The sequence below is a fragment of the Nocardioides sp. P4_G10 genome (assembly GCF_056401175.1).
In genome coordinates this window covers 56109-112538 of sequence record NZ_JBFUJV010000006.1, presented here as the reverse complement: position 1 = coordinate 112538, position 56430 = coordinate 56109, and the positions used below count along the sequence as shown (strand labels likewise).

General features: G+C 71.6%; 52 protein-coding genes and 1 riboswitch (2 of these 53 running past the window's edge). Of the genes, 31 read left to right on the top strand and 21 right to left on the bottom strand.

Features of this window, described 5'->3' with window-relative positions; all coding sequences use genetic code 11:
* A protein-coding gene (locus tag AC1DP1_RS09620) for a phytanoyl-CoA dioxygenase family protein (protein ID WP_477506671.1) crosses the window boundary here: on the bottom strand, positions 1-864 show its 5' portion. The gene continues 60 nt to the left of window position 1, outside the view; only the first 864 of its 924 coding nucleotides appear in the window; its start codon is at positions 862-864; its stop codon lies off the left edge, out of view.
* 81 nt (positions 865-945) lie between these two features.
* On the opposite strand from AC1DP1_RS09620, the gene AC1DP1_RS09615 reads away from it, so the two are divergent.
* Complete coding sequence (locus AC1DP1_RS09615) at positions 946-1887, top strand: NAD(P)/FAD-dependent oxidoreductase (protein ID WP_477506670.1); 942 nt, start codon at positions 946-948, stop codon at positions 1885-1887.
* A 2-nt stretch (positions 1888-1889) separates the two neighbouring features.
* On the opposite strand, the gene AC1DP1_RS09610 is transcribed toward AC1DP1_RS09615, so the two are convergent.
* Positions 1890-2687 (bottom strand): DinB family protein, encoded by a 798-nt coding sequence (locus AC1DP1_RS09610; protein WP_457189165.1) that lies wholly within the window; start codon positions 2685-2687, stop codon positions 1890-1892.
* 55 nt (positions 2688-2742) lie between these two features.
* On the opposite strand from AC1DP1_RS09610, the gene AC1DP1_RS09605 reads away from it, so the two are divergent.
* Entirely contained in the window at positions 2743-3630 is an 888-nt protein-coding gene (locus AC1DP1_RS09605; RefSeq protein ID WP_477506669.1) for an alpha/beta fold hydrolase, read from the top strand.
* Positions 3631-3643: 13 nt separating this feature from the next.
* Here AC1DP1_RS09605 and AC1DP1_RS09600 read toward each other — a convergent pair whose 3' ends face one another.
* Both AC1DP1_RS09600 and AC1DP1_RS09595 read right to left on the bottom strand, forming a co-directional pair.
* Positions 3644-3859 (bottom strand): amphi-Trp domain-containing protein, encoded by a 216-nt coding sequence (locus AC1DP1_RS09600; protein ID WP_191194763.1) that lies wholly within the window; start codon positions 3857-3859, stop codon positions 3644-3646.
* Positions 3860-3890: 31 nt separating this feature from the next.
* Entirely contained in the window at positions 3891-5039 is a 1149-nt protein-coding gene (locus AC1DP1_RS09595; protein ID WP_477506668.1) for an acyl-CoA dehydrogenase family protein, read from the bottom strand.
* A gap of 88 nt (positions 5040-5127) precedes the next feature.
* Here AC1DP1_RS09595 and AC1DP1_RS09590 point away from each other — a divergent pair, with 88 nt between their 5' ends.
* Positions 5128-5649 carry a hypothetical protein gene (locus AC1DP1_RS09590; RefSeq protein WP_457189173.1) on the top strand — a complete coding sequence of 174 codons (522 nt, stop codon included), beginning with the start codon at positions 5128-5130 and terminating at the stop codon, positions 5647-5649.
* Positions 5650-5669: 20 nt separating this feature from the next.
* Here the strand turns inward: AC1DP1_RS09590 and AC1DP1_RS09585 are convergent, their stop codons facing one another.
* The 3 genes from AC1DP1_RS09585 to AC1DP1_RS09575 are packed head-to-tail and all read right to left on the bottom strand — an operon-like array spanning position 5670 to position 8169.
* Positions 5670-6557, bottom strand: coding sequence for an oxygenase MpaB family protein (locus tag AC1DP1_RS09585; protein WP_477506667.1), 888 nt, complete (start codon positions 6555-6557; stop codon positions 5670-5672).
* On the bottom strand, positions 6545-7585 hold the full coding sequence (locus AC1DP1_RS09580) for an LLM class F420-dependent oxidoreductase (RefSeq protein WP_477506666.1): 1041 nt from the start codon (positions 7583-7585) through the stop codon (positions 6545-6547). The genes AC1DP1_RS09585 and AC1DP1_RS09580 overlap by 13 nt, the downstream gene beginning before the upstream one ends.
* A 41-nt stretch (positions 7586-7626) precedes the next feature.
* Positions 7627-8169, bottom strand: coding sequence for a YbaK/EbsC family protein (locus AC1DP1_RS09575; protein ID WP_457189179.1), 543 nt, complete (start codon positions 8167-8169; stop codon positions 7627-7629).
* A 77-nt stretch (positions 8170-8246) separates the two neighbouring features.
* Here AC1DP1_RS09575 and AC1DP1_RS09570 point away from each other — a divergent pair, with 77 nt between their 5' ends.
* The 3 genes from AC1DP1_RS09570 to AC1DP1_RS09560 all read left to right on the top strand — a co-directional run bounded on the left by AC1DP1_RS09570 (position 8247) and on the right by AC1DP1_RS09560 (position 12163).
* Positions 8247-9254 (top strand): glycerophosphodiester phosphodiesterase family protein, encoded by a 1008-nt coding sequence (locus tag AC1DP1_RS09570; RefSeq protein WP_477506665.1) that lies wholly within the window; start codon positions 8247-8249, stop codon positions 9252-9254.
* Between the two features lie 64 nt (positions 9255-9318).
* The gene (locus AC1DP1_RS09565; RefSeq protein ID WP_477506664.1) at positions 9319-10428 is read left to right on the top strand and encodes a glycerophosphodiester phosphodiesterase; all 1110 of its coding nucleotides are present in this window, start codon (positions 9319-9321) and stop codon (positions 10426-10428) included.
* 34 nt (positions 10429-10462) lie between these two features.
* The gene (locus AC1DP1_RS09560; RefSeq protein ID WP_457189185.1) at positions 10463-12163 is read left to right on the top strand and encodes an aminotransferase class V-fold PLP-dependent enzyme; all 1701 of its coding nucleotides are present in this window, start codon (positions 10463-10465) and stop codon (positions 12161-12163) included.
* An 84-nt stretch (positions 12164-12247) separates the two neighbouring features.
* Here AC1DP1_RS09560 and AC1DP1_RS09555 read toward each other — a convergent pair whose 3' ends face one another.
* Both AC1DP1_RS09555 and AC1DP1_RS09550 read right to left on the bottom strand, forming a co-directional pair.
* Entirely contained in the window at positions 12248-12550 is a 303-nt protein-coding gene (locus AC1DP1_RS09555) for a hypothetical protein (RefSeq protein WP_477506663.1), read from the bottom strand.
* 11 nt (positions 12551-12561) lie between these two features.
* On the bottom strand, positions 12562-13803 hold the full coding sequence (locus tag AC1DP1_RS09550) for a PspC domain-containing protein (protein WP_477506662.1): 1242 nt from the start codon (positions 13801-13803) through the stop codon (positions 12562-12564).
* 143 nt (positions 13804-13946) lie between these two features.
* Here AC1DP1_RS09550 and AC1DP1_RS09545 point away from each other — a divergent pair, with 143 nt between their 5' ends.
* The 6 genes from AC1DP1_RS09545 (at position 13947) to pcrA (ending at position 20827) form a co-directional block, all read left to right on the top strand.
* Complete coding sequence (locus AC1DP1_RS09545) at positions 13947-15326, top strand: PspC domain-containing protein (protein WP_477506661.1); 1380 nt, start codon at positions 13947-13949, stop codon at positions 15324-15326.
* Complete coding sequence (locus AC1DP1_RS09540; RefSeq protein ID WP_477506660.1) at positions 15323-15988, top strand: LuxR C-terminal-related transcriptional regulator; 666 nt, start codon at positions 15323-15325, stop codon at positions 15986-15988. Before AC1DP1_RS09545 ends, AC1DP1_RS09540 begins: the two co-directional genes overlap by 4 nt.
* A gap of 100 nt (positions 15989-16088) precedes the next feature.
* Positions 16089-17516 (top strand): APC family permease, encoded by a 1428-nt coding sequence (locus tag AC1DP1_RS09535; protein WP_457185942.1) that lies wholly within the window; start codon positions 16089-16091, stop codon positions 17514-17516.
* Position 17517: 1 nt separating this feature from the next.
* Positions 17518-17970 carry a universal stress protein gene (locus tag AC1DP1_RS09530; RefSeq protein ID WP_457185944.1) on the top strand — a complete coding sequence of 151 codons (453 nt, stop codon included), beginning with the start codon at positions 17518-17520 and terminating at the stop codon, positions 17968-17970.
* A 16-nt stretch (positions 17971-17986) separates the two neighbouring features.
* Positions 17987-18340 carry a hypothetical protein gene (locus AC1DP1_RS09525; protein ID WP_477506659.1) on the top strand — a complete coding sequence of 118 codons (354 nt, stop codon included), beginning with the start codon at positions 17987-17989 and terminating at the stop codon, positions 18338-18340.
* A gap of 78 nt (positions 18341-18418) precedes the next feature.
* Positions 18419-20827 (top strand): DNA helicase PcrA, encoded by a 2409-nt coding sequence (gene pcrA / locus AC1DP1_RS09520; protein WP_477506658.1) that lies wholly within the window; start codon positions 18419-18421, stop codon positions 20825-20827.
* A gap of 265 nt (positions 20828-21092) precedes the next feature.
* On the opposite strand, the gene AC1DP1_RS09515 is transcribed toward pcrA, so the two are convergent.
* Positions 21093-21860 carry a M23 family metallopeptidase gene (locus tag AC1DP1_RS09515; RefSeq protein WP_477506657.1) on the bottom strand — a complete coding sequence of 256 codons (768 nt, stop codon included), beginning with the start codon at positions 21858-21860 and terminating at the stop codon, positions 21093-21095.
* A gap of 219 nt (positions 21861-22079) precedes the next feature.
* Positions 22080-23426: a cryptochrome/photolyase family protein gene (locus AC1DP1_RS09510; RefSeq protein WP_477506656.1), complete on the bottom strand. Its 1347-nt coding sequence runs from the start codon at positions 23424-23426 to the stop codon at positions 22080-22082.
* A gap of 130 nt (positions 23427-23556) precedes the next feature.
* Here AC1DP1_RS09510 and sucC point away from each other — a divergent pair, with 130 nt between their 5' ends.
* Both sucC and sucD read left to right on the top strand, forming a co-directional pair.
* Positions 23557-24726, top strand: coding sequence for an ADP-forming succinate--CoA ligase subunit beta (gene sucC, locus AC1DP1_RS09505; RefSeq protein WP_477506709.1), 1170 nt, complete (start codon positions 23557-23559; stop codon positions 24724-24726).
* 17 nt (positions 24727-24743) lie between these two features.
* The gene (gene sucD / locus AC1DP1_RS09500; protein WP_457185952.1) at positions 24744-25625 is read left to right on the top strand and encodes a succinate--CoA ligase subunit alpha; all 882 of its coding nucleotides are present in this window, start codon (positions 24744-24746) and stop codon (positions 25623-25625) included.
* A gap of 232 nt (positions 25626-25857) precedes the next feature.
* On the opposite strand, the gene AC1DP1_RS09495 is transcribed toward sucD, so the two are convergent.
* The gene (locus tag AC1DP1_RS09495) at positions 25858-27285 is read right to left on the bottom strand and encodes a hypothetical protein (protein WP_477506655.1); all 1428 of its coding nucleotides are present in this window, start codon (positions 27283-27285) and stop codon (positions 25858-25860) included.
* Positions 27286-27340: 55 nt separating this feature from the next.
* Positions 27341-29239 carry a SigE family RNA polymerase sigma factor gene (locus tag AC1DP1_RS09490; protein WP_477506654.1) on the bottom strand — a complete coding sequence of 633 codons (1899 nt, stop codon included), beginning with the start codon at positions 29237-29239 and terminating at the stop codon, positions 27341-27343.
* Between the two features lie 121 nt (positions 29240-29360).
* Between AC1DP1_RS09490 and AC1DP1_RS09485 the strand changes: the two genes are divergently transcribed.
* The 6 genes from AC1DP1_RS09485 to AC1DP1_RS09460 all read left to right on the top strand — a co-directional run bounded on the left by AC1DP1_RS09485 (position 29361) and on the right by AC1DP1_RS09460 (position 35533).
* Positions 29361-30632: a cell division protein PerM gene (locus tag AC1DP1_RS09485; RefSeq protein ID WP_477506653.1), complete on the top strand. Its 1272-nt coding sequence runs from the start codon at positions 29361-29363 to the stop codon at positions 30630-30632.
* Positions 30633-30635: 3 nt separating this feature from the next.
* Entirely contained in the window at positions 30636-31826 is a 1191-nt protein-coding gene (locus AC1DP1_RS09480) for a YibE/F family protein (protein WP_457185961.1), read from the top strand.
* Between the two features lie 22 nt (positions 31827-31848).
* On the top strand, positions 31849-32466 hold the full coding sequence (gene purN, locus AC1DP1_RS09475; RefSeq protein WP_477506652.1) for a phosphoribosylglycinamide formyltransferase: 618 nt from the start codon (positions 31849-31851) through the stop codon (positions 32464-32466).
* A gap of 1 nt (position 32467) precedes the next feature.
* A riboswitch (ZMP/ZTP riboswitch) is annotated at positions 32468-32545 on the top strand.
* 25 nt (positions 32546-32570) lie between these two features.
* A complete protein-coding gene (gene purH / locus AC1DP1_RS09470; protein WP_477506651.1) occupies positions 32571-34160 on the top strand; it encodes a bifunctional phosphoribosylaminoimidazolecarboxamide formyltransferase/IMP cyclohydrolase in 1590 nt (529 codons plus the stop codon).
* Between the two features lie 136 nt (positions 34161-34296).
* A complete protein-coding gene (locus tag AC1DP1_RS09465) occupies positions 34297-35145 on the top strand; it encodes a bifunctional methylenetetrahydrofolate dehydrogenase/methenyltetrahydrofolate cyclohydrolase (protein ID WP_457185967.1) in 849 nt (282 codons plus the stop codon).
* Between the two features lies 1 nt (position 35146).
* On the top strand, positions 35147-35533 hold the full coding sequence (locus AC1DP1_RS09460) for a DUF3017 domain-containing protein (protein WP_457185969.1): 387 nt from the start codon (positions 35147-35149) through the stop codon (positions 35531-35533).
* A gap of 46 nt (positions 35534-35579) precedes the next feature.
* Here AC1DP1_RS09460 and AC1DP1_RS09455 read toward each other — a convergent pair whose 3' ends face one another.
* Positions 35580-36566 (bottom strand): malate dehydrogenase, encoded by a 987-nt coding sequence (locus AC1DP1_RS09455; RefSeq protein ID WP_477506650.1) that lies wholly within the window; start codon positions 36564-36566, stop codon positions 35580-35582.
* Between the two features lie 108 nt (positions 36567-36674).
* On the opposite strand from AC1DP1_RS09455, the gene AC1DP1_RS09450 reads away from it, so the two are divergent.
* On the top strand, positions 36675-37361 hold the full coding sequence (locus AC1DP1_RS09450; protein WP_477506649.1) for a hypothetical protein: 687 nt from the start codon (positions 36675-36677) through the stop codon (positions 37359-37361).
* Between the two features lie 48 nt (positions 37362-37409).
* Here the strand turns inward: AC1DP1_RS09450 and AC1DP1_RS09445 are convergent, their stop codons facing one another.
* A complete protein-coding gene (locus AC1DP1_RS09445) occupies positions 37410-38528 on the bottom strand; it encodes an aquaporin (RefSeq protein WP_477506648.1) in 1119 nt (372 codons plus the stop codon).
* A 174-nt stretch (positions 38529-38702) separates the two neighbouring features.
* Between AC1DP1_RS09445 and AC1DP1_RS09440 the strand changes: the two genes are divergently transcribed.
* The 3 genes from AC1DP1_RS09440 (at position 38703) to AC1DP1_RS09430 (ending at position 42660) form a co-directional block, all read left to right on the top strand.
* The gene (locus AC1DP1_RS09440; RefSeq protein WP_477506647.1) at positions 38703-40916 is read left to right on the top strand and encodes an NADP-dependent isocitrate dehydrogenase; all 2214 of its coding nucleotides are present in this window, start codon (positions 38703-38705) and stop codon (positions 40914-40916) included.
* Between the two features lie 185 nt (positions 40917-41101).
* Positions 41102-42349, top strand: coding sequence for an MFS transporter (locus AC1DP1_RS09435; protein WP_477506646.1), 1248 nt, complete (start codon positions 41102-41104; stop codon positions 42347-42349).
* Between the two features lie 152 nt (positions 42350-42501).
* A complete protein-coding gene (locus tag AC1DP1_RS09430) occupies positions 42502-42660 on the top strand; it encodes a hypothetical protein (protein WP_300050248.1) in 159 nt (52 codons plus the stop codon).
* Positions 42661-42677: 17 nt separating this feature from the next.
* On the opposite strand, the gene AC1DP1_RS09425 is transcribed toward AC1DP1_RS09430, so the two are convergent.
* Together AC1DP1_RS09425 and trpS are read right to left on the bottom strand one after the other, a co-directional pair.
* Positions 42678-43928 (bottom strand): lipase family protein, encoded by a 1251-nt coding sequence (locus tag AC1DP1_RS09425; RefSeq protein WP_477506645.1) that lies wholly within the window; start codon positions 43926-43928, stop codon positions 42678-42680.
* 90 nt (positions 43929-44018) lie between these two features.
* On the bottom strand, positions 44019-45083 hold the full coding sequence (trpS, locus tag AC1DP1_RS09420; RefSeq protein WP_457186214.1) for a tryptophan--tRNA ligase: 1065 nt from the start codon (positions 45081-45083) through the stop codon (positions 44019-44021).
* Between the two features lie 51 nt (positions 45084-45134).
* On the opposite strand from trpS, the gene AC1DP1_RS09415 reads away from it, so the two are divergent.
* The 3 genes from AC1DP1_RS09415 to AC1DP1_RS09405 all read left to right on the top strand — a co-directional run bounded on the left by AC1DP1_RS09415 (position 45135) and on the right by AC1DP1_RS09405 (position 47841).
* A complete protein-coding gene (locus AC1DP1_RS09415) occupies positions 45135-45644 on the top strand; it encodes a 2'-5' RNA ligase family protein (protein ID WP_477506644.1) in 510 nt (169 codons plus the stop codon).
* Positions 45645-45648: 4 nt separating this feature from the next.
* The gene (locus AC1DP1_RS09410) at positions 45649-46710 is read left to right on the top strand and encodes a YihY/virulence factor BrkB family protein (protein ID WP_477506643.1); all 1062 of its coding nucleotides are present in this window, start codon (positions 45649-45651) and stop codon (positions 46708-46710) included.
* Positions 46711-46899: 189 nt separating this feature from the next.
* A complete protein-coding gene (locus AC1DP1_RS09405) occupies positions 46900-47841 on the top strand; it encodes a hypothetical protein (RefSeq protein ID WP_477506642.1) in 942 nt (313 codons plus the stop codon).
* Positions 47842-47971: 130 nt separating this feature from the next.
* Here AC1DP1_RS09405 and AC1DP1_RS09400 read toward each other — a convergent pair whose 3' ends face one another.
* From AC1DP1_RS09400 to AC1DP1_RS09390, 3 genes are all read right to left on the bottom strand, one after another.
* Positions 47972-48715 carry a succinate dehydrogenase/fumarate reductase iron-sulfur subunit gene (locus tag AC1DP1_RS09400; RefSeq protein ID WP_477506641.1) on the bottom strand — a complete coding sequence of 248 codons (744 nt, stop codon included), beginning with the start codon at positions 48713-48715 and terminating at the stop codon, positions 47972-47974.
* An 88-nt stretch (positions 48716-48803) separates the two neighbouring features.
* Positions 48804-50825, bottom strand: coding sequence for a fumarate reductase/succinate dehydrogenase flavoprotein subunit (locus AC1DP1_RS09395; protein WP_457186216.1), 2022 nt, complete (start codon positions 50823-50825; stop codon positions 48804-48806).
* A gap of 40 nt (positions 50826-50865) precedes the next feature.
* The gene (locus AC1DP1_RS09390) at positions 50866-51579 is read right to left on the bottom strand and encodes a succinate dehydrogenase cytochrome b subunit (protein WP_457185992.1); all 714 of its coding nucleotides are present in this window, start codon (positions 51577-51579) and stop codon (positions 50866-50868) included.
* 156 nt (positions 51580-51735) lie between these two features.
* Between AC1DP1_RS09390 and AC1DP1_RS09385 the strand changes: the two genes are divergently transcribed.
* From AC1DP1_RS09385 to AC1DP1_RS09370, 4 genes are read left to right on the top strand one after another with little or no spacing between them, the layout of a single operon-like run.
* Positions 51736-52557, top strand: coding sequence for a hypothetical protein (locus tag AC1DP1_RS09385; protein ID WP_477506640.1), 822 nt, complete (start codon positions 51736-51738; stop codon positions 52555-52557).
* Between the two features lie 19 nt (positions 52558-52576).
* Positions 52577-54436 (top strand): fumarate reductase/succinate dehydrogenase flavoprotein subunit, encoded by a 1860-nt coding sequence (locus AC1DP1_RS09380; protein WP_477506639.1) that lies wholly within the window; start codon positions 52577-52579, stop codon positions 54434-54436.
* Positions 54436-55212 (top strand): succinate dehydrogenase/fumarate reductase iron-sulfur subunit, encoded by a 777-nt coding sequence (locus AC1DP1_RS09375; RefSeq protein WP_300050273.1) that lies wholly within the window; start codon positions 54436-54438, stop codon positions 55210-55212. The genes AC1DP1_RS09380 and AC1DP1_RS09375 overlap by 1 nt, the downstream gene beginning before the upstream one ends.
* Before the next feature lie 15 nt (positions 55213-55227).
* Complete coding sequence (locus AC1DP1_RS09370; RefSeq protein WP_477506638.1) at positions 55228-55977, top strand: glycoside hydrolase family 16 protein; 750 nt, start codon at positions 55228-55230, stop codon at positions 55975-55977.
* A 1-nt stretch (position 55978) separates the two neighbouring features.
* On the opposite strand, the gene AC1DP1_RS09365 is transcribed toward AC1DP1_RS09370, so the two are convergent.
* Positions 55979-56430: the 3' portion of a hypothetical protein gene (locus tag AC1DP1_RS09365; protein ID WP_477506637.1), read on the bottom strand. Its footprint extends 760 nt past the window's final position; only the last 452 of its 1212 coding nucleotides appear in the window; the start codon falls outside the window, past its right edge; its stop codon occupies positions 55979-55981.

Genomic DNA, 56430 nt, shown 5'->3' with positions numbered 1-56430 from the left:
GAGCGTCTCGGCGGTCCAGTAGGGGTGCCCGGGAGCGGGGAACCCGAACAGCTCCAGCTGGCGCGGGCCGGCCTGCTCCACGAAGTCGTACCAGCGCGGGTCGTGGCTGCGGTCGGCCCAGGCATGGCGCTGCGCCCACTCGGCAGCCGCGGGGCGGTAGTTGAGGTGCATGGAGAACCGCGCTCCGCGGGGCCGGGTGATCGCGGACCCTCGGTGGACCGTCTGCGGCTGGAAGGCGACGACCGTCCCGGGCGGGCCGGTCGCCGGCACCTCCTCCCGGTACAGGTCAGGACGGCCGGTCGAGTCGACGAACCCCGCCTCGGTGTCGCTGGCGGTCCCGCGCGGGAAGAAGTTCGGCTTGGCTGGAAGCCCGTCCGTGGTGGCGGTCCGCGGAACCATCCGCGGTGCGCCGAGCTCGACCGTCACCTCGGAGAGGAAGACGAAGAGCTCGAGCTGGCGGTACGCCGGCGCGGTGGAGGGCGCCAGGACGGTGTGGTTGAGGTAGTCGCGGTGGAGGTCCTGGTCGTAGTCGGCGGCGCCTTCGTACTTCGCCCAGGCCTCCGCCGAGTAGAGGCGGATGTCCGGTGTCCCGAGCAGGGTCGTCGCGAGCGCGACCAGTGCGTCGCAGACCGGGATCCGGTTGAGTGCGGGGCTCGCGAACGGGAAGCCGTCGATCCCGTCGAACTCGTCGCCGACGAACCGGGCGTTGCGGTCCGGGTCGGCTCCGTCGTGGAAGTCGGCCCCGGACGGGAACAGGAGTCCGAGCTCGTCGACGGCGGGGGCGAGGTCGGTGGCGGGGAGGTAGCCGGGCAGGACGACGAAGCCGTCGTCGATCCACGACCGCATTGCGGCATCCAGGTCCATGGACCGGTTCTACGCACCGGGCGCTGCTCACGCACCTGCTTTTCTCGCGCGCCCGTTGACCGCCTGACCTAGGGTCGCCGCATGAGAGCCGACGTGGTGGTCGTGGGTTCCGGCCTGTCGGGCGTCGCCTGCGCCCGCGAGCTCCGGGCGGCCGGCCTCGACACCCGCGTCCTCGACCGCGGACGCGTGCCGGGGGGCCGGATGGCGGCCCGCACCCTGTGGGACCGTCGCGTCGACCTGGGAGCGTCCTACCTCACCGTGAGCGACCCCGGGTTCGCCGCCGTCGTCGACGACTGGGCCGAGCGCGGGCTGGCCCGCGAGTGGACCGACACGTTCACGGCGCTGGGCGCAGGCGCGCCGGACAGCAAGACCGGGCCGGTCCGCTGGGGAGCGCCCCACGGCCTGCGGTCGCTGGTCGAGGACCTCGCCGCCGACCTGGCCGTCGAGCGACGTGAGGTGCGAGCGTTGGCGGAGCTCGACGCGGACGCCGTCGTCCTCGCCATGCCCGACCCGCAGGCCCGCCGGCTCGTGGGCGACCACCCGGTCGGCGACGAGCTGCACCGGGAGTGGGAGCCGGTCATCGCCGTGGCCGGCCGGTGGTCCCGTCGCATGTGGGACGGCGTCAGCCCGACCGGTCGCTTCGACGGGGCCTTCGTCAACGACGACCCCGACGTCGGCTGGATCGCGGACGACGGCCGGCGCCGCGGCGACGACGCCCCGGTGCTGGTCGCCCACTCGACCCCCGACCTGGCCGCGCGCCACCTCGACGACCCGGCCGGCGCCGCACCCGCGGTGCTGCAAGCCGTCCGGAGGCTGCTCGACATCGGCGAGCCGCAGGACGTCCACGTCCACCGCTGGACCTTCGCCCGTCCGACGGGTCGGCGCGAGGAGCCCTACGCCCTCGTCGACGGCGAGCGCCTCGTCGGCGTGTGCGGCGACGGGTGGGGCGAGACGCCCAAGGTCGAGACCGCCTGGCTCTCCGGCGTACGCCTCGGGCGCGCGCTCGCCGCGCGGCTCGCGTAACCTCAGCGGGACGCCAGCACCGCCAGGTCGCGTTCGGCGTAGAGCCGGTGCTCCCACTCCTCGTTGAGGACGACGCGCAGGCAGTCGGCGACGGTGAGCCCGGTGGCATCGGCGAGGAACGGCGTCGCCGAGGAGACCGACCGGCCCAACCCGGCGTCGGTCAGCCCGTCGAGCACCTCCGCGACGGTCGCCCGGCGCTGACGACGCAGGGCCATCACCTCGTGCAGCTCCGGCCGCGCCCGCCGTGCCCACGGCACCCCCTCGTGCTCGGGCGCCTCGTCCCAGGGCAGGTCGAGCGGGTGCCAGGGCGAACGGTCGGCGAGCACCACGCCGCCCACCCAGCACGCGTGCGCGAACCCGAGGTGGCGGAGGGTCTCGATGAAGGACCACTCGCCCTCGACCTGCTCGTGCAGCTGCTCGACGGGCACGGCCCGGGCGTGACCCATCGTCTCGCCCCACAACCGGTCGAGGACGGCGAACGCCTCCTGGAAGCCGGCGACGTCGGTCGGCGCCATCAGCGCGCGCTCGGGCATCCGCCGGTTGAGCTCGGCCTCGACGAGCGGTACGACGTCGACGCCGTTGACCACGAGTCGCAGCACCTCGCCGCTGATCTCCATGTCGGGGATCTCGACTCCGGTCATCCGGACGCCGTCGAAGTACGCCGCCCGCACGCGGGTGCGGCTGAGGTCGACCTCACGGACGTCGAGGTCGCTCATGTCGGCGCCCCGGAACGTGCTGCCCGAGAGGTCGACCCGCTGGAAGCTCGAGCCGCTGAGGTCCTGCTCGCTGAAGTCGGTCACCCGGGCAGGTTAGGGGGCGTTGCGGACGATCCGCGACCGGTTCGATGATGTCGGCATGACCGATGCACCCCGCACGCCCGGGACCGTCGCGGTCCCCGGCGCCGTCCTGTCCTTCGACGTCATCGGCGACCTCGCCGACGCGACCCCCGACAACCCACCTCTGGTGCTGGCCGGCTCGCCGATGGACAGCACCGGGTTCGGCAGCCTCGTGGCCCGGCTCGACGGACGCGTGCTGGTCCTGACCGACCCGCGCAATGTCGGGCGCAGCACGCGCGACGCCGACACGGCGGCGGTGACGCCGGAGCAGCACGCCGAGGACCTGCACGCCCTCGTCGAGGCACTGGGAGTCGGACCGGTCGACCTGTTCGCCTCGTCCGGCGCGGCCGTCAACTCCCTCTTCCTGGTCGCCGCACACCCCGACGACGTACGTGTCCTGGTGGCGCACGAGCCGCCGATGGCCCCGCTGCTGCCGGACGGCGTCGCCATCGGGAGGGCGTGCGACGACCTGGTGGCTGCCTACGACGCGTCGGGCATCGGGCCCGGGATGGCCCGCTTCATCAGCCTGGTGATGCACCGCGGCGAGTGGACGGGCGACGAGCCGGTCCCGGACCCCGCGGTGTTCGGCCTGCCCACCGAGGACGACGGCTCACGCAACGACGGCCTGATGGCCAACATGCGCGGCGAGGGATGCACCCGCGTCCCGGACCTCGCCGCCGTCCGCGACGCGTCGACCACCGTGGTCATCGGCGTCGGGGAGGAGTCGGGCGGCCCCACGGACGGGGAGATCGCGGGACGCGCCGGGTACGCCGTCGCGCGGGAGCTGGGCGTCGATCCGGTGGTCTTCCCCAGCGGCCACAACGGGTTCCTCGGCGGCGAGTACGGGCAGACCGGCAAGCCGGACGAGTTCGCCGCGCGGCTGCGCGAGGTGCTGGCGACCCGGTGACCTGACGGGTGGGCTACCAGGTGAGCTCGATCTCGATCTCGTTGTCGTCACCGAGCTCGACCTCGACCTTGAGCCGCACCTCGTCGGGCACGGCCACCGTGACGCGGCCGCCCTCGCGGGAGAACTCCACCGAGTTGTGCTTGGCGAGCGAGTCGGCGAGGGCGCGCAGCCGGGCGGCGGCCTCCTCGCGGGTCATGGTCTGGGTCTCGTCCATCTCGAAAAGGTCCATGCCCCGAACGTAGACGATCGCCACCAACCGTCTACAGGCCCAGCATCCGCCCGATGATCTCCTTCTGGATCTCGGTCGTGCCGCCGTAGATCGTCTGGATCCGCGAGTCGGTGTAGGCCTTGGAGATCGGGTACTCGTCCATGTAGCCGTAGCCGCCGTGCAGCTGGACACCGGCGTCGACGACCCGCTTCTGCAGCTCGGTGGTCCACCACTTCGCCATCGACGCCAGCGCCGTGTCGACCTCGCCGGCGTTGAGCCGCAGCACGCAGTCGTTGATGAAGACCCGCGCGATGTGCGCCTCGGTGGCCATCTCGGCCAGCACGAAGCGGTTGTGCTGGAACGTGCCGATCGGCCTGCCGAACGCCTCGCGCTCCTTGGCGTACGACAGGCACAGGTCGAGGACGTGCTCGATCGCGGCGACGGCGATGCAGCCGATCGAGATGCGCTCCTGGGGGAGGTTCTCCATGAGCGACACGAAGCCGGAGCCCTCGGCGCCGAGGAGGTTCTCCTTCGGCACGTGCACGTCGGTGAAGGACAGCTCGGCGGTGTCCTGGGCGTGCAGCCCCATCTTGGCGAGGTTGCGGCCGCGCTCGAAGCCCTCCATGCCGCGCTCGACGACAAGCAGCGAGATGCCCTGGTGCCCCGCGTCGGGGTCGGTCCGGCAGACCACGACGACCAGGTCGGACAGGATCCCGTTGGAGATGAAGGTCTTCGACCCGTTGAGGACGTAGTGGTCGCCGGCGTCCACCGCCGTCGTGCGGATGCCTTGCAGGTCGGACCCGGCACCTGGCTCGGTCATCGCGATGGCGGTGACGAGCTCGCCGGACACGCAGCCGGGCAGCCACCGCTGCTTCTGCTCGTCGGTCCCGAGCGCGGAGATGTAGGGGACGATGATGTCGGTGTGCACGGCGAAGCCCGGTCCGGAGGCCCCGGCCCGCGCCGACTCCTCGGCGAGCACCATGTTGTAGCGGAAGTCCTTGATCCCCGGCCCGCCGTAGGCCTCGTCGACGTCGAAGCACAGCAGCCCGCGCTCACCGGCCCGGCGCCAGACCTCGCGGTCGACGATCCCTGCCTGCTCCCAGGCGGCGTGGTGGGGCGCCACCTCCTTCTCGAAGAAGGCGCGCGCCACGGCGCGGAAGTCCTCGTGCTCCTGCTCGAGGATGCTGGGGCGGTCAGGCATGGTTCCTCCGATGGGCTGGGTCGGTCGGGGTGGTGGACCTCCCCGACGGGGTGAGGCGACGCCGGTGCGGCGTGCCTACGTTGGCGGCATGACTCTCATCAGCACGGCCGTGCGCGCCACCCACCTCGTCACGAACGCCGCGTGGTTCGGCGGCTCGCTGATGGGGGCGGTCGGGCTCAACCAGGCCGCGCGCGAGCCCGACACCGAGCGGGAGCGGGTCGAGGTCTCGGGGACCGGCTGGGAGCGGTGGGGTCCGGTGCAGGGCGCCGCGATCGGGCTGCACCTGCTGAGCGGGATCGCGATCCTCGCCGACAACCGCAACCGCGTCGCGACGCACCCGCCGACCACTGCGTCCGTGGTGGCCAAGACGGCGCTCACCGGGGCTGCCGTGGCCGCGTCCGCGGCGGCGTACGTCTACGGCCAGCGCCTCGGCGACGCGAGCGGGGAGGACGGCCACCCCAAGGAGCCCGAGGTCGCCGAGGACGCGCGCGGCAAGCTGGCGTGGCTGCAGTGGGCGACGCCGGCCCTCACCGGCGCGCTGCTGGTCCTCGACGCGCAGCTCGGCGAGCAGCAGCGGGGCACGGCGGGCCTGCTCGACCGGCCCTGGTGAACAGGCTGGTGAACGATGCGTCATGACGCCGACCGGTTGAGCGCGTCGAGCATCGCGGTCGGTCCGAGGTCCTCGAGCCGGTAGCCGTGCGGGTAGGTGCTCGGTCGGTGGACGTACGCCGTCCGGCGCGGGGGAGCGAGCCGCAGCAGCCGCCCGCGTGCCCGCAGCCCGCCGCGCACTGCTCGGACCAACCACCGCGGCTGGCGCGGCAGGCCGAGCGCCTCGCGCAGCGGCTCGTCCATGATCGCGATGGTGACGCGCCGCAGCAGCGGTCGCAGCGGCGCCGGCGCGACCTCCTTCGCGATGCGGATCGAGGCCTCGGCCAGCCGGGTGGCCTCCGGGGTGTGGGCGAAGTGGCGGCGCTCGTAGTCGACGAGCAGCGCCAGGTAGCCGTCGTACGTCGTGGGCAGGTCCTTGATCCCCATCAGCTCGCCGAAGCGGGTGGTCACCTTCGTGATCGCGGCGAGCTCGTGGTCGTCGAGGCGGCGCCAGCCGTAGGCCTCGATCCAGCGGACGGGCCCGACGATGGTGGTGGCGAGGACGTAGGCGAGCTCGTGGTCGGGGATGTCGTAGTGGCCGTGGATGCGGTTGAGCCGGCGCAGCGCGGCGTAGGACCGCGGTGAGTCGATGCCGTCGAGGGTGGCCTCGTCCCCGATGAGGATGGTGTCGTCGTAGCGCTTGGCGCCGTGGTCCTCGAACTCCCGCGTGCGATCGAGGACGGCGGCGATGGAGGGGACGCCGTAGTCGCGCATGAAGGCGATGCCGGTGCCCTGCGAGTAGTCCCACGGGAACTCGAAGCGGGCGGTCAGCCGGAGGATCTCGTCGTGGTCGACCTCCGGGTCCAGGGACCGGATCCGGCGGAGGGTCGCGTATCGGCCCGGCGCGTGCACGAGGCTCAGGACACCCATTCCTTCACCTGCGCCACGGTGGCGGCCGGATCCTCGGAGACGGGCGTGATGTTGAGGTCGGTGACCCCGGCCTCCCTGAAGGCCGCGATGCGCTCGCGGACGTACGACGCCGGGCCGACGAGGTTGGCCGCCTCGAGCCACTCGGTGGGGACGAGCGCCTCGGCCTCCCGCTTCTTGCCGGAGAGGTAGAGGTCCTGGATCTCCTCCGCCTCCTTCTCGTACCCGTAGGCCCGCGCGACGTCGTTGTAGAAGTTCTTGCCCTTCGCACCCATGCCGCCGACGTAGAGGGCGAAGATCGGCCGCGCGAAGTCGAGCAGCGACTTGGTGTCGGGGCCCTCGCCGATGGCCACCATGCCGCCGGCCATCACCTGCAGGGGACCGAGGCCCTCCTGCCGCTTGGCGTTGCCGGCCACGAGGGCGTCACCCCAGACCAGGTGCGCCTTCTCCGGGTGGAAGAGGTGCGGGATCCAGCCGTCGGCGATCTCGGCGGTCTGCGCGACGTTCTTCGGGCCCAGCGCGGCGATCCAGATCGGGATGGTGTCGCGCTCGGGCCTGGTCAGCAGTTTGAGCGGCTTGCCGAGGCCGGTGACGGCGCCGTCGTCCTTGGTCAGCGGCAGGTGGAACTCGCCGTCGGCCGACAGCGGCTCGCGCCTGAGGCCGCGGCGGATGATGTCGACGACCTCGGCGGTGCGCGCCATCGGCTTGCGGTAGGGCACGCCGTGGAAGCCCTCGACCACCTGCGGCCCGCTCACCCCGAGACCCAGGATCGCCCGGCCCTGGCTGACGTTGTCGAGCCCGGCCGCGGTCTGGAGCAGGGCGCCCGGGGTGCGCGAGTAGATGTTGAGGATGCCCGAGCCGATCTGCACGGTCTCGGTCGTGGCGGCCAGGTAGCCCATCAGCGTGGGCGCGTCGAAGCCGTAGGCCTCCGCGACCCACACGCTGTCGAGGCCCGCCCGTTCCAGCGCGACCACCTCGTCGGCCGCCTTGCGCGGGTTGCCGTCGTACATCAGCAGGGTGGCGAGACGCATGCCTCAATCGTGACAGTGGGACTGTCACGGTGCAAGGGTGGTCAGCGACCCAGGTCGGGGACCACCTCGGCGCCCGGCAGGTCCGCCAGCACCCGTCCGGGCACCAGCAGCTTGGAGCGACGTACGCCGCTGCCGATCACGACGACGGGCTCGTCGAGCAGCGCGTCGTGCACCAGCACGCGCCACCCGTCGGGGAGCCCGAGCGGGGTGATGCCGCCGTACTCCATGCCGGTCTCGGCGACGGCGCGTTCCATCGAGAGGAAGGACGCCTTGCGCACGTCGAGGATCTTGCGGACCAGCGTGTTGACGTCGGCCCGTGTGTCCGCGCGCACCACGCACGCGGCGATCCGCTCGTCGCCGGCCCGTGCGCCCGCCACCACGACGCAGTTGCCACCCGCCGTCATCGGGATGTCGTACGCCTCGCTCATCGCCGCGGTGTCGGCGAGGTCGGGGTCGATCCCGACCACGGCCACCTCGGCAGCCCCGGGCCACGCGGCGAGCGCGGCGGCGACGGGAGCGGCGACGAGGTCGGGGTGCTCGGTGGCGGGCAGGGACGTCAGGGAGGGGAGGCTCGGGAGCGTCACGCGGTCATCATGCGGCATTCACCCTCACGTCATCGAGGCACCACCGTCCGGTCCCCGTGCTCGGGCAGCGTGGTGCCATGACGGTGACCCGCGAGGCGGTGCACAGGACCTCGTCGTTGGTCCCCACCCCCGCCGTGGTTGCGCACCGCGGCGCCAGCGGGCACCGTCCCGAGCACACCCTCGACGCCTACCGGACCGCCATCCGGATGGGCGTCGACGACATCGAGCTCGACCTCGTCGCCACGCGCGACGGGGTGCTCGTGGCGCGCCACGACCTCGAGCTCAGCGCGACGACCGACGTCGCCGACCGTCCCGGGCTCGCCCACCTGCGCCGCACGCTGGTCGTGGACGGGGCGGAGGAGCACGGCTGGTTCGTCCAGGACCTCGCGCTCGCCGAGCTCAAGACCCTCGCCGCGCGTGAGCGGATGCCCGGCAGCCGGCCGGGCAACGCGGCGTACGACGGTGCGGAGGGCGTGCCGACCCTCACCGAGGTGCTGGCGATGGTCGGCGCAGAGTCGGTCCGGCGGGGCCGCCCGGTGGGGGTGGCGCTCGAGCTCAAGCACGCCGCCCACCACGAGGCGGCCGGCCTCCCGCTGGACGTGCCGCTGCTGCGCGAGCTCGCCCGCCAGGGGCTCGACCACCCGTGGGCGCGGGTGACGCTGATGTCCTTCGAGGCGCCCGTCCTCCGACGGCTGGCCGAGCGGACCCGGCTGCCCGTCGTGCAGCTGCTGGACCGCGGGCACGCCGTGACCCCCGACGAGCTCGACCGCATCGACGAGTACGCCGACGGGCTCGGCGCGCACAGGTCCCTCGTGCTGCCCCGGGACGCGCGTGGAGCGATCGGCGCGCCGTCGTCCCTCGTCCGCGACGCCCATCGCCGCGGCCTCACCGTCCATGCCTGGACCGTCCGCGCGGAGAACCGCTTCCTGCCCACCAACCTGCGCCGCGGGACCGCCCCCGACGCGCTCGGCGACATGGCGGGGGAGGTGCGGGCGCTCCTCGCCGCCGGCGTCGACGGGGTGATCACCGACCACCCCGAGGAGGCGCTGTCGGTGGTGCGCGAGGCGGCGACCGCCGTCGGCTGAGGGTTCACGCGGCGTTCACCACGTCGTCCGCGGCCCGCCGCCCCAGCCCGATTGGCTCGCGGGCATGACCTCTCGGACACGCGCCGGCCTCGGGCTGGCACTCGCCACCGCAACCATCTCCACCCTCGCCCCTGCCCTGACCTCGTCCGCCGCGAACGCCACCGCGGCGCCGGCCGAGGCCGCCGGGCCCTCGCTCGTCGAGCCCGTGCTCGTCGGCCACCGTGGCGCCTCGGGCTACCGGCCCGAGCACACGCTCGCCGCCTACGAGCTCGCCATCGAGCAGGGCGCCGACTACATCGAGCCCGACCTCGTCTCCACCAGGGACGGCGTGCTCGTCGCCCGCCACGAGAACGAGATCGGCGGCACCACCGACGTGGCGGACCACCCCGAGTTCGCCGGCCGCCGCACCACCAAGGCCATCGACGGCCGCCCGGTGACCGGCTGGTTCACCGAGGACTTCACCTACAAGGAGCTGCGCACCCTGCGCGCGAAGGAGCGGCTCCCGCAGGTGCGTCCCGACAACACGGCGTACGACGGCGAGGAGCGGATCCCGACCCTCGACGAGGTGATCAAGCTCGCCCGCCGCGAGGGCGTCGGCATCTACCCCGAGACCAAGCACCCGACCTACTTCGACTCCATCGGCCTCTCGCTGGAGGAGCCGCTCGTCGCGGCGCTGCGCAAGCGCCACTGGGCCGACGCCGACGACCCGGTCATCATCCAGTCCTTCGAGGTGGGCAACCTCCGCCAGCTCGACGCCATGGTCGACGTGCCGCTCGCCCAGCTCGTCGACGCCTCCGGCGGGCCCGCGGACCTGCCGGGCACGACGTACGCCTCGATGGTGACGCCGGCGGGCCTCGCCGCGATCGCGACGTACGCCGACGGGCTGGGCGCCGCGAAGAACCTGGTGCTCCCGCGCGACGCCGCCGGCCGGACCGGTGCGCCGTCGTCGGTGGTGCCTGACGCGCACACCGCCGGCCTCGTCGTGCACGTGTGGACCCTGCGCCGCGAGAACCAGTTCATGGCCACCAACTTCCGCCTCGGCACCGACCCGAACGCGCCCGGCGACCTGGCCGCGGAGGCGCGAGCGTTCCTCGACGCGGGCGTCGACGGGATCTTCAGCGACAACCCGGACGTGGTCGCCGCGGTGATGGACAAGACCACCTCTCAGCGGTGACAGGCAGAGCCTCGCATCGGCGTACGCTCACCCCGTGACGTACGCCGGTGCCGCCCCGACCGCGACCTCGACCGCCCTCCTCGAGCGCATCCGAGCATCGGTGATCGGCGACGACCAGGTGATGGAGGGTCCCTACGGTCCGCGTCGCGTCACCTACGCCGACTACACCGCGTCGGGGCGGAGCCTGACCTTCGTCGAGGACTTCATCCGCCACGAGGTGCTCCCGGCCTACGCCAACACCCACACCGAGGCGAGCGGCACCGGGCTGCAGACGACCCGCCTGCGCGAGGACGCGCGACGGATCATCCGCGACGCGGTGGGCGGCGACGACGAGACTGTCGTCATCTTCTGCGGCTCCGGCAGCACCGCGGCGATCGACAAGATGATCGGCATCCTCGGCCTCCGCATCCCCTGCACGCTCGAGGACCGCCACCACCTGAGCGACGCGATCCCCGCCGACCAGCGCCCGGTCGTCTTCATCGGACCCTTCGAGCACCACTCCAACGAGGTGAGCTGGCGCGAGACCATCGCCGACGTCGTCACCATCCACGAGGACGCCGACGGCCGGGTCTCGCTCGACCACCTCCGCGAGGAGCTGGAGCGCCACGCCGACCGCCCGCTCAAGATCGGCTCGTTCTCCGCGGCCTCCAACGTCACCGGCATCGTCACCGACACCGAGGGCGTCGCCGACCTGCTCCACGAGCACGGGGCCCTCAGCTTCTGGGACTTCGCCGCGTGCGCGCCCTACGTCGACATCGAGATGTACGGCCCCGGCAGCTCGCGCAAGGACGCGATCTTCCTCAGCCCCCACAAGTTCATCGGCGGCCCGGGCACCCCGGGCGTCCTGGTCGTGCGCCGCGAGCTGCTCGCCAACCGGGTGCCGGTCGTGCCGGGCGGCGGGACGGTGATGTACGTCAACCCGACCGAGCACCGCTACCTCGAGGACCCGGCCCACCGCGAGGAGGGCGGCACCCCGGCGATCGTGGAGTCGATCCGCGCGGGGCTGGTCTTCCAGCTCAAGCAGGCCGTCGGCGTGGAGACGATCCAGGCCCACGAGGAGGAGCTGCTGCGCCGCGCGGTCGAGACGTGGGTCGCCGAGCCCGGCATCCAGATCCTCGGCAACCTCGACTCCCAGCGGCTCTCGATCGTCTCCTTCGTCGTCAAGGCGCCCGACGGGACCTACCTCCACCACAACTTCGTCGTCGCGCTCCTCAACGACCTCTTCGGCATCCAGACCCGCGGCGGCTGCTCGTGCGCCGGCCCCTACGGCCACCGGCTGCTCGACATCGACCTCGACCACAGCCTCCGCTTCGAGGCCCAGATCAGGGGCGGCTGCGAGGGCATCAAGCCCGGCTGGGTGCGGGTCAACTTCAACTACTTCGTCGACGAGGAGGTCTTCACCTACGTCGTGGAGGCCGTACGCCTCGTGGCGCGCGAGGGCTGGCGGCTGCTCGGCGACTACCGCTTCGACCCGCTCACCGGCCTGTGGCACCACCGCACCGGCCCGGTCGAGCCGCCGCTGCGCCTCAGCGACGTCACCTACGCCGCCGACGGCTCGATGACCTACCCCCGGCACACGACGACGGCCCCCGTCTCGGTGCTCAGGGAGCACCTCGACGAGGGCCGCGCGATCATGGCCGCCGCGTCTCCACCCGACTGGTCCGACACCGCCCACCTGGGGGCCGACTTCGACGACCTCCGGTGGTTCGCGCTGCCGGCCTGCTCCCTCGACTAAATCACCCCACGACCTTCTTCTTCCCCCGCTGCGCTCCTCCAGAACAACGCCGCGGGGACCCCGATGCCGCCGATGACCGTCGGGTCAGGTTGACCGGCGGCCCGGCCAGACCGTGGCCGCCAGTCCGGCGGCACCGGCCGCCAGCCACGGGATCGGCAGCAACCAGCGGAGCTCGGAGGTGTCGACGACGTCGCCCTGGACGAGCGCCCACACCAGGACCATGCCGGCGAACGCGACGCCCATCACGAGCTGCCCGATGTTGACCGGGTGCAGTCCGGACGGCTTGTCCGGTGCGTCGAGCGGGCCGGTCATCGGCTCGTCGTACGTCGTCTGATAGCTGGTGTCGTAGCCGTAGAGGTCGGAGTAGTCGTTCTCGTTGTCAGTCATGGCAGTGCTCCTCAGGCCGCTTCGCGGACGACGATCTCGCCGCCGACCAGGTCGATGGTGATGGACATGTCCGGGACGTCGTCGCCGCCGTCGACGAACCCGTCCTGGGTGATGTCGAAGCCGTCGCTGCTCTGGTCGAAGACCTGGCTCTGGCCGCCGACGACCTGGGTGTGGACGTCGACGTCCATCCCGTCGGGGACGACCACCTCGACGCGGCCGCCGACCCCGTCGATCGTGAGGTCGCGGCCGTCGAGCCCCTCGACGTCGGAGACGTCCGACAGGTCGAGGGTGAAGCGACCGCCGCCGAACTCGTAGGCCTGGCGGACCTCACCAGCGCTGGTCGGCGCGTAGTAGCGGTCCTGCTCCCCGACGTTGCTGCCGATGGTCGCCGCGGCCGTGCCGAACGCGGCGATGAACCCCAGGAGGATCAGTCCRCCGGCGCGGCCCCAGAAGGAGCCGATGACCAGCACCACGGCGGTGATGCCGAGCGCGAGGGCGGGGTAGGCGCTGTCCGTGACGTCCACCCCGGCCAGGTCGACCACGCCGAGGACGCCCTCGGCCAGCGCGATCAGCGCGAGCGTGAACCAGAACAGGATCGGGCCGCGCTTGCGCGGGTTGCGCGGTCGCCGCGGCTGCTCGTAGGAGCCCCACGGCGCTGCCGGGGGGTAGCCGGTCCCGGGTGCGTAGGCGGGGTCGTACGTCGTGGCGTATTCGGTCGTGTAGTCCGCGGTGTCGCCCGAGGCGGGGTCCGGCACGAGCTGGTCGCCGTACGCCGGCGGCGCGGCGCCGTTGGCCGGGGCGGGCCTCCGCTGCTGCTTGCGGTGGAGGAACCACACGACGAGCCCGACGCCGATCGCCAGCGGCCAGGGGAACCAGAAGGCTCCGGCCCAGTCGCCGAGCGCGGCGAGCAGGGCGAGCACGCCGACGCCGGCGAGGGCGATCGTGCGGCTGCGCTGGTCGAGGCCGAGCGGCTCGTCCGCGGTGCCCTCCTCGGGCACCAGGATCCAGGCGGCGACGTAGAGGAGCAGGCCGGCCCCACCGAAGAACGTCGCGACCACGAGGGCGACGCGGATGATGATCGGGTCGACGTCGAGGTGGCGGGCGATGCCGCCGGCGACGCCGGCCACGTGCCGGTCGGTGACGCTGCGGCGCAGGCGGCCGAGGTCCTTCATCTCGTCGCGGGTGACCCGCGGGCCCGACGGGGGCGGGGTGCCCGGACCGGGCTGCTCGGTGGAGGGGCTGGCGTTGTCCATGCCCCAACTCTCCTCGGCCGGGACGCCCCGCACCATCGGGGACAGCCCTGATCCGGGCCGGGTCGACCGGGGTCCGGGTCAGGGTCGGCTCGGGGTCAGTCCTCATGGTCGGGGGCCTGCGCGCCTGAGACGATGGAGGCACGATGAGCCACCCCACGCCCCCCGCACACCCGGCCGCCCCCGCGGCTGCCCGCCCGCCGCGCCCGGGCGCGCCGCGTCGCGCCTACCGCGACATCTCGGCGCCGATCGCCGGCGGCGTCGCGGCCGGTCTCGCCCGGCACCTCTCGGTGCCGGTGCTGTGGGTGCGCGGCTTCTTCGTGGCAACCGCCTTCCTCGGCGGCTTCGGGCTGATGCTCTACGCCGGCCTGTGGGTATTCCTTCCCGCCGACCAGCACTTCGAGGTCGGCGCCCCCGGCCTCGAGAGCGCGACCCGCACCGGCAAGCGCCCCGGTCGGCGATCGCGCCTGCGTGACGCCGGACCGGCGATCGCCCTGGGGGCCCTGTTCTTCGGCGTGGTCCTCGGCGTCGAGGGGATCTTCGGCCAGGGGGTGCTCTTCTGGCCGGTCGTCCTCGCGGTCGCGGGCATCGGGTTGCTGTGGCGCCAGGCCGACGAGGCCCAGCGTGAGCGCTGGATGGACTCCTCCGGGCGCATCGACCCGTTCCGCGCGATCTTCGGCAGCGGCGGGTGGGCCGCCTACGCCCGGATCGCCGCCGGGCTCGGGCTGATCGTCACCGCCCTCATCGTCTTCGCCGTCGCCGCCGGCCAGGCCACCTTCGCCGTGCCGGTGCTGGTCGCGGGCCTGCTGGGGCTGCTCGGGCTCGCCATCGTCGTCGGCCCGTGGGCCCTGCGCCTCGTCAACGACCTCGGCGCCGAGCGGGCCGAGCGCGTGCGCACCCAGGAGCGCGCCGACATGGCCGCGCACCTGCACGACTCGGTGCTGCAGACGCTGGCGCTGATCCAGAAGAACGCCCACGACTCCACCACCGTCGCCCGCCTCGCGCGGTCCCAGGAGCGTGACCTGCGCCAGTGGCTGTTCGAGGCCGACACCCCCGACGCGACGACCCTCGCGGGAGCGCTGAAGGAGATGGCGGCCGACGTCGAGTCGCAGCACCCGGTGGTCGTCGACGTCGTCACCGTCGGCGACTGCGACCTCGACGAGTCGTTGCGCCCCCTCGTCCTCGCCGCGCGCGAGGCCGTCGTCAACGTCGCCAAGCACGCCGGCACGCAACGCGCCGACGTCTACGCCGAGACCACCGGGGGAGCGGTCGACGTGTTCGTCCGCGACCGCGGCGCCGGCTTCGACCTGGGTGGCGTCGCCGGCGACCGCCACGGCGTCCGCAACAGCATCGTCGACCGGATGGCGCGCCACGGCGGCAGCGCGGACGTACGCTCGGCTCCCGGCGAGGGCACCGAGGTCCGCCTCCACATGCCGCGCACCGGCCACCCCGAGTCACGCCACGAGCCCCACCCCGAGCCCCACCACGAGTCCCACCACGAGTCCCACCACGAGGAGACCCCATGACCCAGGCCATCCCCGAGCGTCCCGTGCGGGTCGTCCTGGTCGACGACCACGCGATGTTCCGCGCGGGGGTCCGCGCCGAGCTCGCCGCCAGCGGAGCGGGTGTGGTCGAGGTCGTGGGCGAGGCGGCCGACGCCGATGCGGCCATCGCGGTCGTGCGCGAGCAGCAGCCCCATGTCGTCCTGCTCGACGTGCACCTGCCCGGCGGGGGAGGGGTGGAGGTCATGCGGCGCCAGCCCTCGCCCGACACGCTCTACCTCGCCCTGTCGGTCTCCGACGCCGCCGAGGACGTCATCGRCACCATCCGCGGGGGCGCGCGCGGCTACGTCACCAAGACCATCACCGGCCCCGAGCTCGTCGACGCGATCACCCGCGTCTCCGGGGGAGACGCAGTGTTCTCGCCGCGGCTGGCCGGCTTCGTGCTCGACGCCTTCGCCGGGTCGATCGACGTCGCCGCCGTCGACGAGGACCTCGACCGGCTCACCGAGCGCGAGCGGGAGGTGATGCGGCTGATCGCTCGCGGCTACGCCTACAAGGAGGTCGCGAAGGAGCTGTTCATCTCGGTCAAGACCGTGGAGACACACATGTCGTCGGTGCTCCGCAAGCTCCAGCTCTCCAGTCGTCACGAGCTGACGAAGTGGGCCTCCGACCGACGCCTGCTCTGAGGCGCGCACCGCGCCCGTCCGGGTGGGCGTCGATTGACAACGCCGCGCAGAACCTGTGGGGTCGGGGCACATCCCCACCCCTCTCGGGAAGCGAGGCACGATGGCTGACGCCGCCACCATCCCGCACCAGGACGAGGAGGACGGCGAGCTCAAGCGCTCCATCACCGGACGCCTCCTCTTCTTCTACACGCTCGGAGACGTGCTGGGGTCGGGCATCTACGTCCTCATCGGCCTCGTCGCCGCGGCCGTCGGAGGCGCGTTCTGGATCGCCTTCGCGCTGGGCGTCACCGTCGCGGCCATCACCGGGGCGGCGTACGCCGAGCTGGTCACCAAGTACCCCCAGGCCGCCGGCGCCTCGCTCTACGTCAACAAGGCCTTCGGCAACCGGCCGCTGACGTTCCTGGTCACCGTCTCGTTCCTGGCCGCCAGCATGGCGGCGTCGGGATCGCTGGCGGTCGGCTTCGCCTCCTACTTCGACACCCTGTGGTCCGGTCCGCCGGCGCTGCTGGTGTCGCTGGTGTTCGTGGCGCTGCTCGTCGTCGTCAACTTCATCGGCATCACCGAGTCGGTGTGGATGAACATGCTGATGACCTTCGTCGAGGTCGCGGGCCTGCTGATCGTGCTGGTCATCGGCATCGTCTACATCTTCCAGGGCAACGCGGACTTCGGTGTGCTGACCCAGATCGACACCAGCGGCGACTACGGCAGCCCGGCCCTCGCCGTGCTGGCCGGCATCTCGTTCTCCTTCTTCGCGATGACCGGCTTCGAGAACACCGCCAACGTCGCCGAGGAGACCATCGACCCCTACAAGTCGTTCCCGCGCTCGCTCGTCGGCGGCATGGTGGTGGCCGGCCTGGTCTACGTGCTCGTCTCGATGGCCGCGGCCCTCACCGTGCCGGTCGAGACGTTGGCGAACTCCGACGCTGCGCTGCTCGAGGTCGTCAAGCAGGGGATCCTGCCGTTCTCCACCGAGTTCATGACGAAGCTCTTCTCCGTCATCGCACTGATTGCGATCACCAACACCACGCTCGTGACGATCGTGACGCAGCCGCGCGTGCTCTACGGCATGGCCCGCGAGGACGTCGTGCCCGGGATCTTCGCCAAGATCCACCCGGTCCGCCGCAGCCCCTGGGTCGGCCTGATCTTCTCGGGCGCCGTGGTGGGGTCCCTGCTGGTGATCGGCACCCTCGTGACCGAGGCCGGCGGCGGCATCGACCTGGTCGGCCGGCTCGCCACGGTGACCGTGGTGCTGCTCCTGGCGATCTACGCGATCGTGATCGTGGCGTGCCTCAGGCTGCGCGGCCAGGACGAGGAGAACCCGTTCTTCCGCGCCAACACCCCGTTGCTGTTCGTCGGCCTCGTGGGCAACCTCGCGATCCTCTACTTCACGATCTACGACGACCCGCACTCGCTCATCTGGTGCGCCGGGCTCCTCGGCGTCGGCCTGGTCCTGTTCCTCGCCGAGTACTTCTTCGGCAGCAAGGGCACCGGGTCGCGGACCCCCGACCTCGACAGCCAGGAGGCCTGACATGCACGTCATCGTCGCCACGGACGGCTCCCGCCAGTCGCTGGCCGCAGCCAAGCACCTGAAGTCGTTCGCCGATCCCACCAAGGTCACCGAGATCTCCGTCGTCGCGGTGATCCGGCCGCTGGCCTCGGTGGCGTTCGCCGACGACCTGTCCGAGGACGGGTTCGACGGGTCGTTCCGCGACGCCGCGCAGAGCGCCGTGGACACGATCGCGGCCGTGTTCGACGGCTGGGGACCCAAGGTCAACAAGCGCATCCGCAGCGGATCGGCAGCCAACGAGATCATCAAGGCCGCCAAGCAGTACGACGCGGGGCTGGTCGTGGTCGCGGCGGGCGGGCGCGGGCTCAGCGACAGCGTCCTCGTCGGCAGCACCGCCCAGCGCGTGCAGCACTACGCACCCTGCCCGGTGCTCGTCGTACGCCCCGCACCCAAGCCGAGGAAGCGCCGCTCCTGATCGTTAGGGTGTCCGCATGGAGACCCTGCGGCTGGTGCTGCTCTTCGTCCACATCCTCGGTTACGCCGCCCTCCTCGGAGGCCTCCTCGTGCAGGTGCGCGACGACACGAAGAGCGTGAACCCGCTGATGCGCGACGGCGCCGGGACGGCCTTCGTCGCCGGCCTGCTGCTCGTCGGCGTGCTCGAGAACCTCGGCTCGCCCGACCACGCCAAGATCGGCGTGAAGTTCGCCATCGGCCTGGTGATCCTGGTGCTCGTGATGGTCAACATGCGCAAGCCGAGCATCCCGCAGGGCCTCTACCTCGGCCTGCTCGCGCTGACGATCGCCAACATCGCGGTGGCGGTCTTCTGGTCGCCCGTGCACGCCTGACCGACGCCGACCGGGCCCCCACCGGGGCTGACCGGGGCTGACCGGTCTGTCGCACCCGGCGCATAGGCTGGGGGCGACATGAGCCCCATTGACGCACCGGCCGACCAGGCCCTCTTCGAGCACCGCGACCACCCGCTCCTCGACGGGCTCAACGAGCCCCAGCGGGCCGCTGTGACGCACGCCGGTGCCCCGCTGCTCGTGGTCGCCGGCGCGGGCTCGGGCAAGACCCGGGTCCTGACGCGTCGCATCGCCTGGCTGATCAACGAGCGCAAGGCGCACCCGGGCTCGATCCTGGCGATCACCTTCACCAACAAGGCCGCGGCCGAGATGAAGGAGCGCGTCGAGGCCCTCGTCGGCAAGCGGGCCCGGATCATGTGGGTCTCGACCTTCCACTCCGCCTGCGTCCGGATCCTCCGCAAGGAGATCGACCGGGTGGGCTTCAAGTCCAACTTCTCGATCTACGACGCGGCCGACTCCAAGCGGCTGATGACGTTGGTGCTGCGCGACCTCGAGCTCGACCCGAAGAAGTACCAGCCCAATGCGGTGCTCCACTGGGTCTCGGACCAGAAGAACGAGCTGCGCGACGCGGAGGACGCCGCCAAGGAGGCGCGCAACTCCTTCGAGGAGGCCTACGCCAAGGCGTTCAGCAACTACCAGCGCCGGCTGCGCGAGGCCAACGCCCTCGACTTCGACGACCTGATCATGACCACCGTCCACCTGCTGCAGGCCTTCCCCGACGTGCGGGAGAACTACCGCCGCCGGTTCCGCCACGTGCTCGTCGATGAATACCAGGACACCAACCACGCGCAGTACAGCCTGATCCAGCAGCTGTGCGGCCAGTCCTTCGAGATCGACACTGCGCTGGAAGAACAGGGCGCGGAGGCAGCGGAGCGTGTCGAGCCGAGCGAGCTGATGGTGGTCGGTGACGCCGACCAGTCGATCTACGCCTTCCGGGGCGCCGACATCCGCAACATCATGGACTTCGAGCAGGACTTCCCCGACGCCACCACGATCCTGCTGGAGCAGAACTACCGCTCGACGCAGACCATCCTGTCCGCCGCGAACTCGGTCATCGGCAACAACCGCGGCCGCAAGCCGAAGCGGCTGTGGACCGACGCAGGGGCGGGCGAGCGGATCGTCGGCTACGTCTCCGACGACGAGCACGACGAGGCCCGGTTCGTCAGCGAGGAGATCGACAAGCTCACCGACGACGCCGGCGTACGCCCTGCCGACGTCGCCGTCTTCTACCGCACCAACGCCCAGTCACGCGTCTTCGAGGAGGTGTTCATCCGCACCGGCCAGCCCTACAAGGTCGTCGGCGGGGTGCGCTTCTACGAGCGCAAGGAGGTCCGCGACGCGCTGGCCTACCTCCGGATGCTGGTCAACACCGCCGACGAGATCTCACTGCGTCGGGTGCTCAACACCCCCAAGCGCGGCATCGGCGAGCGGGCCGAGGCCTGCATCGCCGCCCTCGCGGACCGCGACCGGATCACCTTCTGGGAGGCGCTGACGCGGGCGGCAGACGCCCCGGGCCTGGCCACCCGCAGCCTGAAGAACATCGAGGCGTTCGTCGCGATCATCCAGGAGCTGCAGTCGATGGTCGAGGCCGACGAGCGCCCCGACGTCATCCTCGAGTCCGTGCTCGAGCGCTCGGGCTACCTCACCGAGCTCGAGGCGAGCGACGACCCGCAGGACGGCACCCGCGTGGAGAACCTCGCCGAGCTCGTCGCGGTCGCCCGCGAGTTCGCCGAGGACCCGCAACCGGGGCCGAGCGCCGACCCGGCGGAGGTCGAGGCCGGCACGGTCGCCGTCGGTCTCGGCGACTTCCTCGAGCGGGTCGCCCTGGTCGCCGACGCCGACCAGATCCCCGACTCGCCCGACGGCGACGACACCGGGGTCGTCACGTTGATGACGCTCCACACGGCGAAGGGCCTCGAGTTCCCGGTCGTCTTCCTCACCGGCCTGGAGGACGGCGTCTTCCCCCACCAGCGCTCGCTCGGCGACCAGCCCGAGCTCGAGGAGGAGCGCCGCCTCGCCTACGTCGGCCTCACCCGTGCGCAGAGCCGCCTCTACATCTCCCGGGCCCTCGTCCGCTCCGCGTGGGGCGCGCCCAGCCACAACCCTGCCAGCCGCTTCCTCGACGAGCTCCCGGTCGACCTCGTCGACTGGCGCCGCACTGCCGCCGAGCAGACCCGCTGGGGCCGCAGCGACCTCAGCGGCGGCTCCACGCGCCTCGGCGTCCCCACCGACGCCGGCCGCCGCAACTTCAGCTCCGCCGCCCTCCGCGCCGACGCCGCCTCCAAGGCCAAGCCCGCCCGCGAGATCCCAAGCCTCTCCCCGGGCGACCGGGTGGCCCACGACTCCTTCGGCCTGGGCACCGTCGTCGCCGTCGAGGGCGCGGCCGAGAAGTCCGTGGCCTCCATCGACTTCGGCTCCGAGGGCGTCAAGCGCCTCCTCCTCCGCTACGCGCCGGTCGAGAAGCTCTGAGGCTGGTACGCCGCACCTGGCGGTGAGTCAGCCACGTTCCAGGGCGCCGAGATGTGGCTCAGGCACCGCTGGCGCGCATGTCGGCGTACGACGCACCGCTGGGCGTCGCGCTCGCCGCGGTTTCGTTCCTCAGCCGCGCGTCGAGCGACTCAGGTGGTTACCCGCACTGATCAACGAGATCTCGATACGCGCCGTCGCGACCTCGCAAGCTCGGTCGCGGGCGCTACTCGATCTCCCCTGACTGCCGACGCGCTCCGCGCGTCGGTCAGGGGACGATGCCGTGCTCGACGAACGCCTGGAAGGGGTCGACCGGGCCGCCGCCGCCGGGGCGCACCTCGAGGTGGAGGTGGGAGCCGGTGACGTTGCCGGTGGCGCCGACGGTGCCGATGTTCTCGCCGCCGTTGACGCGGTCGCCGACGGAGACGTAGATCGCGGTCTGGTGGCAGTACCAGATCTCGGTGCCGTCATCGAGGGTGACGACGGTCTTGTTGCCGTAGGCCCCGTCGTAGCCGGTCTCGGTGACGGTGCCGTTGGCGATCGCCAGGATCGGGTCACCGGAGTCACCGTTGAAGTCGAGGCCGGTGTGGTAGCTGGCCCAGAGGCCGTACTGGCCGAAGGTGGCGGTGATGCCGTAGTGCGCGAGGGGGAGAACCCACTTGTTCTCCTTGATCTTCGCCGCCTGCTTCTCCGCGGCGTTGCGCATCTCCTGGAGCTTGGCGGCCCGCTCGGCCATCTGCTTCTCGGCGAGCGCGACGAGCTCGGGGTCGGTCTCCTCGTTGCCCGAGTCGCGGGTGTGGTCGCGGCTCACGACGACGCCGCGGCGGGAGATCGCCTGGCCGGCGACCGAGCCGATGGCCTGCGTGGCCTCGACCGCGGAACCCGTCGAGGTCAGCGTGGTGACGCCCGAGCCGGACCCGCTGAGGGCAGCGCCGGCGGAGACCGCCAGCACGGCGACACCGGCGACGAGGGGCAGGGACGGGAGCCGGACCACGGAGCGTCGAGGCGGCGTGGAGGCACGTCGCTTGCCGCTCATGGGTGCAGGCGTTGCCGAGGTGCGTCGCTGGGGAGCGCGCTCCGCTCGGTGGTTGCCCATGGAGGAGTTACCAATCTGCCGGGTCGTCAGGGGGGTCGGGTCGGCTAGACCGCGCACGACTGTAACGGAAGGATCACGGGAAAGTGCAACCCTCGACCAAATAAGTTCATGTACCCCGCTGGGCGGCCGATAAACGGACGCTGCGAGGTGACGCAGCCCTCAGCCGCGCGCCGCCTGGTAGCGCTCGAGCGCCTCTCGGCGCTCGTCGGCGTGGTCGACGATGCGCAGGGGGTAGTCCTTCTCGTAGCCCACGTCGGACTTCCACGGCTCGTGGGCCGCCTTGCCCGGCAGGTGCTCCAGCTCGGGCACCCAGCGGCGTACGTAGTCGCCCTGCGGGTCGAACTTGAGCCCCTGCGTCACGGGGTTGAACACGCGGAAGTAGGGCGACGCGTCGGTCCCGGTGCCGGCCACCCATTGCCACCCGTGGTTGTTGGAGGCCACGTCGCCGTCGATCAGCAGGTCGAGGAAGTGCCGCGCCCCGACCGGCCACCACACGTGCAGGTCCTTGGTGAGGAAGGAGGCGGTGATCATGCGCACCCGGTTGTGCATCCACCCGGTGTGCATCAGCTGGCGCATCCCGGCGTCCACGATCGGGTAGCCGGTGGTGCCGGTGCGCCACGCCTCGATCGCGTCGTCGGGGTCGTCGTACGTCATCCCCTCCAGCGCGGGCTTGAGGTCCGACCACGCCGAGGACGGCTCGTGCCACAGCACGTCGGCGTAGAAGTCGCGCCACGCCAGCTCGGTGGCGTACGTCGATGTGTGGGGGACCTCGGCGAGGAGCGAGCGCGGGTGGAGCACCCCGAGGTGGAGGTAGGGCGAGAGCCGCGAGGTGCCGTCGTGGTCGGGGCGGTTGCGCTCGTCCCCGTAGTCGCGCAGGCCGTCGTCGCGGAAGGACCTCCAGCGTCGCCAGGCGGCGTCCTCGCCGGCGCCGGGCAGCTCGAACGGCGCCCGGGCCACCGCCTCCTCCATCAGGTCCAGTGCTGCCTGGTCGGAGTCGGCCGGCTCGAGGTCGGGGGAGCGCGGCGTGTGGGCGGGCTCGGACCAGCCGTGCTCGCGCCAGGCGCGGGCGAATGCGCTGAACACCTGGTAGGGCCCGCCGCTGCCGTTGCGGACCAGTCCCGGCCCCACGGCGTACGGCGACCCGGTCGCGACGAGCTCGACCTGCTCGGCCACGGCCGTGTCGCGGCGCCGGCCGTACGGCGTCGTCTCGGCGGCGACGTGCACCCGCCGCCCGTCGGCCACCTGCGTCACGACCTCGCGGGGGTCACCGTGGCGGATGGTCAGCGGGATGCGGTCGGCGAGCGCGAGCACGTTGGCGGCCAGCCATGCCCTGCGCGCCGGGCCCGCCGTGGCCCAGATGGCCGGGTCGACGACGAAGAGCGCGGTCGTCGACCCCTCCTCGAGCGCGGCGAGGAGGGCCGGGTTGTCGCGCACCCGCAGGTCGCGACGGAACCACATCACCGCTGAGGTCGCGCCCCGGTTCGGGCCTCGCTGGGGGGTGGGCATGCTCCTCAACCTAGCCCGGGAGTGAGCACCACCACGCTCACCCGATCTCGCCCGACCCCGCTCGGAGGTCTAGGGTGCCGAGAGGGATTTCCCCCGCACTGTTCGCAGACGAAAAGGAATGGTCACTCTCGTGGACCTGATGGAGTTTCAGGCGAAGGAGCTTTTCGCCAAGCATGGAGTAGCGACCACCCTGGGTGTCGTCGCCGAGACCCCGGAGGCCGCGCGAGCCGCCGCCGAGGAGATGGGCGGCGTGACCGTCGTCAAGGCCCAGGTCAAGGCCGGCGGCCGTGGCAAGGCCGGCGGCGTGAAGATCGCCAGGACCGCTGACGAGGCCGAGTCCTACGCCCGCGACATCATCGGCATGGAGATCAAGGGCCTGCGCGTCAACCGCGTCCTGGTGACGCCGGCGACGCCGCCGGTGGAGGAGTACTACTTCTCCTTCCTGCTCGACCGATCCAACCGCTCGCACCTGTGCATCGCATCGGTCGAGGGCGGCGTGGAGATCGAGGAGGTCGCCAAGACCAACCCCGACGCCGTCAAGCAGATCCGCATCGACGCCCTCGAGGGCGTGACGCCGGAGAAGGCTGCCGCGATCGTCGACGAGGCCAAGTTCCCCGCCGCGCTGCGCGACCAGGCCATCGAGATGGTCCAGAAGCTGTGGAAGGTCTACGTCGAGGAGGACGCCACCCTCGTCGAGGTCAACCCGCTCGCGCGCCTGGAGGGCGACAAGCTCGAGGCGCTCGACGGCAAGGTGTCGCTCGACGACAACGCCTCCGAGGTCCGCCACCCCGACCACGAGCAGTTCGAGATCCGCGAGGAGGCCGACCCGCTCGAGGCGAAGGCCAAGGACAAGGGCCTCAACTACGTCAAGCTCGACGGCCAGGTCGGCATCATCGGCAACGGCGCGGGTCTCGTGATGAGCACCCTCGACGTCGTCGCGTACGCCGGTGAGGCGCACGGCGGCGTGAAGCCCGCCAACTTCCTCGACATCGGCGGCGGCGCCAACGCCCAGGTGATGGCCGACGGCCTCGACGTGATCCTCAACGACGAGCAGGTCAAGAGCGTCTTCGTCAACGTCTTCGGTGGCATCACCGCCTGCGACGAGGTCGCCAACGGCATCAAGGGTGCGCTGGAGATCCTCGGCGACGAGGCCTCCAAGCCCCTCGTCGTCCGCCTCGACGGCAACAACGTCGAGGAGGGTCGTCGCATCCTCGACGAGCTCAACCACCCGCTGGTCACCCAGGTCGACACGATGGACGGCGCGGCCGACAAGGCCGCCGAGCTCGCCCACCAGGCCTGAGAGAGAGAACTGAACAGATGAGCATCTACCTCAACAAGGACTCCAAGATCATCGTCCAGGGCATGACGGGCGGCATGGGTGCCAAGCACACCACCCTCATGGTCGAGTCGGGCGCCAACATCGTCGGCGGCGTCAACGCCCGCAAGGCCGGCACGAAGGTCGAGCTGGGCGGCAAGGAGCTCCCCGTCTTCGGCACCGTCGAGGAGGCCATGAAGGAGACCGGCGCCAACGTGTCCGTCGCCTTCGTCCCGCCCGCGTTCACCAAGGACGCCGCGATCGAGGCCATCGACGCCGAGATCCCGCTCCTCGTCGTGATCACCGAGGGCGTCCCCGTCCTCGACACCGCCGAGATCGTGCAGTACCTCGAGGGCAAGTCCACCCGGATGATCGGCCCCAACTGCCCCGGCATCATCACGCCGGAGGAGTCGCTGGCCGGCATCACCCCGCACACCATCGCGGGCAAGGGCCCCATCGGCCTCGTGTCGAAGTCGGGCACGCTGACCTACCAGATGATGTACGAGCTGAAGGACTACGGCTTCACCACCGCGATCGGCATCGGCGGTGACCCGATCATCGGCACCACCCACATCGACGCGCTCGAGGCCTTCGAGAACGACCCGGAGACCAAGGCGATCGTGATGATCGGCGAGATCGGCGGAGACGCCGAGGAGCGGGCCGCGGCCTACATCAAGGAGCACGTGACCAAGCCGGTCGTCGGCTACGTCGCCGGCTTCACCGCTCCCGAGGGCAAGACCATGGGCCACGCCGGCGCCATCGTGTCGGGCTCCTCGGGCACCGCCCAGGCGAAGAAGGAGGCCCTCGAGGCCGCCGGGGTCAAGGTCGGCAAGACGCCGTCGGAGACCGCTGAGCTGATGCGGGCCGTCCTGAAGGAGATCTAGTCCTCAGGCGCTCTGGTCCAGAGCACTTTCCAGACGGCCTCGCAGGTCCACCTGCGGGGCCGTCGTGGATTTCGCGTGCCGGTCGTGGCGGGTCGGGGGGTGGGCCTCCCACAGCAGACGCCACACGACGTGGGCGCCCAGCAGGCGCACCGGCGCGACGGCGGTCAGCCGTCGCGGGGACGGCAGGGTCGGGCAGGCCGAGCTGGCCAGCGTCGATGGAATGGACATGGTTCTAGCACCCCGTTTTCGTGAACGCGCACATCGACTGGACGATCTGGTTGGTGGTCCCCGTGACCTCGTCGGCCTGTCGGTCCAGTGACGCGAGCGAGCCCTCACCGTACGTCTGGACCATCAGTCGTGCCGAACCGACGCGGGTCACCTGGAAGACCGAGCTGCCGAGCCCGTCGGCGTACGTCAGGCCCATCGTCACCGTGTCGTAGCCGGTGTCGCGGGGCAGGACGGTCCACACCTGGTTGCCGGAGCGCCGGCAGTCGCGGGCGGCCCTACGGACCTCCGTCATGGCCTCCACTGCCGCGCCGGCGTCGGCGTGGACGACGAGCTCGCGCCCGTCGTAGTACTCCGGGCCGAGCACGAAGGAGTGGAGGTGGCGGGTGCTCGCCGCGTCGGCGGCAGGCCAGACGTCGCGGCCGCACATCTCGACCGGGTCCATGCCCACGTCGTCCGTGGGTGACGTGACGGCGTTGTCGCCGCCGTCCTCGGGCAGGCCGACGTCGAGCGGGAAGTCCGCCGGGATCTCGGTGGGCTCGGGGGCCTCGGTGGGCTCAGGGGTCTCGGGTGTCCCGGTCGGGTCGGTCGTCGGAGTCGACGACGGCGGCGCCGATGGCGCGGGTGAAGGCGGGGAGGACGGGGGAGCGGATGGTGACGGCGTGGTGGGGGACTCGGAGGGGGGCTCGGTCGGAGTCGTGCTCGGCGTCTCGGTCGGTGCCTCGGTCGGGACCGGCGTGGCCGACGGGAGCTCCCCGAACATCGCCAGTGCGTCGACCGTGCTCCGCAGCGGCGCGACGGTCGCGTCGACGGCGTCGCGGGCGCGCTCGCGGGTCCACCGCCCGTACGTCGACGTGACGAGGAGCGCGGCTCCGACGGGCACCACGTGCACGATGGTCGCTCCTGTGCCGGGCTCACCGTCGAAGCTGTAGGTCTGCAGCAGCGTGGTGGCCGGCCCGGGACCGAACGGCGACGCCAGCAGCTCGGTGCGGGTCTCCATGTCGCGGCTGGCGTCGGGCTCGGCGCAGTCCGCGACGAGGCCGGCCAGGCGGGCGGCGAGGCGGCGCGCGTCGTCGGGAGCCCCGAGGACCAGCAGCTCGCGGGTGTCGGCGGACTCGCCGCCGCTGTTGTCGGCCACCATCCGGTCACGGGTGCCCAGTCCGCGCAGCGGGGAAGTGCCGCACAGCTCGAGGTCACGCAGGCCGGTGCCGCTCCGGGAGGTCGGGACGGTGTCGGCGGGACCGCCCATGCCCGAGGACAGCGGGAAGTCGTCGGGGATCGCGGTGCCCGGGTTCGTCCCGTCGCTCGCCGACGCGACGGAGCCGTCCGAGGAGCCACCTGTCGTCGGTCCGCCCGCCGACTGGTCCCCGCACCCGGCGGCGAGCGCGAGGGTGCAGGCCAGCGCGGCGGTGACGAGCCGTGCGCGGTGCCTCATGACCGGTGAGACACCCGAAAGGGCGAAAAGGTTGCGTCAGCCCCGGACTCGGGGCTCAGCTCGAGGGATCGAGCGGTCCGAGCCGCTCCGCCACGCGCCGGGCGAGGGCGACGAAGTCGTCGCGCGACATCGTCATGGTGCGGTCGGGGGCGAAACCGAGCTGGGAGACGGCACCGCCGTCGCGCACGATCGCCATCAGGAACGGGAACGACTGGCTGTCGTTGATCTCGAACGTCAGCGCCCACACGCTCAGGTCGCCGGACTTCGAGGACGACGAGGCCAGCTGGGTCACGTTGGTGCCGAGGTTGGCCTGCCCGCACTGGCGGATGCGGTCGCGGACCTGGTCGACGAAGGTGCCGGCCCGGCCTGGCTTCATCGCCCCGACGGTCTGGGTGAGGCCGAGCTGGTTGGCGTTCGCCGTCTCGGGGAAGAGGAAGGTGCGGGTCAACGCCTTGCTGATGCCCTTGCCCTGGAACGTGGTCCGGTCGCAGCGGGTGGCGGCGTAGTTGTTGCGCGCCCGCTCGGGCTCCGTGCCGACCCAGGGGCCGCGGACGGCGGCGACCGGCGGCAGGTCGACCACCGAGAGCAGGCCCGGCGGCGTACCGATCCCGAGCGGCGGGGTGGCGTTGTCCCGCGCGCGGCCAGCGCACGCGCCGGCGCCCTCGGACCCGCACACGCCGTTGACGGCGGCGGAGAGCCCGGTCAGCACCGCCTTGTCGGGGACGGCCCGGCCGCGGCTGCGCACGACCTGGGTGACCACGAGGCTGCCGGTGCGGGCCGTGCCGACGGTGAGGGTGGCCGGCTGCTTGCCCCAGGACCGCAGCCGGAAGACGCGTGCCTCGTCGCCGACGCGCTTCACGGTGCGGGTGCCCATGAGCTGGGTGCGCGGGTCGATGCATCCGGCGAACCACAGCGACGCGGTCTCGAAGCCCTGCGCCGCCTGACGCTCGTTGCGCGACATCTCGACCATCTGGACGGCGGTCGCCCGCACGTCGGTCACGTCCCGCTTGCGGGTGCGCTGTCCGTCGCCCTTGCCGACCTTCTTCCGCTCGACGCGGGTCTCGGTGCCCTCCCAGGTGCGGGCGAGGGCGGTGACGCCGTCGGGGTCCGCGAACCGCTCGCGCTGGCACGGCGCCAGCAGGCCGTCGCCGTCGAGGTTGTCGGTGGTCGCGGTCTCGGTCCAGTCGAGCCCGGACCCGTAGCGCGTGAGCTGGTCCTGGGAGAGCAGCGAGTCGGCGCTGATCATCTCGGCGCCTGCGTCGTCGTCGACGGGTGCGTGCACCGTGACGCCGGGCGTGGCCTTCTCCTCCCGCAGGCTCGTGGGCTCGGCGCCGGCGCCGGTGGCGACCAGGGAGCCGGAGGCCAGCAGCGCGGCGGTGGCGAGGCCGGCCCCGATCACGGTGTGCGTGCGACGTCGCGCGGCGCCAGCGCGACGGATGACCGTGGCGCGGGGCCAGCGGATGTCCTCGAGCGGGCCGTTGAGGGCGTGGAGCAGCCGCGGGATGTCGGTGGTCTGGGCGTCCCTATGCAGCGAGAACTGCGAGCTCGCGGTCTGGAGCTCACGCTCGGCGTCGGCGCGGGGGAGGCCGACGGTGCGGGCCACCTCGCCGAGGGAGAGCGCGGAGATGCCGTTGAGGACGAGCAGCTCGCGCTGCCGCGCGGTGAGCTTGGAGAGTGCGTCGAGGGTGCTGCGCACCTCGGGGTCGAGCGACTTGTCGCGGTGCCAGATGCGGGCGGTGTGCCGCCGGCGGGCGCGACCGAGGGCCAGCGGGCGGACGTAGCCGTCGCGGTCCTCGAGCTGCCCGACCTTGCGCCAGCGGTGCCAGGCGACCACGAAGGCGTCGCGGACGGCGGCCCGGGAGGCCGGCGCGTCGCCGGTGAGGGCGTACGCCTCGTGCAGGAGACGGGTGCGGGTCTCGACGTAGTAGGCGTCGAAGGTCTCGGGGCTCCTCATGACCGCTCCACGGTACGGGAGGGGGCGTTGCGGCGCACATCCCTGCCCCGGGTCGACGCGGTGGGGACGGGCGGCGTGGGAGCGCGATCTGCCCCGGGGGTCGGGTGATGATGGGGCGGCCATGACGTCGCTCCTGACCCGACCCGACCATGCGCGGACCGAGGCTCCCCGGCCGCGTCCGCTGGTGCTGATCGCGACCCTCGGCGGCGCGCTCGCGGCGCTGGGCCCCCTCGTCGTGCTGCTGGCGATCGGGGTCATCGGCTGGTTCGCCTCCGACGCCGGCGTCCACGGCGTGCCCCGCGACGGCATGCGCGTGGGCGCCCTCGCCTGGCTGGCCGGTCACGGCTCCGGCGTCACCGTCATGGGCGCACGGGTCACGATCGTCCCGCTCGGCGTCACGGCCGTCGCAGCGTGGTCGATGTGGCGGCTCGGGCACCGCGTCGGTGACTCGGTCTCCGGTCACGGCCCCGACGCCGACCGGATCTCCGACGGCGAGCGCGACTTCACCGTGCCCACCGCAGTCGCCCTGTTCTTCGCGGCCTACGCCGTCGTGGCCGTGGTCGTCGCGACCCTCGCCGCCGGCAGCACGGCCGACCCCTCGTTGCCGCGGGTGCTCGGCTGGACCGTGCTCCTGACGGCGTTCGTCGCCGCGCCGGCCATCGCGGTCGGTTCGGGCCGCGCGGCGATCTGGGCGGCCTTCCTCCCGGCCTCCGTCCGGGCGGGCGCCGCGGTCGCCGGCTCCGTGCTCGCGCGGTTGCTGGCCGTCTCCGCCCTGATCTTCCTCGTCTCCTTCGTCGCCTCCTTCGGCGAGGCCGCGACGATGACCTCGCGGCTGCACCTCAGCCCGTCGGAGGCCGGTCTCTACGCCCTCGTCAACGCCGCCTACGCCCCCAACGCCGCCCTGTTCGCCGGGTCGTGGCTCCTCGGGCCCGGGTTCGCCGTCGGTGGCGCGACCCTCGTGTCGCCGGGCGCGGTCGTGCTCGGCCCGCTGCCGGTCGTCCCGCTGTTCGCAGCGCTGCCGGCGGTCGGCACACCTCCCGGCTGGATGGGCGCCCTCATGGTCCTCCCGCCGCTGGTCGCTGCCCTCTCGGCGCACCGCGTGCTCCGCGGCCGACCCCTGACCTGGGACCGGATCGCCCTCGCCGGGTGCGGCGGCGGGCTGGCGGCCGGCGTCGGGTTCGCGCTCCTCGCCTCGCTGTCGGGTGGTGCCGCCGGTCCTGGCCGCATGCGGTTCGTGGGTCCCTTCACCCGTGACGTCCTGGTCCACTCGGTCACCGCGTGCGGCATCGGTGCGCTCCTCGGCGCATCCGTGCTGGCCTGGTTCGCGTGGCGCGCGGCCCGGTCCGTCGCGCCCGAGGAGGGCCCCGGTCCCGACTCGCCCGCCGAGGACTGATCGGTGGGGGCTGGACACAGCCACGGCGAGCGCCCGTCCCTCGGGCCCGCGCCGCGGCAGATCAGGGTGCTGATGGCGGCGCTGGTGGCGCCGCTCGTGCTGGCGACGCTGGTCGGGCTCGTCACGCTCTGGCCCGACGGCGACCTGGAGGTCAGCGGTCCGGGGGTCGACGTCGAGCGCGGCACCGCCGAGGTGCAGTCGGTCGGGCCGTGCCGCCAGCAGGTCGAGGGCTGCCAGCTCGCCCAGGTCGAGCTGCTCAGCGGTCCGGGCGCCCCCGGCGAGGCGGAGGCGCTGCTGCCCTACGGGTCGCAGGCGCCCGAGGTGGTGGCGGGGGACCGCATCATCGTGTCGTTCACCGAGCAGGCGCCCGACGGCGAGCAGTACGCCTTCCAGGACTTCGACCGCGGCCCACCCCTGCTCGTGCTGCTGATCCTGTTCGCGGTGGCCGTCCTCGCGCTGTCGCGCTGGCGTGGCATCGGTGCCCTCGCCAGCCTGGCGTACTCCCTGATCCTCATCGCGGGGTTCACGCTCCCCGCGATCATGGAGGGCGCCTCGCCGCTCCTCGTCGCGGTCACGACCGCGGCCTCGATCATGCTGGTCACGCTCTACCTCTCGCACGGCTTCACCGTCCGCACGACGGTCGCGATGCTCGGGACCCTGGTGTCGCTCGTGGTGATCGGCGGCGTCGGGTGGGTGTTCACCGAGGTCGGCCACTTCACCGGGCTCGTCGACGAAGGCAGCCAGTACATCTCCGGCATCGCCGCCCAGGTCGACCTCCGCGGCCTGCTGCTCGCCGGCCTCGTCATCGGTGCCCTCGGCGTCCTCGACGACGTCACCGTCACCCAGACGTGGGCGGTGTGGGAGCTCGCCGACGTCGACCCCGACGCCACCACGCGCTCGCTCTTCACCCGCGCGATGCGCATCGGGCGCTCGCACGCCGCGTCCACCGTCAACACCCTCGTGCTGGCCTACGTCGGCGCCACGCTGCCGCTGATGTTGGTCTTCTCCGCGCTGTCGCTGCCCTTCGGGGTCGCGGTCAGCCAGGAGGTGGTCGCGCAGGAGGTGGTCCGCGGGCTCGTCGGCGGGCTCGGGATCATCGCCGCGGTCCCGGTGACCACGGCGATCGCGGCGCTGGTCGTCGGCCGTCTCCTCCGCGAGCGGACGCACGCAGGCGCTCCGTCCCATCGCGCCTAGACCACGCCCTAGACTTCCGCGCGTGCACCAGCCCACCCGCCTCGTCGTCCTCGTCTCGGGATCCGGCACCAACCTGCAGGCCCTGCTCGACGCGTGCGCCGATCCGTCGTACGGCGCCCGGGTCGTCGCGGTCGGCGCCGACCGCGAGGACATCGAGGGCCTCGCCCGCGCCGAGCGCGCCGGGATCCCGACCTTCGTGCGCCAGGTGTCGGACTTCGAGACCCGTGAGGGCTGGGACGCCTCGCTGGCGACGGTCGTGGAGCGCTTCGAGCCCGACCTCGTGGTCTCGGCGGGCTTCATGAAGCTGCTGTCGACCGAGTTCCTCGACCGGTTCCTCACCCTCAACACCCACCCGGCGCTGTGCCCGGCGTTCCCCGGGATGCACGGCCCGCGCGACGCCCTCGAGCACGGCGTCAAGGTCACCGGCGCGACCCTGTTCGTGGTGGACGCGGGCGTCGACACCGGACCGATCGTGGCGCAGGTGCCCGTGGTGGTCGCCGAGGACGACGACGTCGCGTCGCTGCACGAGCGGATCAAGACCGCCGAGCGCGCGATGCTGGTCGACGCCGTGGGTCGCATCGCCCGCGAGGGGATCGCGGTGGAGGGCCGCCGGGTTCGCATCGGCGCCGCTGCTCGGTAGTCTGGCGCCACACGACTGGCGCAGGTGGGCCACCACCAGGGAGTGACGCGCGAGAGCATCGAACGCCTGGGTGCCCTCGCACTCGTTCGCAACCGAGGAGTCCCGTGTCCCCGACCTCTGCTGACCGCACCCCCGACCAGATCGCCATCAAGCGCGCGCTCGTCTCCGTCTACGACAAGGCCGGTCTCGACGACCTGGTCCGCGGCCTGCACGCGGCCGGCGTCGAGCTCGTCTCCACCGGCGGGTCCGCCGCGCTCATCGAGTCGCTCGACCTGCCCGTCACCAAGGTGGAGGACCTCACCGGGTTCCCCGAGTGCCTCGACGGCCGCGTCAAGACGCTGCACCCGCGCGTGCACGCCGGGATCCTGGCCGACCGCCGCCTCGAGTCCCACGTGGCGCAGCTCGAGGAGCTCGGCGTCGAGCCGTTCGACCTCGTGGTGAGCAACCTCTACCCCTTCACCCAGACCGTCGCCTCGGGTGCCGGTCCCGACGAGTGCGTCGAGCAGATCGACATCGGCGGGCCCTCGATGGTGCGCGCCGCGGCCAAGAACCACCCGAGCGTCGCCATCGTCACCTCGCCCGCGACGTACGACGCGGTGCTGGCCGCCGTCACCGCCGGCGGGTTCACGCTCGCCGAGCGGCAGCGCCTCGCCGCCGAGGCGTTCGTGCACACCGCGACCTACGACGTCCACGTCGCATCGTGGATGGGCAACGTGCTCACCGACAGCAGCGAGGGGTCCGGCTTCCCGGCGTGGATGGGCGCCACGTGGAACAAGGAGGCGGTGCTGCGCTACGGCGAGAACCCGCACCAGTCCGCCGCCCTCTACAGCAACGGCTACCTGCCCGAGGGTCCCGGTCTCGCCCAGGCGAGGCAGCACCACGGCAAGGAGATGTCCTACAACAACTACGTCGACGCCGACGCGGCCCGCCGGGCGGCGTACGACTTCGACGAGCCGGCCGTGGCGATCATCAAGCACGCCAACCCGTGCGGCATCGCCGTCGGCGACGACGTGGCCGACGCGCACCGCAAGGCCCACGAGTGCGATCCGGTCAGCGCCTTCGGCGGCGTCATCGCCACCAACGTCCCGGTCTCCGTCGCGATGGCCGAGCAGGTGGCCGAGATCTTCACCGAGGTCGTCGTCGCACCGGGCTACGAGGACGGTGCGATCGAGGTCCTGCAGGCCAAGAAGAACATCCGCATCCTCGAGTGCCCGCCGCTCGCCCGCGGTGGCGCCGAGGTGCGGTCGATCTCCGGCGGGCTGCTGCTGCAGCAGCGCGACGTCATCTCCGCCGAGGGCGACGACCCCTCCACCTGGACCCTCGCGACCGGGGAGGCCGCCTCCGACGAGGTGCTGGCCGACCTGGCGTTCGCGTGGCGCGCCTGCCGCGCCGTGAAGTCGAACGCGATCCTGCTCGCCGCCGGCCGCGCCTCCGTCGGCGTCGGCATGGGCCAGGTCAACCGCGTCGACTCCTGCCGCCTCGCCGTCGAGCGGGCGGGGGAGCGGGCCTCGTCCGCGGTCGCCGCCTCCGACGCGTTCTTCCCCTTCGCCGACGGCCCGCAGATCCTCATCGACGCCGGTGTGAAGGCGATCGTCCAGCCCGGCGGCTCGGTGCGCGACGCCGAGGTCGTCGCGGCCTGCGAGGCCGCCGGCGTCACGATGTACCTCACCGGCGCGCGGCACTTCTTTCACTAGGAGGAGCGAAGCGACTCCGCGAGTGAAGAGGTCGAGTGCGCCCGCGACCGACGAAGGAGGTCGCGACGGCGCGTACCGAGACCCGATCGTCCTGACCAGCCACCCCAGCCCCACCTCCGATCCCTAGGATGACCGCGTGACCGCACAGACCCTCGACGGAGCAGCCACGCTGCGGACCATCAAGGCCGAGCTCGCCGAGCGCGTCGCCGCCCTGCGCGAGCGGGGCGTCGTCCCCGGCCTGGGCACCGTGCTCGTGGGTGACGACCCCGGCTCGCACTGGTACGTCGGTGCCAAGCACAAGGACTGCGCGGAGATCGGCATCACCTCGATCCGCCGCGACCTGCCCACCTCGGCCACCCAGGCCGAGGTGGAGGCCGTCATCGACGAGCTCAACGCCGACGACGCCTGCACCGGCTTCATCGTCCAGCAGCCGACCGGGCTGGACGAGTTCGCCCTGCTCTCGCGGGTCGACCCGGACAAGGACGTCGACGGGTTGCACCCGGTCAACCTCGGCAAGCTCGTGCTCGGCGAGGCCGGACCGCTGCCCTGCACCCCGGTCGGCTCCATCGAGCTGCTGCGCCGTCACGGCGTCGAGATCGCCGGCGCCGAGGTCGTCGTCGTGGGCCGCGGGATCACCGTCGGCCGCCCGCTCGGCCTGCTGCTGACCCGTCGCTCCGAGAACGCCACCGTCACGCTGTGCCACACCGGCACCCGCGACCTCGCCGCGCACGTCCGCACCGCCGACATCGTCGTGGCGGCCGCCGGCGTGCCGGGCATCATCACCGCCGACATGGTCAAGCCCGGCGCGGCCGTGCTCGACGTCGGCGTCTCGCGCGTGGACGGCAAGGTGACCGGCGACGTGCACCCCGACGTGTGGGACGTCGCGGGGTGGGTCTCGCCCAACCCGAAGGGCGTCGGGCCGATGACCCGCGCGATGCTGCTGACCAACATCGTCGAGATCGCCGAGAGGTCCGTCCGGTCCTGACATGGCCGAACCCGACCACTCCGACCCGCCGGTCGAACCTCCCGAGCCGCCCGACTCGGTCCCCCCGGTCTCGGCGGAACCACCGCCGGAGGACCCCGACGAGCCGCGCCGCTACCCCTCGACGATCGGGGGCGCGTTCTACCTCCTCGTCCTGGGCGTCGTCGCCGTGGCGATGGTCGTCGTGGCGCTCGACGAGTGGCGCAGCGGCGTCCGGCTGATGGGCGGGGCGCTGATCTTCGCCGCCGCCGTGCGGCTGGTGCTGCGCCGACGCGACGCCGGCATGCTCGCCGTACGCCACAAGGTCCTCGACGCGGCCATCCTCATCGTGCTCGGCGGGTCGCTGATCTTCCTCGCGGGCTCGATCCCCGACCAGCCCGGCGGCTTCTAGACAGCACGAAGGGCCGGACCCGTYGGGTCCGGCCCTTCGTCGTTGCTCAGATCAGGCCGAGCTCGGTGACAGCCGTGCGCTCGTCGGCGAGCTCGGCGGTCGAGGCGTCGATGCGGGCGCGGGAGAAGTCGTCGATCTCGAGGCCCTCGACGATCGACCAGTCGCCGCCCGAGGTGGTGACCGGGAACGAGGAGATCAGGCCCTCGGGGACGCCGTACTCGCCGTTGGAGACGACAGCCATCGACACCCAGTCGTCCTTCGCCGAGCCGAACAGCCAGTCGCGGGCGGCGTCGATCGTGGCGGACGCGGCCGAGGCGGCCGAGGACGAGCCACGGGCGTCGATGATCGCGGCGCCGCGCTTGGCGACGGTCGGGATGAAGTCGTTCTCCAGCCAGGTCTGGTCGCCGACGAGCTCGGCGGCGTTCTGGCCCTTGACCTCGGCGTGGAAGAGGTCGGGGTACTGGGTGGCGGAGTGGTTGCCCCAGATCGTCATCCTGGTGATGTCGGTGACGGGCGCGCCGGTCTTGGCCGCGAGCTGGCTGATCGCGCGGTTGTGGTCGAGGCGGGTCAGCGCCGAGAAGCGCTCGCGCGGGATGTCGGGCGCGTTGGTCATCGCGATGAGGGCGTTGGTGTTGGCCGGGTTGCCGGTGACACCGATGCGCACGTCGTCGGCCGCGACCGCGTTGAGGGCCTTGCCCTGCGCGGTGAAGATCGCACCGTTGGCCGAGAGCAGGTCGCCGCGCTCCATGCCGGGGCCGCGCGGACGCGCGCCGACGAGGAGGGCGAGGTTGACGCCGTCGAATATCTTCTCCGCGTCCGAGCCGATCTGGACGCCGGCGAGGTTCGGGAACGCGCAGTCGTCGAGCTCCATGACGACGCCCTCGAGCGCCTTGAGGGCGGGCTCGATCTCGAGCAGTCGCAGCTCGATCGGGCGGTCCGCGGCCAGCGCGCCGCTGGCGAGGCGGAAGAGCAGGCTGTAGCCGATCTGGCCGGCGGCGCCGGTGACGGCGACCTTGAGGGGTTCGGAGGTCACGGTGGTACTCCTCGTGAGGTGTGCGGGAGGCGGGACGTCTGTCCGGCTGACGCTAGCAGCGCCGGATCCGCCGCCGGCCTCTGGTCTACGGCTGGCATGCTGGCGCCCATGACGAGGGGGCTCCGAGGCGTACGCCGTCCGCGGACGGCGGCTGCGCTGGCAGCCGGGCTCGCCCTCGGCCTCACCGGGTGCGCGGGCATCGGCCAGCCCGCGCCGTACGACTCCCCGGGCATCAACGGCCTCGTGATCCCGACGCCGACGCCGGCGCCCGCCGACTTCGTCGAGGGTGTCGACAACCCCTGGCTCGCCCTCGCGCCGGGGACGCGCTGGACGTACGACGTCACCGAGGACGCCGGCACGCGCGGTCGCATCGACGTCGAGGTGCAGGACGGCACGGTGCCGGTCGCGGGCCTGGAGGCCACGGCCGTGCAGACCACGACGGACCTCGGCGGCGGGACGGCGAGCGTCGCGACCCGCCTCTACGCCCAGGACGAGGCCGGCAACGTCTGGCTGGTCGGCTCGGAGACCGACGACGCGTCCTGGCGGGCGGGTGAGGACGGTGCGGAGGCGGGGCTCGCGATGCCCGCCGACCCGCGGCTCGGCGACGGCTGGCTGTCGTACGACGTCCCCGGGCTGCCGCGCGCGAGCGCGACCATCGACGACCAGTCCAGCGAGCTGGTGCAGCTGCGCAACGAGGCCGACACCACGACCCGCACGGTGTACGAGAAGGGTGTCGGCCTCGTGGGGCTCGAGGACCTCGACGCCGGCTGGACCGCCCAGCTGGTCCAGGGCTAGCCGGTCAGACGGGCCTCAGTCCTGCCTCAGTCCTGCCTCAGCCCTGCCTCAGTCGGGGCGTCGCACCTGTGTGCGGCCGTCGTCGTCGCCGTCGGGGTTGCCCCAGTGGCCGGGCTGGCCGGGCTGCTGACCGGGCTGCTGATTGGGCTGCTGGGGCGCGCCCCACTGGCCGGGCTGGCCGGGCTGCGGCTGAGCGGGCTGGGCCGGCTGCTGCGGGGCCGGCTGGCCCCACTGGCCGGGCTGCTGCTGCGGTGCGCCGTAGGCCGGGTCGGGCTGCTGCTGCTGCGGCTGCTGGTAGGGATCCGGCTGGCCCCACTCCTGCTGCGGGGGAGCGCCCCACGCGGCCCCGGGCTGTCCCCAGCTGGCCGGCTGGCCCTGGTTCCACTGCGCCTCGTAGTTGCCCGGCACGAACTGGTCCTTCCGGCCGCCGCCGAAGTTGAGGCCCGAGCCGGCCACCGGCGCAGCGCCGTGGCCGAAGAGGACCGGGTAGGTGAGTCCGGCGATCGCGGCGCCGAGGAACGGTGCGAGCACGAAGAGCCACAGCTGGACGATCGCGTCGGTGCCGGCGAAGACGCCGACGCCGATCGAGCGGGCCGGGTTCACCGAGGTGCCGGTCAGCGGGATCGCGAGGAGGTGGAACATCGCGAGCGACAGGCCGATCGCGAGCGGGCCGAGCGCGACGTTGACCTCGTTGCGCGCGTCGGTGACGGAGAGGATGACCCACACGAAGACGGCGGTCATCAGCAGCTCGAGCAGCAGGGCCGCCCACCAGGCGAAGCCGGACCCCTGGTCGCCGAAGAAGTTCTGGCCCATGTTGCCCTCGGCGACGAAGCCCTCGAAGCCGTGGCCGAGCCCGAAGAGCACGGCGCCGGCGAGCAGGGCGCCGAGCAGCTGCGCGGCCATGTAGATGCCGACCTGGCTCCACGGCAGGCGCCCGCTCAGGACGGCGCCCAGCGTCACGGCCGGGTTGAAGTGACCGCCGGAGATGCGACCCACGGCGTAGGCCATCACCAGCACGGTGAGACCGAAGGCCAGCGCCGTCGCGACGAGGTCGCCACCGCTGTAGACGGCAGCGCCGCAGCCGAAGAAGACCAGCACGAAGGTGCCCAGAACCTCTGCGGTGAACTTCTGCCCGGTGGTCGGTGTGTCTTCGACGGTGTCGCTCATCGCGAGTCCCTCCAGAGTCAAGGTGGCCGTACCCCTCGTAGGCCACGCGAAGCCTAGCGGCGTGACAGGAGGGGTGCGAGGGTAGGCGAGTCGCCACCCGTCACCGGCGTCAGGTATCTTGACGTCAAGAGTTATGCCCGGATGAGATCGCGATCTACAGGAGCTGTCGTACCCATGGCCAAGATCATCTACACCCACACCGACGAGGCGCCGCTGCTCGCGACGTACTCGTTCCTGCCGATCATCGCCGCCTACGCGAAGACCGCCGGTGTGGACGTCGAGACCCGTGACATCTCGCTGGCCGGCCGCGTGATCGCCCAGTTCCCCGACCGCCTCACCGACGAGCAGCGCCTCGACGACGCGCTGGCCGAGCTCGGCGAGCTGGCGACGCGGCCCGAGGCCAACATCATCAAGCTCCCCAACATCTCCGCCTCGATCCCGCAGCTCAAGGCGACGATCGCCGAGCTGCAGTCGCAGGGCTACGACCTGCCCGACTACCCGGAGAACCCGCAGACCGACGAGGAGCGCGAGACCCGCGCCCGCTACGACAAGGTCAAGGGGTCCGCGGTCAACCCGGTGCTGCGCGAGGGCAACTCCGACCGCCGGGCGCCCGCCTCGGTCAAGAACTACGCGAAGGCCCACCCCCACTCGATGGGCGCGTGGAGCAGCGAGTCCAGGACGTCCGTCGCGACGATGGGCCACGACGACTTCCGCAGCAACGAGAAGTCCGTGGTCCTCCCGTCCGACGACACCCTCTCGATCGTCCACGTCGGCAGCGACGGCCAGGAGACGGTCCTCAAGGAGGGCCTGGAGGTCCTCGAGGGCGAGGTCGTCGACGCGACCTTCATGAGCGCGGCCCACCTCGACGAGTTCCTCGAGCAGCAGGTGGCCAAGGCCAAGGCCGACGGCGTCCTGTTCTCCGCCCACCTCAAGGCCACGATGATGAAGGTCTCCGACCCGATCATCTTCGGCCACGTCGTGCGCGCCTACTTCGCCGACGTCTTCGCCCAGTACGGCGAGCAGCTCGCCGCGGCCGGCCTGTCCGCCAACGACGGCCTCGGCGCGATCCTGTCGGGCCTCGACAAGGTCGAGGGCGGTGCGCAGATCAAGGCCGCCTTCGAGAAGGGCCTGGCCGACGGGCCGTCGCTCGCGATGGTCGACTCCGACCGCGGCATCACCAACCTGCACGTCCCGTCCGACGTCATCATCGACGCCTCGATGCCGGCGATGATCCGCACGTCGGGCCAGATGTGGAACGCCGACGGCGAGCAGCAGGACACCCTCGCCGTCATCCCGGACTCCTCCTACGCCGGCGTCTACCAGGCGGCGATCGACGACTGCCGGACCAACGGTGCCCTCGACCCGTCCACGATGGGCTCCGTGCCCAATGTCGGTCTGATGGCGAAGGCGGCCGAGGAGTACGGCTCCCACGACAAGACCTTCGAGGTTCCCGCCGCCGGCAAGGTCGAGGTCCGCAACGCCGCCGGCGAGGTGCTGATGTCGCACGACGTCGAGGCCGGTGACATCTGGCGCGCCTGCCAGACCAAGGACGCCTCGATCCGCGACTGGGTCAAGCTCGCCGTGACCCGGGCCCGCGCCAGCGAGACGCCGGCGATCTTCTGGCTCGACGAGACGCGAGCGCACGACGCCAACCTCATCGCGCTCGTGACGGAATACCTGAAGGAGCACGACACCGACGGGCTCGACATCCAGGTGATGGCGCCGGCCGAGGCGACGACGTACTCCCTCGAGCGGATCCGCCGCGGCGAGGACACCATCTCGGTGACCGGCAACGTGCTGCGCGACTACAACACCGACCTGTTCCCGATCCTCGAGCTCGGCACCAGCGCCAAGATGCTCTCGATCGTCCCGCTGATGAACGGCGGTGGCCTCTTCGAGACCGGCGCCGGCGGCTCGGCGCCCAAGCACGTGCAGCAGCTGGTCAAGGAGGACTACCTCCGCTGGGACAGCCTCGGTGAGTTCTTCGCCCTGGCCGCCTCGCTCGAGCACCTCGCCGGCTACGACGACAACGCGCGCGCCCGGATCCTGGGCGACACCCTCGACAGGGCCACCGAGACGTTCCTCAACGAGGACCGCTCGCCGGGGCGCAAGCTCGGCACGATCGACAACCGCGGCTCGCACTTCTACCTCGCCCTCTACTGGGCCGAGGAGCTCGCGAAGCAGACCGAGGACGCCGACCTCGCGGCCGCGTTCGCCTCGCTCGCGAGCACCCTGCGCGACAACGAGAAGGTGATCGTCGAGGAGCTGCTCGCCGTGCAGGGCAAGCCGGCCGACGTCGGCGGCTACTTCCGCCCCGACGCCGAGAAGGCCGCCGCGGTGATGCGGCCGTCCGCCACGTTCAACGAGGCCATCGCCTCGCTGGGCTGAGCGCACGCACGACGGCGACATGACCACGGGAGAGCAGGGGCTGCCGCGCGCGCCCCTGCTCTCCTCGGTCTGGCTGGTCCTCGGCAACCTCCTGCCCCCGTGGGCGGAGTGATCCCGCCCACGAAACGCCGTGGCCGACGGTGCCAAGGGAACAAAACCGGCTCCGTCCCTCCTTGCGCCAGGTGATGACGACGACCGCCGAGACCTCTGCCCTGCCCGCCGACCCCTTGTCGGCCGACCTCGACGTCCCGTCGGTGACCGCCCGCCACTTCGGCCTGGCGGTGCTCGCGCTCGCGATGGGCGGCTTCGCCATCGGCACCACCGAGTTCGTCACGATGGGGCTGCTGCCGCAGATCTCCAGCGGCGTCGACGTCTCGATCCCGACCGGCGGCCACGTCATCTCGGCGTACGCCGTCGGGGTGGTCGTCGGCGCGCCGGTGCTGGCCTTCCTCGGCGCCCGTCTCCCGCGGCGCGGCCTCCTGGTGGCCCTGATGGCTGCCTTCGCGGTCGGCAACGGCCTGAGCGCGCTCGCGAACTCCTACGAGCAGCTGATGGTGGCCCGCTTCGCCGCCGGGCTGCCGCACGGCGCCTACTTCGGGGTCGCCTCCCTCGTGGCGGCGAGCATGGCCCGGCCCTCGCGCAAGGGCCGCGCGGTTGCCTTGGTGATGCTCGGGCTCTCGGTCGCCAACGTGATCGGCGTACCCGCCGCCACGGTGCTCGGCCAGGAGCTGGGCTGGCGTGCCGCCTACTGGGCCGCCGGCGGACTCGCGGTGGTGACCCTCGCCCTCGTCGTGTGGTTCGTGCCGTCCTGCCCCGGAGACCCCGGGGCGAGCGGTCGCCGCGAGCTGTCGGCGTTCCGGGTGCCGCAGGTGTGGCTGACCCTGCTGGCCGGCGCTGTCGGCTTCGGCGGCATGTTCGCCGTCTACTCCTACATCGCGCCCGTCGTCACCGACGTCGCCGGACTGGGGGAGCGGTCGGTCGCGGTCTTCCTGCTGGCGTTCGGCCTCGGCATGGTCGCCGGCACCGGGCTCGCCGGGATCATGGCCGACTGGTCGATCTTCCGCTCGCTCATCATCGGCGGCGTCGGCATGGCCGCCACGATGCTGGCCTTCTGGGTCGCCGCCCCGCACGGCTGGGCCGCCCTGCCCGTCGTCTTCCTCATCACGACGCTCGGCTCGGTGCTGGTCGTCAACCTCCAGCTGCGGCTGATGGACGTGGCCGGCGACGCCCAGACCCTCGGCGCCGCGATGAACCATGCCTCGCTCAACATCGCCAACGCGCTCGGCGCGTGGCTCGGGGGGCTCGTCATCGCCGCGGGCTGGGGACTCCGCGCCCCGGCCCTCGTCGGGCTCGGCCTCTCCATCGCCGGGGTGGCCATCCTGCTGCTCTCGGCCGCGCTCCACGTGCGCCAGCGGGACGCCGTATTCGCCTGATCTGCGCTGCCTTGCGCGCAGAACCGTGCACGCCTTTTCCGACGATGTTGCGTGGTGTTAACACGGGCGGAACTGTTGCGTAGCCCAGGCTTGTAACGATCCAATCCATGAAGGGCGGGTCAGCCGCCACAGGATCTCCGGATGGGGGAGTCATGGACGAGGACAAGATCGCGCGCCAGATGGAGCGCCGCCGCCAGCTGGCCGACCGCAACGTGGGAGCGGTGGTCGACCTGCTGAGGCGACGCGAGGAGCTGAAGGGCATCTACCCCGCGGCCGACCTGGTCGCCGAGAACGTCGGCTGGGCCGTGTGAGCCGGCCGGCCTGAGCCTCAGAGCGACCAGCAGTTGCCGATCTGGGGCAGGCCGGCGAAGCGGGCCTCGAAGAACGGCAGCGCCTCGGCCAGGTGCGGCACCATGCCGCCGACGTGGAGCGGCGCGACGTTGGTCGAGAAGCGGACGTCGGCCCCGGCAGCGCACCACGATCGCGCCATCGCCCGGCCGACGCCGTAGGGGATGGTGTCGTCCAGTGCGGAGTGGGTGACCAGCACCGGCACCCTCGGCCTGATGGTGCCGATGCGCTGCGACTCGATGATCGAGGCGAACGGCTCCTGCTTCATCAGCTCCGACATCGGCCGGCCGTCCGCGCTCAACGTCGAGGACCGCACGAAGGCGTTGTCGAGCAGGTCGAAGACACAGTCCTGCTCGACACCGTCCATCGCCGCGCGGCCGGCGGCGTTGAGGTACGGCGTCAGGTCGACGTCGTGGCTGGCGGCCAGTCCGCGGAGGGCGAAGAAGGCGAACGCCGAGAACAGCCCGCCGTCGAGGTTGGTGGCCACCTTGGCGAGGTCGGCCGGCACCGCGCCGACGACCGCGCCGCGCACCCGGAGGTCGGGGGYGTAGGTGGGGGCGAGCTCGACGGCGGACGCGGCCGCACCACCGCCCTGGGAGTAGCCCATCAGGCCGACCGGGCTGGTGCTGCTGAGCCCGGTGCCGGTCAGGCGCTGCGCAGCGCGTACGACGTCCAGCGTGGCGCGACCCTGCGAGACCCGGTCCATGTAGGTGTGGATGCCGCCGGTGCCGAGACCCTCGTAGTCGGGCATCGCCACCGCGTAGCCGCGCAGCAGCAGGCCCTCGATGCCGATGCCCTCGTACTCGATGCCCTCCGAGAACTGGCGGGAGGGGGCGCACCGGTCGGCCATGCCCTGCGTGCCCGGCGCGTAGCCGATGACCGGCCGCGAGCCGACGCCGACCCATGGCGAGCTGGGCACCAGGACGGTGCCGGAGACGGCGATGGCCGTGCCGCGGCGGTTGGTGGTCGTGTAGAGCACCCGCTGGGCGTTGCGGACCAGGCTCGTCGCGTCGAGCGGGTCGAGCAGGAACGTCATCCGCTCGCTGCGGATGACGGCCCCGTTGCCGCTGGGCAGGGTCGCGGGGGCCGCGTAGAACGCGGGCCGGGGCGGCTCGTCGACGACGGCGTGCGCCGGCGTCGTACCGACCGCGGCGCCGATCGTGGCGGTGAGCAGGACGGCGAGCGGGGCGACGAGCAAAGTGCTCGCGCGGCAGAGCGCGGTGACGTGCATGGCGGTTCCCTCCTGGGCTGGACCCGGACCAGCCGATGAGGGGAACCTACTGGTGTCACATCGCTCGTCAGTGTGACCTGCGTCACGCCGTCAGGCCCAGCCGTAGACCATGCCCATCGCCGCGCGGACCTCGTCGAGGGTCGCCTCGGCGACCTCGTTGGCCTTGGCGTTGCCGCGGCGGAGGACCTCGTCGAGGTAGCCGGGATCGGCCTCGAGCTCGGCGCGTCGGGCGCGGAGCGGGGCGAGCTCGGTGTTGATGGCGTCGGTCAGGCGACCCTTGAGCGCGCCGCCGCCGCCGTCGCCGATCTCCTCGGCGACCGCCGCCGGGTCGACGCCCTCGCAGAGGCCGATGAGGGTCAGCAGGTTGGCGACCTCGGGCCGGGCGTCGGGGTCATAGGTGATGACCCGGTCGCTGTCGGTCTTGGCGCCCTTGAGCTTCTTGGCGGTCTCGTCGGCGGTCATCCGCAGCTCGACCACGTTGCCCTTGGACTTGCTCATCTTGGTGCCGTCGGTGCCGAGGATCAGCGGCGCCTCGGACAGCAGCGCACCCGGCTCCGGGAACACGGCGGCGTACCTGTCGTTGAAGCGGCGCGCGACGACACGGGTCTGCTCGAGGTGGGGGAGCTGGTCGCGACCGACGGGGACGACGTTGGCCTTGCAGAACAGGATGTCCGCGGCCTGGTGGACGGGGTAGGTGAGCAGCAGCCCACCGATCGAGGTGATGCCCGCCGACTTGGCCTCGTCCTTGACGGTGGGGTTGCGCTGCAGCTCGGCCACGCTGACCAGGCTGAGGAACGGCAGCATCAGCTGGTTGAGCGCGGGCACCGAGGAGTGCGTGAAGATCGTCGCCTTCTCGGGGTCGAGGCCCGCGGCGATGTTGTCGACCAGCAGGTTGCGCACGTTGCCGGCGATGTCGCCGGCGACCTCGCGGTCGGTGATCACCTGGTAGTCCGCGATCAGCTGCCAGATCTCGGCGCCGCTGTCCTGGAGGCGGAGGCGGTTGCGGATCGAGCCGAAGTAGTGGCCGATGTGCAACGCCCCGGTCGGACGGTCCCCGGTCAGCATGCGCAGCGAGGCCGGGTCCTTCGCCATCTGCTCCTCGATGGCGTCGCTGCGAGCCTGTGCGGCGCGGAAGGTGTCACTCACGCGGTCGATCCTTTCACGGGGGCGATCGGCGCCGCGATCGGGTTCTGTAGGGTTTCGGAGGTGCCCACCATCGGAGTAGCGATCGCGATTCCCGAGCCCTGGGCGAGCGAGCTCCAGGACTACCGGACCAGCGTCGGCGACACGACGGCGACGCAGATCCCCACCCACATCACTCTGGTGCCGCCGACCGAGGTGCCGGGCGCCGACCTCCAGGCCGTGTGCGCGCACCTGACCGAGGCGGCGTCCTCCGTCCCGCGGTTCGACATCCACCTGCGCGGCACCGGCACGTTCCGCCCGGTCTCGCCGGTCGTGTTCGTCACCCTGGCCGAGGGGATCTCGGGCTGCGAGGTGCTCGCGGGCGCCGTACGACAGGGGCCGCTCGAGGTCGAGCTGCACTACCCCTACCACCCGCACGTCACCATCGCCCACCACCTCGACGACCAGACGCTCGACCGGGCGTTCGCGGAGCTCGCCGAGTTCGAGTGCCGCTTCTCCGTCGGCGAGTTCAGCCTCTACGTCCACGACTCCGACACCGGCTGGCGGGCCACCGACCACTTCGCGCTGGGCTGACCGGGTGTCCGTCCTCGACAGCGTGAAGCAGCGCGTCTCCGACCTCCGCGAGCGGCGTCCGGTCGTCGACCACCTCGTGCGCGCCCTGGAGCACTACGGACAGGTCAACGGCAGCGCGCTCGCGGCCGCGGTGACCTATTTCGCCTTCCTGTCGTTCTTCCCGATCCTCGCGCTCGCCTTCGCGATCTTCGGCCAGGTCACGAAGGTCTACGAGGACGCCCAGGACACCCTGGTCGACGCGGCCAACTCCGTCCTCCCCGGCCTCGTCGGCGGCGAGAGCGGGGTCCCGCTCGATACCCTGCAGGCCGCGGCCCCAGGGATCTTCAGCGTCGGCATCGTCCTCACCCTCTACTCCGGCCTGGGGTGGCTCTCGGGCATGCGCTCCGCGCTGATGGCGATCTTCGAGGAGCCCGAGCGCGAGCAGCCCAGCTTCCTCGTCGGCAAGCTGCGCGACGTGCTCGCCCTCATGGCGCTCGGCTCGGTGCTCGTCGCGAGCGTGGCGGTGTCCGGCGTCGCGACCAAGGTGCTTACCCCGATCATGGAGGCGCTCGACCTGGGCGTGGTCGCGGAGGGCTTCCTCTGGGTGCTGGCCCTGTGCCTGGGCCTGGCGGCCAGCACACTGCTCTTCTTCGCCTTCTTCCGCCTGCTCGCGCAGCCGAACACCCCCAGCCGGTCGCTGTGGTCCGGCTCGTTCCTGGGGGCCGTCGTGTTCGAGGTCCTCAAGCAGCTCTCCACCTTCCTGCTCAAGGCCACGGCCAACTCCGAGGCGTTCCAGGCCTTCGGCATCGCGCTCATCCTGATGGTGTGGATCAACTACACCTCCCGCGTCGTCGTCCTCTCCGCTGCGTGGGCCCACACCTCGCCCGAGGCGCGCGCCCTCCGCGACGCGAACCGGGTCGCCGACCAGATGCCCGAGGGACCCCGCATCGACCTCGCCGCGGCAGCGCCCGGCGTACGCTCCGCCTCGGCTGCCTCCTCCTCTCCTGCCTCCTCCCCGAAGGCCGCCTTCGCAGCCGGCGCCGCCGCGATGCTCGGGCTCGTCGCCCTCCTCCGCCGGCGGAGCTGACGCCCGCTCGCTCGCCGCCGCCCGAGCGGTGCGTGAGACACGTTTTCGCGCCGGAGAACATGTCCTGCTCACCGCTCGAACGCTGATTGAGGGCCGCCAGCCGTCCCCCGCCGCGCCTGCTCGGGCGCTGTCCACAGGCCGGGTGCAGACCAAGCCTGTCGGTGGCTCGTCTCGTGGCTCGATGGCTGCATGTACGCCGTTCCCGACGACTTCCTGCACCGCCCGTTCAGCCGCGCCGAGGCGATCGAGGCGGGCATCACGCGAGGCGTCCTGCAGGGCAGTCAGTTCCGGCGGGTGTACGACGGCGTGTACTGCCACCGTGATCACGAGCCGTCCTTCCCTGATCGCATCGCTGCCGCGCGGCTGGCCCTGCCGCCAGGTGCCCTCACGACCGGAGTGACCCGGTTGCAGGAGCTCGGCGTCGACGTGGGTCCCCGGTCGCCCCTGCACTTCGTCGTCGAGGGCGATCACCACCTCTCGATCGACGGCATCTTCCTGCACCGGACGGTCAAGATCCCACCTCACGACGGCTGCGGCGTCAGTGTCGAGGCCGCCTTCGTGGCCTTCTGCGCCGAGGCGCGGCTGATCGACGCGATCAAGGTCGGGAGCTTCCTGCTACACCGAGGTGAGCTCGAGGCGAGCCTGCTCGACGAGCTCCTGACGGAGGAGAGGTGGCGGCGCGGCGTGCCGGAGACGTCGTACGTGCTGCCGTTCCTCGACGGGCGCTGCCGCTCGATGCCGGAGGCGGAGGTGCTGGCGTACGTCGTCTTCGCCGGACTCCTGGTCCCGGAGGTCAACGAGAAGGTGGTCCTCCGCGACGGGACCGAGCTGACCCCCGACCTGTGGTTCCGCGGCTTCGAGCTCGCGGTGGAGTACGAGGGCAGCCAGCACCAGGAGGACCGGCGGCAGTACAACGCCGACATCGACCGGTACGCCGCCTACCGCCGGAACGGGGTCGCCTACGAGCTCATCACCAAGGAGCGGCTTCGAGGCCCGCGCCGGATGGTGCGACGGATCCACGCCACGCTGGTCGAGCGGGGTTACACCGGTCCGCCGCCGGACTTCGGACCGACGTGGGAGTCGTTGTTCCAACCGCTGTCCCGGCTGGTCGGTCGACGACGCCGTCCATAGCGGTGAGTAGGACATGTTCTGACAAGCGAGAACGCGTCCTACTCACCGCTCGAAGCAGCGACACACCGCCAGGAGACGCCGACGAGGGCCGGGGAGACCCCCGGCCCTCGTCGGTGCAGCAGTACGTCGCTCAGTGACCGTGCTTGATCGCGGTGCGCAGGTCCCTGTTGAGCTGCGAGATCACGTCGAGCGGGATCTCCTTGGGGCAGGCCGCGGTGCAGGCGCCGATGTTGGTGCAGCCGCCGAAGCCCTCGTGGTCGTGCTGGGCGACCATGTTGACCACGCGCTCGTCGCGCTCGGGCTGGCCCTGGGGGAGCAGGCCGAGGTGGGTGACCTTGGCGCCCATGAAGAGCGAGGCCGAGCCGTTGGGACAGGCGGCGACGCAGGCGCCGCAGCCGATGCAGGTCGCGACGTTGAAGGCGCGGTCGGCGTCGTCCTTGGGGACCGGCACCGAGTGGGCCTCCGGGGCCGAGCCGGTGTTGACCGAGACGTAGCCGCCGGCCTGGATGATCCGGTCGAAGGCCCCGCGGTCGACGACGAGGTCCTTGACGACCGGGAAGGCGTCGGAGCGCCACGGCTCGATCGTGATCGTCTCGCCGTCGCTGAACGAGCGCATGTGGAGCTGGCAGGTCGTGGTGACCTCCGGGCCGTGCGCGTCGCCGTTGATCATCAGGCCGCACATGCCGCAGATGCCCTCGCGGCAGTCGGAGTCGAACGCGATCGGGTCCTCGCCCTGGTCGTTGAGCTGCTCGTTGAGCACGTCGAGCATCTCGAGGAACGACATGTCGGGGGAGACGTCGGCCAGCTGGTAGGTGTGCATCGCACCGGCGGTGACGGCGTCAGGCTGACGCCAGATCTTCAACGTCAAGTTCATCGGTTGGTCCTTGTGAGTGTCGGGGTCCCCGCGGCGTCGTCGAGCGGGGGAGCGGAGCGGAGGAGCGAGAGAACGTCGTGGGGTGACATCACTTGTAGCTCCGCTGCTTCATCTCGATGGCCGTGTAGGTGAGGTCTTCCTTGTGCAGGACGGGCCGCTCGTCGAGGCCGGCCCACTCCCAGGCGGAGACGTAGGCGAACTCGTCGTCGTGCCGCAGCGCCTCGCCGTCCTCGGTCTGCGACTCGCCACGGAAGTGGCCGCCGCAGGACTCGCGCCGGTTGAGCGCGTCGATGCACATCAGCTCGCCGAGCTCGAAGAAGTCGGCCACGCGGCCGGCCTTCTCGAGCGACTGGTTGAGCGACTCGCTGGTGCCGAGCACCTTGACGTTGCGGTAGAAGTCGTCGCGCAGGCCGCGGATCAGGTCGATCGCCTTCTTCAGGCCGGGCTCCGTGCGCTCCATGCCGCAGTACTCCCACATGATGTTGCCGAGCTCGCGGTGGTACGAGTCGACGCTGCGGGTGCCGTTGACCGTCAGGAAGTGGTCGATGCGCTCCGTGACCGACGTACGTGCCTCGACAACCGCTGGGTGGTCCTCGGCGATGGCCTCGAACGGGCCGTCGGCGAGGTAGTCGCGGATCGTGTGGGGCAGCACGAAGTAGCCGTCGGCGAGGCCCTGCATCAGCGCCGAGGCACCGAGGCGGTTGGCGCCGTGGTCGGAGAAGTTGGCCTCACCCGTGACGAACAGGCCGGGGATCGTGGACTGCAGGTCGTAGTCGACCCATAGGCCGCCCATCACGTAGTGCACGGCCGGGTAGATCCGCATCGGCACCGAGTAGGGGTCCTCGCCGGTGATGCGGGCGTACATGTCGAAGAGGTTGCCGTACTTGTTGGCGACGGCGTCGCGGCCGAGGCGGTCGATCGCGTCGGCGAAGTCGAGGTAGACGCCACGTCGTACGCCCTCCACCTCGGGGCCGACCCCACGACCCTCGTCGCAGACGTTCTTCGCGGCCCGGGAGGCGATGTCGCGGGGGACCAGGTTGCCGAAGGAGGGGTAGATCCGCTCCAGGTAGTAGTCGCGGTCCTCCTCGGCGATGTCGCGCGGGTCCTTGTCGCAGTCGGCCTGGTTCTTCGGCACCCAGATGCGGCCGTCGTTGCGCAGCGACTCCGACATCAGCGTCAGCTTGGACTGGTGCGAGCCGGAGACGGGGATGCAGGTCGGGTGGATCTGCGTGTAGCAGGGGTTGGCCATGTAGGCGCCCTTGCGGTGCGCACGCCACGCAGCGGTGACGTTGGAGCCCATCGCGTTGGTGGACAGGTAGAACACGTTGCCGTAGCCGCCGGAGGCGAGCACGACGACGTCGGCGAGGTGGGTCTGGACCTCACCGGTGACCATGTCGCGGGCGATGATGCCGCGGGCCTTGCCGTCCGCGACGATCAGCTCGAGCATCTCGTGGCGGGTGAACATCGACACCGTGCCGGCTGCGATCTGGCGCTCGAGGGCCTGGTACGCGCCGATCAGCAGCTGCTGGCCGGTCTGGCCTCGGGCGTAGAAGGTGCGCGAGACCTGCACGCCGCCGAAGGAGCGGTTGTCGAGCAGGCCGCCGTACTCGCGGGCGAACGGGACGCCCTGCGCGACGCACTGGTCGATGATGTTGGTGCTGACCTCGGCGAGGCGGTAGACGTTGGACTCCCGCGAGCGGTAGTCGCCGCCCTTCACGGTGTCGTAGAAGAGGCGGTGGACGGAGTCGCCGTCCTCCTTGTAGTTCTTCGCGGCGTTGATGCCGCCCTGCGCGGCGATCGAGTGCGCGCGGCGCGGGGAGTCCTGGTAGCAGAACGTCTTGACGTTGTAGCCGGCCTCGCCGAGCGTGGCCGCCGCCGAGGCGCCGGCCAGGCCGGTGCCGACGATGATGATCGAGAGCTTGCGGCGGTTGGCCGGGTTGACGAGGCGGGCCTCGAACTTCCGGTTCTGCCAGCGGTCCGCGATGGGGCCCGAGGGCGCCTTCCCGTCGACCAGCGGCTCGCCCGGCGTGTAGTAGTCGATGGCGTCGTCGTACTCGCCGTCGAGCGCCCCCGAGGGCGAGGCCTCCGTCGCGGTGACGGTGTCGGGCATGTCCATGTCGTGGCTGTCGTGGCTCACGTGCGGTGACCCCTTACTTGGTGATGATGCCCGCGAGCACGGCGAGCGGGACGAGTGAGAAGCCGACCGAGACGATCAGCGCGATGACGAAGCCGAAGACCTTGGCGCGCTGGCGCTTGGCCGCGGTGCCGGTCCAGCCGAGGGTCTGCGCGGCGCTCCAGATGCCGTGGTGGAGGTGCGCGCCGAGGGCGAGCATCGCGACGATGTAGATCAGCGTCATCCACCACAGGTCGAAGGTGTCGACCATCAGGAGGTAGGGGTCGTTGGTCGCGCCCCCCTGCGGGTTGACCTTGCCGATGGTGAAGTTGAGCAGGTGCCAGATCAGGAAGACCAGGATCGTCACGCCGCCCCAGCGCATCATCAGGCTGGCCCGCGTCGCGCCGGTGTCCTTCTTCATGACGTACTTGGTGGTGCGGGCACGAGCCGCGCGGCGCCACAGCACGACGGCGCAGTAGACGTGCACCACCAGGGACAGGATCAGGCCCAGTCGCAGGATCCAGAGCGCGCCCTCGTGCGGCAGCATCGGCTCGCCGAGCACGCGCAGGTGGTGGGCGTACTCGTTGAACGCGTGGTGTCCGGCGAACGCCTTGAGGTTGCCGTACATGTGCGCGAGCACGAAGCCGAGGAAGATGAAGCCGCTGACCGCCATGCCCAGCTTGAGCGCGATGGTGGTGCGCGAGGCCCGCGCGCCCTTCACGAGCCGAGGGGGATTGAGTTGGGTTGCCACGCGGCCACGTTATCGCGGCGCTGCGACGCACGACGCGCCGAGGGCGTGTGACGTTTTGCTGGGCGCGGTGTCTTCCGCTCAGGCGTGACACAGGTCATAGTCGGGACCGTCGTCCGGGACCGCCTCCCGGATTGCCGGGACCTTCACGGAGGACGCATGGCGACAACCGACCACGGCGTGACCAGTCCGACCCGCGCGCGCATCGACGCGCGGACGTTGCGCCAGGACCGGTGGTGGCTCTCGCCCCTGACGACGTTCGTCGTGTTCTCGGCGTTCGTCGTCTACGCGACGGTCCGCGCCTTCATGGGCCGTGACTACTACGCCACGCCCTACCTGTCGCCGTTCTACTCCCCGTGCCTGGGCGACTGCGTGGAGGGCGCCTCCGACTTCGGCCAGCCGTTCGCGTGGTGGCCGCTGTCCGCGGCGCTGATCATCCTGATCTTCCCGCTCGGCTTCCGGATGACCTGCTACTACTACCGCAAGGCCTACTACCGCGCGTTCTGGCTGAGCCCGCCCGCGTGCGGCGTCGCCGAGCCCCACGGGTCCTACTCCGGCGAGACGCGGTTCCCGCTGATCCTGCAGAACGTCCACCGCTGGTTCTGGTACGCCGCCGTGCTGGTCGGTCTGGTGCTCACCTTCGACACGGTCCTGGCCTTCCGGCCGATGCCGGCGGAGTACGCCGTCGGCGACGGGGAGACCAGCGGCATCCACATGGGCCTCGGCACGCTGCTGATGATCGCCAACATCACCTTCATCTGGCTCTACACGCTGTCGTGCCACTCGTGCCGCCACCTCGTCGGCGGGCGGTTGCGGCACTTCTCCAAGCACCCGGTGCGCTACCGGCTGTGGACCTGGGTGTCACGGCTCAACACCAGCCACGGCAAGTGGGCGTGGTACTCGCTGTTCTCGGTCGCGATCGTCGACTTCTACATCTTCCTGCTCGCCACCGGCAGGATCCAGGACGTGAGGTTCTTTTGAACCACCCGGAAGGCTTCCGATGATCAACGAATCCAGGCATCCGATGACCGGCAACGAGATGTCCTACTACGCCGAGGGCGGCATCGAGCGCCACCGGTACGACGTCGTGGTGGTCGGCGCCGGTGGGGCGGGCCTGCGGGCCGCGATCGCCGCGCACGAGGCGGGCGCGGAGACCGCGATCGTGTGCAAGTCGCTGCTCGGCAAGGCGCACACGGTGATGGCCGAGGGCGGCATCGCGGCGGCGATGGGCAACCGGTGGCCGGAGGACAACTGGGAGGTCCACTTCCGCGACACCATGCGCGGCGGGAAGATGCTCAACCACTGGCGGATGGCGCAGCTGCACGCCCAGGAGGCGCCCGAGCGGGTGATGGAGCTCGAGGACTGGGGGGCCCTGTTCGACCGCACCGAGGACGGGCTGATCAGCCAGCGCGACTTCGGCGGCCACAAGTACGCCCGGCTCGCCCACGTCGGCGACCGCACCGGCCTCGAGATGATCCGCACGCTGCAGCAGCGCGCGGTGCAGGTCGGGATCGACGTCTTCATGGAGTGCACCGTCACCGACCTGCTGAAGGACGATGCCGGCGCCCTCTCCGGCGTCTTCGGCTACTGGCGCGAGACCGGCCGGTTCGTGACGATCGAGGCCCCGGCGGTCGTGCTCGCCACCGGCGGGATCGGCAAGTCGTTCAAGGTCACCTCCAACTCGTGGGAGTACACCGGTGACGGCCACGCGCTGGCGCTGCGGGCCGGTGCGTCCCTGATCAACATGGAGTTCGTGCAGTTCCACCCGACCGGGATGGTCTGGCCGCCGTCGGTGAAGGGGCTGCTGGTCACCGAGTCCGTGCGCGGCGACGGGGGCGTGCTGAAGAACTCCGAGGGCAAGCGATTCATGTTCGACTACATCCCCGACTTCTTCCGGGCGGAGACCGCTGACACCGAGGAGGAGGCGGACCGCTGGTACGACGACAAGAAGAACAACCGCCGCCCGCCCGAGCTGCTGCCGCGCGACGAGGTCGCGCGGGCCATCAACTCCGAGATCAAGGCGGGTCGTGGATCACCGCACGGCGGGATCTACCTCGACATCGCCTCGCGCCGCGACGCCGACTTCATCCGCAAGCGGCTGCCGTCGATGTACCACCAGTTCAAGGAGCTCGCGGACGTCGACATCACCCAGGAGCCGATGGAGATCGGACCCACCTGCCACTACGTCATGGGCGGCATCGAGGTCGACCCCGACACCGAGCTCAGCTCGGTCACCGGCCTCTACGCGGTCGGCGAGTGCTCGGGCGGGATGCACGGCTCCAACCGGCTGGGCGGCAACAGCCTCTCCGACCTGCTGGTCTTCGGCCGGCGCGCCGGCGAGGCGTCAGCGGCGTACGTCGCCGGCCTTGCGCAGCGACCCGAGATCACCGACGAGTCGGTCCGGGCCGGTGAGTGGTCGGCGCTGACGCCGTTCCAGGTCGAGGGGGGTGACAACCCCTACACGATCCAGCAGGAGCTCCAGCAGACGATGAACGACCTGGTCGGCATCATCCGCACCGCCGAGGAGCTCGAGCAGGCGCTGGTGCGGATCGAGGAGCTCAAGCAGCGGGCGCAGCAGATGTCGGTGGAGGGCCACCGGCAGTACAACCCCGGCTGGCACCTCGCCCTCGACCTGCGCAACATGCTGGTCGTCTCGGAGTCGATCGCGAAGGCGGCCCTCGCGCGGCAGGAGTCCCGCGGGGGGCACACGCGCGACGACTTCCCCGCGACCGACCACGAGGTGTGGGGCCACAAGAACCTCGTCGTCCGCCTCGACGACGCCGGCACCGGCGTGACCCTCGCCGAGCAGGCGCTGCCCGAGATGCCCGACGAGCTCAAGACGTACTTCGAGGAGACCTGATGGCCTACGACCTGAAGCTGCGTGTCTGGCGCGGAGACATCGAGGGCGGTGAGCTCACCGACTACACCGTCGAGGTGTCCGAGGGGGAGGTGGTCCTCGACGCGCTCCACCGGCTCCAGGCCACCCAGACCGGCGACCTCGCGATCCGCTGGAACTGCAAGGCCGGCAAGTGCGGCTCGTGCAGCGCGGAGATCAACGGCCGTCCGCGACTGCTCTGCATGACCCGGCTCTCAGACTTCGAGCCGTCCGAGACGATCACGGTCACGCCGATGCGGACGTTCCCGGTGATCCGCGACCTCGTCACCGACGTGTCGTTCAACTACCGCAAGGCCCGCGAGCTGCCGTACGCCGAGCTGGGTCCCCGTGACGCCGACGGCAAGCGGCGGATGGCGCAGGTCGACGTCGAGCGCGGCCAGGAGTTCCGCAAGTGCATCGAGTGCTTCCTGTGCCAGGACGTCTGCCACGTCGTGCGTGACCACGAGGACAACAAGCAGCACTTCGCCGGACCGCGCTTCTTCATCCGCTACGCCGAGCTCGACATGCACCCGCTCGACACCCACGACCGTCGCGCGCTCGCGCAGGGCGCGGCGGGCCTGGGGATGTGCAACATCACCAAGTGCTGCACGGAGGTGTGCCCGGAGGGCATCCGCATCACGGACAACGCGATCATCCCGATGAAGGAGCGCGTGGTCGACCGCAAGTACGACCCGCTCGTGTGGCTCGGCAACAAGATCGGGATGCGCAACAAGGACAACGAGGGCCGCACGGAGGTCTGAGCGGAGGGTTGAGGCGTGTTCCGCGACGACTTCGACGGCGAGGATCTCGACCGGTCGGTCTGGGTGCCGCACTACCTGCCGGCGTGGAGCTCACGCGCGGCGACGCTCGCGAGCCACCGGCTCGAGGACAGCCGTCTCGTGCTCGACGTCCCCGTCGACCACCCCCTCTGGTGCCCGGACGACCACGCCCCGCCGCTGCGTGTCTCCGGCATCCAGTCGGGCAGCTGGTCGGGACCGGTCGGCACCAGCCGCGGACAGCAGCGGTTCGCCGACGGCCTGACGGTCAAGGAGGAGCAGCCGCGCTTCGAGGGGTGGCTGCCGATCTCCGGACATGTCGAGATCCGGTGCGCGATGGACCTGTCGCCCCGCTCGATGGCCGCCCTGTGGATGGCGGGGTTCGAGGACGACGAGGAGCAGCTGCGCTGCGGCGAGCTCTGCGTCGTCGAGGTCTTCGGCAACGCGTTGCGGCCGGGCTCCGCCGAGGTGGGCGTGGGCATCAAGGCGTTCCGCGACCCGGCCCTCGCCCAGGACTTCGCGGCTCCCAGGGTCGACGTCGACGTGTCTGTGTCCCACACCTACGCGGTCGACTGGGACGCCGACGTGGCGGTGTTCACCGTCGATGGGACCGAGCTGCGTCGATGCCCGCGCCCGCCGACGTACCCGATGCAGCTCATGGTCGCGGTCTTCGACTTCCCGGGCGACTCCACCGGTGACGACGACCACCTGGTGCCCCGACTGGTCGTCGACCACGTCGCCGGGTGGTAGGTCACCAGCGCGACGTCGGCGAGGTCCGCTGCACGTAGAGGCTCGAGGCGCGCGCCACGAGCGGGTGCCGGTCGGCGTGGTGGACGGCCCGCTTGCGCACCCAGAACCCGCCGGCCCGGAGCTGGCTGGTCAGCACCTCGGCGGGCCCCGGCAGTCGACCCTCGCGCTCGACGAACGCGCGCCGGTAGCGGCGGAACAGCTTCCCGTGGTCGAGGGCCACCGACACCAGCGCCGCACGCGTGGCGGCGAGCAGCTCGGCGTCCGTGACGACGTCGAGGGCGGGGCCGGTGGCCGCGACATCTGCCGGCACGAGGTCGGACAGGTCGCCGTGGACGGCGAGGTCGCGGCGTCCGAGCTCGGCCGCCAGACGTTCGCCGTACGACCGCGTCCATGCGAGGTGCTCGGGCGGCAGCTCCAGCGGCCGGGTGGTCGCTCCGGCGAGCCGTGACCGGA

Bases quoted from the DNA above. Each gene is read 5' to 3' on its own strand.
- AC1DP1_RS09615 (WP_477506670.1), top strand. From the start codon at position 946: ATGAGAGCCGACGTGGTGGTCGTGGGTTCCGGCCTGTCGGGCGTCGCC.
- AC1DP1_RS09605 (WP_477506669.1), top strand. From the start codon at position 2,743: ATGACCGATGCACCCCGCACGCCCGGGACCGTCGCGGTCCCCGGCGCC.
- AC1DP1_RS09600 (WP_191194763.1), bottom strand. From the start codon at position 3,859: ATGGACCTTTTCGAGATGGACGAGACCCAGACCATGACCCGCGAGGAG.
- AC1DP1_RS09595 (WP_477506668.1), bottom strand. From the start codon at position 5,039: ATGCCTGACCGCCCCAGCATCCTCGAGCAGGAGCACGAGGACTTCCGC.
- AC1DP1_RS09590 (WP_457189173.1), top strand. From the start codon at position 5,128: ATGACTCTCATCAGCACGGCCGTGCGCGCCACCCACCTCGTCACGAAC.
- AC1DP1_RS09585 (WP_477506667.1), bottom strand. From the start codon at position 6,557: ATGGGTGTCCTGAGCCTCGTGCACGCGCCGGGCCGATACGCGACCCTC.
- AC1DP1_RS09580 (WP_477506666.1), bottom strand. From the start codon at position 7,585: ATGCGTCTCGCCACCCTGCTGATGTACGACGGCAACCCGCGCAAGGCG.
- AC1DP1_RS09570 (WP_477506665.1), top strand. From the start codon at position 8,247: ATGACGGTGACCCGCGAGGCGGTGCACAGGACCTCGTCGTTGGTCCCC.
- AC1DP1_RS09565 (WP_477506664.1), top strand. From the start codon at position 9,319: ATGACCTCTCGGACACGCGCCGGCCTCGGGCTGGCACTCGCCACCGCA.
- AC1DP1_RS09555 (WP_477506663.1), bottom strand. From the start codon at position 12,550: ATGACTGACAACGAGAACGACTACTCCGACCTCTACGGCTACGACACC.
- AC1DP1_RS09545 (WP_477506661.1), top strand. From the start codon at position 13,947: ATGAGCCACCCCACGCCCCCCGCACACCCGGCCGCCCCCGCGGCTGCC.
- AC1DP1_RS09535 (WP_457185942.1), top strand. From the start codon at position 16,089: ATGGCTGACGCCGCCACCATCCCGCACCAGGACGAGGAGGACGGCGAG.
- AC1DP1_RS09530 (WP_457185944.1), top strand. From the start codon at position 17,518: ATGCACGTCATCGTCGCCACGGACGGCTCCCGCCAGTCGCTGGCCGCA.
- AC1DP1_RS09525 (WP_477506659.1), top strand. From the start codon at position 17,987: ATGGAGACCCTGCGGCTGGTGCTGCTCTTCGTCCACATCCTCGGTTAC.
- pcrA (WP_477506658.1), top strand. From the start codon at position 18,419: ATGAGCCCCATTGACGCACCGGCCGACCAGGCCCTCTTCGAGCACCGC.
- AC1DP1_RS09515 (WP_477506657.1), bottom strand. From the start codon at position 21,860: ATGAGCGGCAAGCGACGTGCCTCCACGCCGCCTCGACGCTCCGTGGTC.
- AC1DP1_RS09510 (WP_477506656.1), bottom strand. From the start codon at position 23,426: ATGCCCACCCCCCAGCGAGGCCCGAACCGGGGCGCGACCTCAGCGGTG.
- sucD (WP_457185952.1), top strand. From the start codon at position 24,744: ATGAGCATCTACCTCAACAAGGACTCCAAGATCATCGTCCAGGGCATG.
- AC1DP1_RS09495 (WP_477506655.1), bottom strand. From the start codon at position 27,285: ATGAGGCACCGCGCACGGCTCGTCACCGCCGCGCTGGCCTGCACCCTC.
- AC1DP1_RS09490 (WP_477506654.1), bottom strand. From the start codon at position 29,239: ATGAGGAGCCCCGAGACCTTCGACGCCTACTACGTCGAGACCCGCACC.
- AC1DP1_RS09485 (WP_477506653.1), top strand. From the start codon at position 29,361: ATGACGTCGCTCCTGACCCGACCCGACCATGCGCGGACCGAGGCTCCC.
- AC1DP1_RS09460 (WP_457185969.1), top strand. From the start codon at position 35,147: ATGGCCGAACCCGACCACTCCGACCCGCCGGTCGAACCTCCCGAGCCG.
- AC1DP1_RS09450 (WP_477506649.1), top strand. From the start codon at position 36,675: ATGACGAGGGGGCTCCGAGGCGTACGCCGTCCGCGGACGGCGGCTGCG.
- AC1DP1_RS09445 (WP_477506648.1), bottom strand. From the start codon at position 38,528: ATGAGCGACACCGTCGAAGACACACCGACCACCGGGCAGAAGTTCACC.
- AC1DP1_RS09440 (WP_477506647.1), top strand. From the start codon at position 38,703: ATGGCCAAGATCATCTACACCCACACCGACGAGGCGCCGCTGCTCGCG.
- AC1DP1_RS09435 (WP_477506646.1), top strand. From the start codon at position 41,102: ATGACGACGACCGCCGAGACCTCTGCCCTGCCCGCCGACCCCTTGTCG.
- AC1DP1_RS09430 (WP_300050248.1), top strand. From the start codon at position 42,502: ATGGACGAGGACAAGATCGCGCGCCAGATGGAGCGCCGCCGCCAGCTG.
- AC1DP1_RS09405 (WP_477506642.1), top strand. From the start codon at position 46,900: ATGTACGCCGTTCCCGACGACTTCCTGCACCGCCCGTTCAGCCGCGCC.
- AC1DP1_RS09400 (WP_477506641.1), bottom strand. From the start codon at position 48,715: ATGAACTTGACGTTGAAGATCTGGCGTCAGCCTGACGCCGTCACCGCC.
- AC1DP1_RS09395 (WP_457186216.1), bottom strand. From the start codon at position 50,825: ATGCCCGACACCGTCACCGCGACGGAGGCCTCGCCCTCGGGGGCGCTC.
- AC1DP1_RS09385 (WP_477506640.1), top strand. From the start codon at position 51,736: ATGGCGACAACCGACCACGGCGTGACCAGTCCGACCCGCGCGCGCATC.
- AC1DP1_RS09380 (WP_477506639.1), top strand. From the start codon at position 52,577: ATGATCAACGAATCCAGGCATCCGATGACCGGCAACGAGATGTCCTAC.
- AC1DP1_RS09375 (WP_300050273.1), top strand. From the start codon at position 54,436: ATGGCCTACGACCTGAAGCTGCGTGTCTGGCGCGGAGACATCGAGGGC.